The organism is Ruminococcus sp., from assembly GCF_019423705.1.
Taxonomy (GTDB): domain Bacteria; phylum Bacillota; class Clostridia; order Oscillospirales; family Ruminococcaceae; genus Hominimerdicola.
In genome coordinates, this window is the sequence record NZ_JAHZAX010000002.1 from 115,343 (window position 1) to 173,013 (window position 57,671).

Sequence of the window (57,671 nt, forward strand, 5' to 3'; positions counted from 1 at the left end):
GTCATAGTGTATCCAATCAACGCCGGCCTTTTCGGCACGCTCGATCTCAGACATCAGATTACAAAAATCGCCGGCAAGCAACGACGCAGAAACAATTATATCCACTTTTTAGCCTCCATAGCGCAGAACATCTTGATTTAATATTCTGCTATAATTTCAATTTCTATTATACAACAGCCCCTACAAAATGTCAAGCTTGTTCATCAATGGTTAACGTGTAAGCTGGAATAAATTCATCAAGGAACACTTGTGCTTCGGGAATATTCATACTTTTAATGGACTCTAGGGTGGATTTTTCGGCAGACAGGAAATCGTTGTTGCCCATTTGTCTTTCCTCAAGGCACTTAATAAGTGCCGAAAGCTTGTCCGCCGCCTTGACAAGCTTCCAAAGCTCCGCCTCTTCGTCGGTCTTGCAAAACAGCGGCTCAAAATCCTCTTTCAGATCGTCTGGCAGATATGATATCAGCGTATTTTTAGCCTTCTGCTCGATCTCATCATAAGCGCCCCTTATCTCACGGCTGTAATACTTTATCGGCGTAGGCAGATCGCCCGTGATTATCTCCGTCGTGTCGTGATACATCGCCAGCAATGCACAGCGCTCAGGGGAAACATTTCCGCCAAAGCGTTTGTTCCTAAGCAGCGCAAGAACGTGTGCGATAAAGGCAACTTCAAGCGAGTGCTCGCTGATATTCTCAGTAATGGTGTTACGCATAAGCGCCCAGCGGTTGATATATTTCATTCGGGATATAACGGCAAAGAATTTACTTTGTGACATTTTATTTCCTCCCAAAACATTCAGTTACAAAAATCGGGACGACATAACATCGTCCCGAAATATTATTCTTTTAATTATCTTACAATTGTAAGAAGTACACCAGCTGCAACGGCTGAACCGATAACGCCTGCAACGTTTGGTCCCATAGCGTGCATAAGGAGGTAGTTCGTAGGAACTTCCTGCTGGCCGACCTTCTGAGAGATACGAGCAGCCATTGGAACGGCAGATACACCGGCTGAACCGATAAGTGGGTTGATCCTGTGACCTGAAAGAACGTACATAAGCTTTCCGAGGAGTACGCCGCAAGCTGTACCGAGTGAGAACGCTACAACACCGAGAGCCATAACCTCTGCGAACTGAATGTTCATGATCTTGTCGGCCTGAGTTGTTGCACCAACTGTGATACCGAGGAAGATAGTGATGATATTCATAAGCTCGTTCTGAGCTGTTTTTACAAGTCTGTCACAAACGCCGCTTTCCTTAAGGAGGTTACCGAACATAAGCATACCAACCAGAGGAGCTGCGGAAGGAACCATAAGTGAAATGATGATAGTAACGAGTATTGGGAAGATAAGCTTCTCTACCTTTGAAACAGGTCTCAGCTGACCCATTACAACTGAACGCTCTTTCTTAGTTGTGAGAGCCTTCATTATCGGCGGCTGAATGATAGGTACAAGAGCCATATAAGTATAGGCTGCAAGTGCGATAGTACCAACGCCGATGTTGCTGTTCGATGTCAGCAGCTTTGAAGATACATAAATAGATGTAGGGCCGTCAGCACCGCCGATGATTGCGATAGAACCACACTCAGCTGCGCTCATTCCGAAAAGAGCTGCGCCGATGAAAGTAAAGAAGATACCGCCCTGTGCAGCAGCACCCATAAGGAAGCTCTTAGGGCTTGCGATCAGCGGACCGAAGTCAGTCATTGCGCCGATGCCAAGGAAGATAAGCGGTGGATAAAGCTGGAGCTTAACGCCAATATACAGGATATCCAACAGACCGCCCTTTTGCAATATCTGACCATAATCGATATAGTGGTCGTTATCGCCGACTGTTTTATAGTTCCAAAAATCCGGATGATACATATCAGCATACGGCAGATTTGTCAGCAGCATACCGAATGAGATAGGCAAAAGCAGAAGCGGCTCAAAGCCCTTTGCGATCGCAAGATACATAAACACAAATGAGATAAGTATCATTATAATGTTTTTCCAGCCGCCTTCAACAAGGAAGCCAGCGAATCCTGACTCTGACGCCAGGGACGCCATCGTATCAAGAAATGAGTTGATTATTGACATTTATTATCACGTTCCTTTCACGTCAAATTGCATCAAAATGGTCTTGTGTTCTCGATAATGCCGGCAGTTGACCAAGCAGGTCTCTGCGGCTTTGCAGTTTTAACGCTCTTAAGAACGAGCTTCTTGCCTTCTGCACTGCTCATTGCGGAGATAGCGGCCATAATAACGGCAACGGTCTCTTCCTCGATACCGTCCTCAACGACAGGTGCGGCAGCCTTGACAGGTTCGGCCTTGACCTCGGCAACCTTTGCAGCTTCGGCAGCTTTTTTAGCTTCTTCTGCTTTCTTTGCGGCTCTCTTATTGATACCATCAAAAATTTTGCCGTAGATCGAAACCAAGAGAATAAGCAGGATAAGTCCGATGAATACGACCACGATACCTGTGATAACGACAGAAGCGACTGTACCAGCGCCCAAGTCTTTCTGATCAGGTGGGATCGTGCTCTTGGCTGCGACGAACTGTGCAGCGTTTGTAAGCATATTAATCATATAAATTCTCCTTACTGAAACTATAATAAAACTTAATATTATTATACACCAAACCAAATAAAATTACAAGACCTTTTCCCACATTTTTTTCACAAAATTAACTCAAATCTCACACCGATTTTTGTTGCGATTTATACCAATGTCACAAAGAGTTAAGCACATAGATAGGCGCATATCAACATATTTGTGAATGGGCTTGCATTTTTGCCTGCAAGCTGTTATAATAAGATAATAAACGCCTCATATCATTGGTGTTTACTGTAAAGGAGATGGTCTTTTGGCTGAAAAATTCATTTCCTGGCTGGACGATTTTGCGCCGCACCTTATTGCGGCCGTGCTCATATTCCTGCTTGGTATATTGCTGACAAAAGTTGTTATACGCCTAATGCTCAAGGCTCTGAACCTGCGGCACACGGACGTTACTATACACAAATTTCTGACGTCTGTGGTGCATACCATTCTAATGATAATCGTTGTGGTTATGACACTTTCGGCGCTGCAAGTTCCGATGTCCTCGATAATCGCCACGATCGGTGCGGCAGGACTTGCTATCGGTCTTGCACTTCAAAACAGCCTTTCAAACGTTGCAGGCGGATTTATTATCCTCTTCGCAAAGCCTTTTAAGTGCGGCGATTACATAAAAATTGGCGATAACGAAGGCTTTGTTGACGCAATTTCCATACTTTACACCACAATGAAAACTGTGGAAAACAAGATAATCTTTATCCCAAACGGCGTTGTTTCGCAATCCACAATCATTAACATAACCTCGGACGACAAAAGGCGGCTGGAGCTTAAATTCTCTATCAGCTATGACGACGACCATAACAAGGCTATGGAAATTCTGCGGCAGATGATAGCCGACGAGCCGAGAACGATGAACGAACCCGACCCACCGCTGGTGGCAATCCACGAACACGGTGCAAGCGCTATTGTGCTGATAATGCGTGTGTGGGTGCCGACGGCTGATTACTGGGATATCCGCTACAAATTCCTGCGTGAATCAAAAGAGCGTTTTGACGCAGGCGGCATTACTATCCCGTTCGACCAGCTCGATGTTCATATTTCAAATAAGTAGCAAAAAAGGCAGAACGATCAATGTGACCGCTCTGCCCTTTTTATTTTAGTTTTGCTCATAGCCGTTTGAATAGATATACCGATTGACCTCAACGTTGTCAGCAATGGGCTTCTTGACCCCTGTGCAGTAAGTCTTTTCAAGGCTTTCAAGCTTCTCGGCAATGCGGAGCTGACCGTCCAAGGCGCTTTTTATCGGCTCAGAAAAATCGCTGCCGCACATTTCGTTATACACGCTGCAAAATTCCTTTGCGGAAGCTTTGATGATGTGACGCGCTTCATAAATTATGCTCATATCAGTTATCATTATTATCCTCCAGACAATTGACAAGATTTGCTTTCTGATTTTCAAGCGAAGCTGTGAACTTCTGCAAGTCCTCACGAAGCTGGGGCTCGTTGGCGTGGCGGATATAATGTTCAAAGCGGATTATAAGCTGTTTTTCAGTCTCAACAAGGCATTTTATCGCTGAAAATTCCTGCTGTGTTACCATAAAATTCACTCCTCGGGCGAAATATTTTCAGCTATATTATGCCCGAAGTTATGCAGTTTATTCTTTATAAAGCGTTGTCGCAATGGCCGCACAATAAACTTTTTCAGCGCCCCGCTCTTTCAAAATTTTAGCACAACTGTTAAGGGTCGAACCCGTCGTGTAGATATCGTCGCAAAGCAAGATATTTTTGCTTTTGATATCAATATGCCTTGTGCTGGGATAAAACACCCTGTCTGCAAATTCTTTACGCTCTTTGGCTTTCAGTGAATGTTGTTCCGCCGTATCAGATGTTCGGCAGATAAGCTTGTAATTTTCCTGCAAGTGTAAATTCTTCGCAAGAAATTGCGCTATCTTCTGCGCTTGATTATAACCCCTAGTGCGAATTTTCGTTATGTGCATTGGCACGGCTGTGATGATGTCGATATCGGCAAACCAAGGCTTGCTTGCAATTATTTCAGCAAGTTTCTGAGCTGAATACTCTGCAAAGCCCAACTGCTTGTTATTCTTTAGATTCAAGATCGCCTCTTTACCGCTTCCTTCATAGCGCATTAAGGTCACAATGCTGTCAAATTGCAGCGATCTATGGTCGATACACCTATCCTTGCCGCATATCTCGCAAAGGTCGGCATTATTGAATGGCAGGTCTTTCTCGCAATCATCGCAAACAAGCTTGTCCCATTGTATCAGTTTTCCGCAGACCGAGCAACGGTTTGGATAGACAAGATCAATGAGAAATTTATAGATCAAACGATTGCTGACCAATATCATCGCCCTCCACAAGCTCCATAAGCATATTTTTCAGCGCCGTGTAACGTAGATTTCGGCGGTTGTTGTCGATCATAAAATCAACTCTGTTCTTTGAACCCACGATTATAAGCAGCTTTTTCGCCCTTGTCACGGCGGTATAAAGCAGATTTCGATAGTAAAGTTTATCGAATCCGCCGAATACTGTCAGAATCACGACATCAAATTCAGAGCCTTGACTTTTATGTACTGTAACCGCATATGCAAGCTCGAGATTATCCAGCATTTGCTGATTATACACCGCAACTCTGTCCTCAAAGTCGATAGTTACAGTTTTGAGAATCTTATTCACGCCGATTATTATACCGATATCGCCGTTAAAAATGCCTGCGCCGCTTTCGGTCTTGTCATCGGCGAGTATCTTTTTCCATAATATCTCATAATCGTTTTTCGTCTGCATAACCTTGTCACCCTTGCGGAATGTGTAAACAGGCGTTTTGACCTCTGACTTTCCTGCCGCTGGTGGATTAAGCTCCTGCTGCAAGCGTTTGTTGAGCTCAACAACTCCAGCAGGACCCTTTCTTGTTGGCGAAAGCACTTGGATATCCTCAACCGGCGAATAATTGTAAGCGTTTGGCAGACGTGTTTTGCACAGGTCAACCACAAGGTCTTGAAGTTCGGCGAATTTCAGCCGCTGGAAAAAGAAAAAGTCCTTGTCCTTGCTGGTGAGGTCGATATGCTCGCCGCTGACGATCTTGTGTGCATTCATTACGATCTCGGATTCCTGCGCTTGGCGGAAGATCTCTTTCAGCGTAACGACCGACATCACACCGCTGTCAATAATATCCTTGAGCACGTTTCCTGCACCAACTGAGGGCAGCTGGTCGCTGTCGCCCACGAGAACTAGCTTGCAGGTAACGCTTATTGCACGGAGGACGGCTTCAAACAAGCAAGAATCCACCATTGACATTTCGTCGATTATAAGTGCGTCGCAATCAAGCAGATTGTTTTCATTATGCACGAATGAAAGGGTATCGCCGCTGGAAAATTTGACTTCAAGCAGGCGGTGGATAGTCTTTGCGTCATAGCCAGTCAGATCAGAAAGTCGCTTTGCGGCTCTGCCAGTCGGTGCGCAGATCATAACGTTGAGTCCTTGCTGCTGATAAAGGGAGATAATGGCATTGAGCGTGGTGGTCTTACCTGTACCAGGGCCACCCGTCAGCACAAGAAAGCCTTTTGACAGCGCAAGATTTATAGCCTCACGCTGGATAGTTTCGTATTTTATGCCGTTATTTTCCTCTTCAAGGTCGATAACAGGTGAAAAATCTATCTTGTTATCGTACGAAATCTGCCGCATTATGGCAAGACGGCGTGCGATGTAATCCTCAGCCCTGTAATAATCCGCCAGCATAACGAACTGTCTGCCCTGCTTTTTGTAATAATAAAGGTTCTCTTCGTTGACCTCATCGTCGATGACATTTTGTATCAGCTTATCCTCAACACCAAGAAAACCGGCCGTCAATTTAAGCAGCATATCAAGCGGCAGACAGGTATGACCTGCGTCTGCATTTTGCCTTAAAACGCAGGAAATTCCAGCTTTTATGCGGTTTTCATTGTCAGCAGGGATATCACTTTTCGCCGCCATAGCGTCAGCCTTTGAGAATGAAAGGTCAATACCTGGGATACACATAACGTAAGGGTTCGCCTTTATCATCTCTTCGGCGCTGTTGCCCCAGCGTTTCCACGCCTTAATTCCGAAAGCCGTTTCTATCTCGTACTTGCCAAGATATGTCATAAGAGAACGTGAAGCAAAGGTCGTTTTGAACTCCTGAGACATTTTGTCGGCCTTTTTCTTTGTTATGCCCTCGATCTCAAGGAGCTTGTCGGGGTGGTTCTCAATGATATCAAGTGTATCCTCACCGAATTTTGAGACCATTCTTTTCGCAAGTATCGGTCCGATACCCGATATCGCACCCCCTGCAAGATAGCGCTGGATAGCGGCGGCAGAGGTAGGCAGCGAACGCTCAAACATATGGACTTTGAACTGCTCGCCGAACTTTTGATGAGACATAAACTCCCCTGTTACAACAAGATCTTCGCCCTCTTCAACGTCGCCCATTTCGCCCACAACTGTCACAAGGTCGTTATCGCAATTGAGCATAAGGACGCAAAAGCCCGTGTCATCGCTTTTGAAAACTATGCTGTCTACCTCGCCTTTTAATGTCTCCAACTTTTCCATTTCTATCTCCAAAATAATTAATTTACAATTTTCCGTAGCATTTTAGCTCTCGGCGCTTGATAAAGTCCGCAAGTTCGGTAATATCAACGCTGTGAACAATGCTGTAATCCTGTTCGAGCCGTTTTGCGGTGAAATTTATTTCGCTTTTGTCGAGCTGGACTAATATGATATCACGTCCGTAATGCTCGGGCTGAAAAAATTCCTCCCAATAATAGCTTTTCACTATCCGCTCAAGGTCTGTCATTCCCGAAACGCAGGGTATCAGAATATAGCCCTGCCGTGGCTGTATCTTCTCGTTCATCTGTATACGCACGATGACCGCAATTATTATCACCAAAACGACAGACAGGATAAGTATTAAATTAAGCACGCTCATCACCTCCGAATAATTCTGCATTATTCTATGTGAGAAGCGATAAATTTGTTATTACTATTATATTTTACACTTTTTTATGAAAAAAATCAAGTACAAAAAAGCTGCCCCATAAGGACAGCTTTCACATCTTAATTTATCTTAATTGACTCAGCCCATTTTTTGAATTTGCTTTCATATTTTGACTGATTATCCCTTTCGCAGAGAAAATCGAACACATAATATCCGCCGTTGCCCTCTTTGATAGCGCTCATACCATAGTAATTCTTGCCGCCGACAGACTGCGTATAATAAACATAATTATCGTCAGAACGAACAATATTCATATTGGTATTTGTGGAATTTGCCATTATGAAGTCAAAAAGTTCCTTCGGCTTAACGCCTGCACCGTATCCGTAATATTCAAGGTCGGAATAGTCAAGCTTTACTGCGTTGATCGCCACCTCGTTGTTTTGGAACGAATCAAGAGCGAACACAGACGTATTGCTGCTTTTCTTCATAGAATTTGGCGCAGTCATCGTGTATCCCGTGCCCGAGATAGTTTTTGTGGCGTAATTTCGAGTATAATATCTTGCGCCGAAAGCGATACAGAACACAATAATTGCCACAACTACAGACAATATAGCCTTTCCGCCCGACTTTTTCTGAACGTTAGTCGTCGTGGCATAAGGCGTAAAACTGTCGTTGAACTGCTGCTGACCAAAATTGTTATATGCGTTGTTTTGCGGCTGAGCACCCTGCTGATACTGCGGCTGCTGGTTAAAAGACTGAGTGTTGCGCTTGCCAAAGCCGTTGTTATTGTTAAGATTTGAAGTGTCGATAGAATCCATATAGCCGCTGGTCTCGCTTTTAAGCGCCGAACCGCAGTTTGCGCAGAAGGCTGCGCCCTCGTTATTGACACTTCCGCAAATTGGACATTTCATTATGATAACTCCCCCATATAATTAATTACAATATTTATATTATCACAGAATTATCACATTGTCAATAGTTTAACATATTAAATATATAAATTATCAATAAATTCTGATAGTATTAGCCCAATTTTCAAATTTATGTTCATAATCAGGTCTGTCCAGCAAGCTGCTGCCAAACACAAAAACATAGAATTCATTGCCCGACTTCTTGCAGACAACGTAATTATAAACGTCCGCACCAGTCGATGAATTGTATGAGCATTTGAGCTTATTGCCTTGCAGACTTATCTGCTCATATGTATCGCCCAATGAGGAACTTAGCTGAGATTCACAAAGCTTGAGAAAAGTCTCCTCTGTTATGCTGCTGACATCGGTGCTTTTGGAATAATCGAAAATAAGATACTGAAAATCCATATTGACGTTGCCATATTTGCCTCTTGATTTGACAGAAAGGCTCTGGGAATTGTCAAACTTGCTCTGACTGACGCCGACTGAGGTGTCCTCATAGAGCTTTTTCGGCAGCGTTACTGTAAAATTCTCAATGTTATACTGCTTTGTTCCACCGCTTTGAAACTGATATATCACGAAACCTGCAACAAAAGCTATCAGCGTCAATACAAAAGCGATGATGTGTCGGTTCTTTTGTATCACAGTTTCATTTCTTGTGTTGGTCATATTCGGCGATACGAATTCCGTTTTCGGCGCATTGTTCACGCCCATTTCAATAAGCCGTGTGCCGCAATTTTGACAGACGTCTTTATTCGGCTCGATATCGCAGCCGCAAACAGTACATTTCATAATATGTCCCCCTATAATTTTACTGTTAACGATATTTTAACACACAATTATTATTTTGTCAAGAAAAAAGCGGACAGCCTAAACCGTCCGCTTTGGATATTCTATTACTTAGCGTTCTTCTTAGCTTCGATGTCAGCAAGAGCGTCTTTTCTTGAAAGATTGATTCTGCCCTGTTCGTCGATCTCCATAACCTTAACGACGATCTCGTCGCCAACGGAAACAACGTCCTCGACCTTCTCAACTCTTGACTTGTCAAGCTTAGAAATGTGAACAAGTCCGTCCTTGCCCGGTGCGATCTCAACGAATGCGCCAAAGTTCATAATCTTTACGACCTTACCTCTGTAAATAGCGCCGACCTCAGGATCGTTGGCTATTGTGTTGATGATGTTGATAGCCTGCTCAGCCTTCTCCTTGTCGATACCTGAAACGAATACGCTTCCGTCCTCAGAAATGTCGATCTTAACATCGCACTCAGCGGAAATCTTCTGAATCACCTTTCCGCCTGAACCGATAACTTCTCTGATCTTATCAACAGGAACCTTAGTTGTGAGCATCTTAGGAGCCCACTTGCTTACCTCTGCACGAGGAGCCGGGATAGCCTTGAGCATAATCTCATTAAGGATATACATTCTTGCTTTTCTTGTCTTTTCAAATGCGCTTGCAATGATCTCAGGTGTAAGACCGTCGACCTTGATATCTACCTGAATAGCTGTGATACCGTTCTTTGTACCGCCAACCTTAAAGTCCATATCGCCGTAGAAGTCCTCAAGTCCCTGAATGTCTACCATTGTCATCCAGCTTCCGTCTTCCTTAGTGATAAGACCGCAGGAGATACCGGCAACAGGCTCCTTGATAGGAACGCCTGCGTCCATAAGAGCAAGTGTTGAACCGCAGATAGAACCCTGTGAAGTTGAACCGTTTGAAGAAAGAACTTCAGATACACATCTGATAGCATATGGGAACTCTTCAACAGAAGGGATAACAGGAACGAGAGCTCTTTCAGCAAGTGCGCCGTGGCCGATCTCTCTTCTTCCCGGGCCTCTTGAAGGTCTTGTCTCACCAACAGAGTATGATGGGAAGTTGTACTGGTGCATATATCTCTTTGAAGTCTCTTCGTCAATGCCGTCAAGCTTCTGAGCGTCTGAAACAGGGCCGAGTGTTGTAATAGTCATAACCTGTGTTTGACCTCTTGTGAAGATACCAGAACCGTGAACTCTTGGAAGCACGCCAACTTCTGCTGCGAGAGGCCTGATCTCATCAATGCCTCTGCCGTCAACACGCTTGCCTTCATAGAGCCAGTTTCTAACGATCTTCTTCTGAAGCTTGTAAAGAACTTCGTCAAGAACTGCTGTGTTCTCTTCGCATTGCTCGTCGAACTTCTCGTGAACAGCGTCGATGATCGGCTGAAGTCTTGCGTCTCTTACGTTCTTATCGTCTGTATCAAGAGCTACCTTTACCTGCTCGCCGACCATAGCTTCAACAGCGTCAAAGAGGTCGTGGTCAACTTCCATTGACTCGAACTCGAACTTTGGCTTACCGATCTGAGCCTTGATATCATTGATGAAAGCTACCATCTTCTTGATCTCTTCGTGACCTGTCATAATAGCCTTGAGCATAAGATCGTCAGGGATCTGATCTGCGCCTGCTTCGATCATAACGATCTTTTCAGCAGAGCCGGCAACTGTAAGATTAAGTCTGTTCTTAGCTCTCTGCTCGAGTGTTGGGTTGAGAACCAGCTCGCCGTCAACGTAACCTACGTTGATAGAAGCAACTGGGCCGTTCCAAGGAATATCTGAAATCGAAAGTGCGATAGACGTAGCGATCATACCTGTGATCTCAGGCGAGTTATCAGGATCAACAGAAAGAACTGTCATAACAACAGAAACATCATTTCTCATATCCTTCGGGAAAAGAGGTCTGATAGGTCTGTCAACACATCTTGAAGCAAGGATAGCCTTATCGGAAGCCTTGCCTTCTCTCTTTGTGAAAGAACCAGGGATCTTACCTACTGAATACATTTTCTCCTCAAAATCAACGGAAAGAGGGAAAAAATCAACGCCCTCTCTTGGCTTTGCTGAAGCTGTAACGTTAGCCATTACAACTGTTTCGCCGTATCTTACCCAGCAGGAGCCGTTTGCAAGTCCGCAAGTCTTGCCTGTTTCAACTACGACAGGTCTGCCTGCATAAGTCGTTTCAAAAGTTCTGAAATTCTCAAACATTGTATTTCCTCCATTTTAGAAATTTCTGTTTGGTGAAAGCATTAGCAATAAACAGGACATACGAATCTCATACATTCTGTTTAATGCTAAGTTACTTATCACCAACAGTTCAAATAAACACCGAAAGGCAGCGGCAATAAATGCCTCTGCCTTGATGTTACTTACATAATTACTTACGAATACCAAGCTTCTCGATCGTAGCTCTGTATCTCTCGATATCCTTCTTCTTAAGGTAGTTAAGGAGGTTTCTTCTCTTACCGATCATCTTGAACAGACCGCTTCTTGAGTGGTTGTCCTTCTTGTGTGTCTTGAGATGTTCTGTAAGGTCGCTGATTCTCTTTGTAAGGATAGCGATCTGAACCTCTGGTGAACCTGTGTCAGTCTCGTGAGTTCTGTTAGCTTCGATAACAGCTGTCTTTTCGTCTTTTCTAAGCATTTTTCGTACCTCTTTCAAAAATATTTCCGGTGTAAAAGAATATGGCAGGTAACTTTCCCACTTTCGGGCGTGACCCATACTCTGTTGCACGGTTATGCCGCAAACTGCGACTTATTTATTATACATTATTTCATCTGCAATGTAAATAGACTTAACAGATATTTTACAATTTACTTTATGCCGTGATGTTCCTTACCTGCTGTGAGAGTGTTCTGCATAAGCATTGCGATCGTCATAGGACCAACGCCGCCCGGAACTGGTGTGATATAAGAAGCCTTGTCCTTGCAGTCCTCAAAGTCAACGTCGCCGCAAAGCTTGCCGTTCTCATCTCTGTTCATACCAACGTCGATAACGACTGCGCCTTCCTTGATATAATCAGCGGTTATCATCTTAGCTCTGCCGACAGCCGCTACAAGGATATCAGCTCTCGAGCAAACTTCCTTGAGGTTCTTTGTCTTTGAATGGCAGATAGTTACTGTCCCGCTCTTGTGGAGTAGCAGCATAGCCTGTGGCTTGCCGACGATATTGCTTCTGCCGATAACGACACATTCCTTGCCTGCGATCTCTGTGCCTGTTGAAGCGATAAGCGCCATAACGCCAGCAGGTGTGCAAGGCAGATAACTGTATTCGCCTATCATGATCTTGCCGACATTTACAGGGTGGAATGCGTCAACGTCCTTGTCGGGACGGATATTGTTGATGATTATCTTATCATCAAGGTGCTTTGGCAGCGGCAGCTGAACGAGTATGCCGTCTACCCTGTCGTCATTATTGAGCTTTTCAACGAGAGCAAGAAGCTCTTCCTCAGTCGTCTCAGCCGGCAGCGCATACTTATATGAATTGATACCAACGACTTCGCAAGCCTTTTCCTTGTTTCTAACATATACCTGTGAAGCTGGGTCGTCGCCAACGATAACTACTGCAAGACCGATCTCAACGCCCTGCTTTTTAAGCTCTTCAACTTCAACTCTAATTCTTTCCTTTACCTGTGCAGATACTGCCTTTCCGTCAATGATCTGTCCCATTTATTCTTCCTCCTTACTGTCTGCTTCGCTGTTAGCTGACTTTTCCTCGTCGCCTTCATCGCCGAGTATTGACTTATAATCGTCCTCTGCTTCGGCAGACTTATCTTTCTCTTCGGCTTCTTTAAGCTTCTCATTCTGAGCCTTTTTGCCGAACTTTTCGTCATATTCTTTCTGAAGCTCGATAAAACTTTCGCCCTTATCCTTTGCTTCCTTTATTTTGTGCTTGAGCTCTTTCTTCTCTTTCTGAACTTCGTTATAGCTGTTGTACTGTTCAAGCTGAGCCTTTGAAAGCTCTGTATCAACATAAAGCTTGTAATCGCCGTTTCTCTTAATGATACCTCTGAACACGATGATAAGTACAACAGAAGCCAGCACGCAAGTGCCTGCAACGAGCTGTGAAACTCTTATGTTGCCAAGATAGAGCGAGTCAGTTCTGAGGCCTTCGAAGAAAAATCTTCCGAGGCCATACCAGCCTGTGTACATAAGGAAAACTTCGCCGTCAAACTTGCGGTGCTTTAAGTACAGGTGCAGGATAATAAATCCGATGAGACACCAAATAGACTCATAGAGGAAGCAAGGGTGGATAGGTTCAAGCGCCGATACCTGTCCGCCGAGATCGTCATAGTGGTTGGAGATGAAAGTCATAGTTGTGTTGCTCATCATACCCCAAGGGAGCTTTGTGTTTGCGCCGAAAGCTTCTTGGTTGAAGAAGTTGCCCCAACGGCCGATACATTGACCGATAAGGAAGCAAGGCGCAACAACGTCAAGAAGAGCTGTGAGCTTTAGCTTGCGTATTTTAGCGATTATGCCGCCCACAAGTATTGCACCGATAAGTCCGCCGTATATTGCAAGGCCGCCGTCACGGATATTGAAAAATTCCGAGACTTTCATACCCTCTGTGTTAAATACGATATAATAAAGTCTTGCGCCGAAAATAGCGCCGATAAGTCCGCCGATAACTGCATCGGTGGCTCTGTCGGGATCGATACCAACAGACTTCATACGTCTGAAACCATAGATCATTGCGAGAAGTATCCCTATTGTGATAAGAAAACCGTACCAGTATATCTTGAAATCTGTGCCGGGGATAGTAAAGAGAACTCTGTCGATAGAAATGCCCTCTTTGAGTATGTTGTCGCCGCTGCCGAAATTCGGGAAATAAACCTTGTCAGGGTTTGTCAGCAGCTTTTCCCTTATGACGTCATTTGCCGTTGAATCGGCAAAAAGCTGTGTGCCTATCATAAATGTGACCATTCCTTTCCTCGGGTCGATGACCCGCTGCCGCTGGGGCTATATAATACTGCGATCAGTTGTCAATTATGGAGATCGCAGCTTTGTCCTTATCAAAGAGAAGCTCGAGAACTTTCTGACAATCCTCTATCGTCATTTGTGCAAGTATTTCAGATTCGCAGAATGCGTCAGCGCCCTCAAGATAGCTTTCTGACAAAATGTCGACAGCACGCTCGGGGTTGTTGCTGCCCCTTACGATATCGCCGTACATTGAACGCTTTTCGTTTGCAAAAAGCTCCTTGTCAAAGCCCTCTGCTTTTACTCTGTCGATCTCAGCAAGAAAACGCTTGTAAAGCTCCATAGGGTCGTGAGATTCGCCCGAGATCATCGGCGCAAAAACGCCAACGCTTGTGAATACCTCAACGCCGAACTGCGAATTGATAAGACCGTCATCAAAAAGCTGCTTATAGAGCGGCGATGATGAACCTATGAGCATATGCAGCACGACTGAGGCTGTGTCAGCCATTTTATAAAGCTCTCTGCCCTCATATGGCTTGCACTTGAAGCCGATATTGAAAAGCGGATTGCCGACAGGAAAGCTTTGTCTTATCTCCTTCTGTGCCACTTCTTCGGGTTCATCGGGGAGCTTTGTCTCTATCTGCAGATCATCGCAAGGCTTCAACATTCTGTCGCAAATTTCTATTACTTTGTCCTCGTCAACGTTGCCTGCAATAGCAAGCACCATATTGTGGAGATTATAGAATGTGTGATAACATTGATACAAAAGCTCGGGAGTTATCTCGGCGATAGATTCAACCGTGCCCGCAATATCTATCTTGATAGGGTGATTTACATACATCGCCCTCAGCAGATTATAGAAGCATTGTCTTTCGGGAGAATCTGAGCACATTTTGATCTCCTGCCCGATTATGCCGAGTTCTTTATGGACTGACTGCTCCGTGAAATATGGCTTCTGAACGAAATCAAGAAGAATCTCAAGGGAGTCCTCCCAGTTCTCTGAACAGCTAAAAATATATGCTGTTTCATCAAATGAAGTGTAGGCGTTGGCATTTGCACCTGTTTTTGCATAAAGATCAAAAACGTCCGTGTCCTCGTTCTCAAAAAGCTTGTGCTCAAGAAAATGTGCAATGCCTTCGGGAACGGTTATGAAATCATCTCTGTCCTTTGTCTTGAAGCAGTTGTTTACTGAGCCATATTTCGTGGCAAAGACTGCTTCCGTTGTAGTGAAGCCCTCCATTTCCCATATAAGAACATCAAGTCCCGACGGGTGATGAACGACTGTATAACTTTCGCCAAGACGGCTGCTTTTGATTATTTCCTTATTCATCGCTGCCCTCCTTAGCCTTTGCTCTTATAACAAATATCGTGTCGAGCTTGAATGACTTTGCGCACTCGATTATCTGCTCACGGGTGATAGTCATAACACGCTGGTTTATCTCCTCTGGGGTGAATGCTGTACCACGGGTGTTCTGTGCGGCATACCAGCCCATAATGTCATATATGGAATCGTAATTTGACTTGAATCCGCCGCAAAGATATTTCTTTGTGTTGGCAAGCTCGTCATCTGTGAAGTCGCCGTTGCAAAGGGCTTCAAGCTGCTCCAAAATGGCTTTCTGCGCCTTTTCGATATTGGCAGCTTCAACGCCGCTGTCTATCATCATCGTACCCTTTCGGTCAGCATACGCCGCCGCACAATAATAACAGAGCGAAAGCTTTTCTCTCACATTGGTGAAAAGCTTTGAGAAAGGCGTTGCGCCAAGAAGCATACAAAACAGCTTTGCAACATAGATATCCTCGTAATCAGACTTGAACGCCATAACCATTTTGCTCTGATTGACCTGCATAGGAAGCTCTTTTGTCTTGACCTGTGGCTTAGCAGGTGAATTGTGTCTGTACTCGACTGATGAGATATAGTCCTTTCTCGTGATAGCCGAAAGCTTGTCCTTTATCATTTTCTCAACGGCTTGTGTATTTCCACCACCGACTATGGTTATCTCTATCTTTGCGCTTTCGATAAGCTTTTGGTATTGTGCCAACAAGTCAGCCTGAGTGATACTTTCAGCAAGCTCAGTCGTGCCGATAGTTGAAACAGCCGCCGGCTCACCCTCAAATATAAGCTTTTTCGCCTGCACGATAGCATAACCTCTCTTGTCGTTCACCATTGCGGCGATAGCGTCAAGAAGCTCCTGTTTTCTGATATCAAAATACTTCGGCTTGAATTCGCCGTCCGCAAGGTCAGGGTCGAAAAGACAGTTAAGAAGCTGTCCCACCACCTGTGTAGATATCTCCTCGCCGTCGATAGTGTAATCATCGCCGATGAAGCTTGCGGACAGACCGATAGTCTGATAATCGCCGATAGTGCCACAATTTGTGCCGATACTTGAACCATAAAGCCCTGTGAGCTTTGTGGTCAGTGCCGTCCTTGAAGGCACGATCCTGTTTGAAGTAACTAGCAGCGTCATAAGCATTGCATTCACGCAGGCTGTTTTCTGTCCAAGAGGGGTCACAAACACGATCTTCACGCAGTTGTTCTTGAATTTTTTATCATATATTTTAGTAAGAGAAATACCCTTTCCAAGGTCTTCCCTGCTATATAAAACAGACATTGCATTTCTCCTTTATATTTTTGTTGTCGCTTTAGTGCGACATTATTATAGTATATCACATATCGGCGCAAAATTCTATACTTTTCACAAGATTTTCATAATTGGTCATTCAATAACGGTATAAACGAAATTTTCCCAATGGAGCATTGTGCCCTCATCAGATTCCTCGGGAATAAGTGCTCTTGCCATTAAAAGCTCCTCGCCGCTGTCAACGTTCAGAAGGTGGGCGTAATCGCCGTCGATCTTTGTTACTTTATATGTTCTCGGTTCCATAGTTTTCTCCTTATTTCATAAAAGCCGTGTTCTGATCGCCGACAGCCTTTTGCAGCTCTTCGATAAGTTCGCTGCACATTTTTACTCTCGGCACGGCTTTAAGTTCTGTCATTTTCCGCATATCCTCAAAATAAATATTGAGCTTGTTTTCAAATTGTCCGTCAGCATAACGCAGCGCAATATTTTTAACCCTAGCAATGCCCTGTTCGTCTCTCGAACTGAGCCGAACGCATATATTTTTCTTTAGCTGAAGCTGGCAAAAACGTTCGGCAGGCTCGAGTATATCGACAAGTATCTTCGGGTTCTCGTCCTCTTTGCAGGATATCTTGCCCTTGACATACAGGACAGCTCTATCTCTTATAGTGCCGCTTGTGACGGCATAGACAGACGGAAACACCACAACTTCAAGGCTTCCGTACTTATCTTCCAGCTGTACAAAGCACATTATATCGCCTTTTTTAGTCTTTAGCATTTTCTTGTGGGTCACCATTCCTGCATAGCCTATCTCTGCGCCGTCGGCAAAGCGTTTGTCTTTGGTCGAACCCTCTTCGCTGCCGCTGATTATCTGCTTCGAGGTATAGCACTTTGAAGCCGTCAGAATGCTTTCAAAGCGGTCGATAGGGTGGGCGGAGATATACATTCCAAGGGCTTCGTGCTCAAATTCAAGAAGCTGTCCCTGGTCATATTCGCCGCAGCGGACGATCTCTTTCTCCATTGCAGGGTTGTCCGTTCCACCGCCGAAGAGGTCAAGCTGACCTTCCATAACGTTGTTTTCAGCCTGCACAACTGACTTTACAATGCCCTCGCAGGCAGTCATAAGCTCCTTTCGTGTATAGCCAAAACAATCGAAAGCGCCGCTTTTTATAAGCGCTTCAACAGTCCGCTGGTGCATATCTCTTCCCGAAAGCCTTGTACAGAAATCCTGCAAAGATTTAAAATCGCCGTGAGCTTTTCGCTCAGAAATAAGCCTGTCGATAGCGGCCTCACCTAAAGACTTGACCGCAAGGAGCGCAAAGCGTATGCCGTTTTCTTCTGATACAAATCTACGTCCGCTCTTATTTATGTCCAGCGGCAATATCTTAACGCCGTTTTTGGAAACGTCAGCGATATAGCCAAAAAGCTTGTCCGTGCTTTCAAGCAGCGTTATGGTCATCAGCGCCGACATATATTCCTTATAATAGTGGCACTTTAGATAAGCAGTTTGATATGCGATAGTTGCATAAGCGGCGGCGTGGGATTTATTGAAAGCATAGCTTGCAAAGGAAGTCATTTCGTCGAATATCTCGTTCGCAACCTGCGGTGAAACGCCGTTTGCAACAGCTCCACAGCATTGACCCTCTTCACCATAGATAAAAGCTTTACGCTCATTTTCGAGGACGCTTGCTTTCTTCTTAGCCATTGCTCGGCGGACGATATCCGCTCTGCCGTATGAATAGCCTGCAAGGGTTCGGAATATCTGCATTACCTGCTCTTGATAAACGATACAGCCATAGGTGACTTCAAGTATGCTCTTGAGCAAGGGGTGCTTGTAGGTGATAAGCTTAGGGTTGTGCCTGTTTCTTATATAGGTCGGTATTGAGTCCATAGGACCCGGGCGGTAAAGAGAGATCACCGCAATAAGATCCTCGATACGCTCAGGTCGCAGTTTCATAACTGTTGCAGTCATTCCTGCGCTTTCAAACTGGAACACGCCCTCGGTCTTGCCCTGTGAGAACATTTCATATACCGCCTTATCGTCAAGGGGTATATTCTCAAGGTCAAAATCGGGGTGCTTTTTCAAAATCTGAAGTCTGCAATGATTTATGATAGTCAGATTTCGCAGACCCAAAAAGTCTATTTTCAAAAGTCCAAGCCGCTCAAGCACGGTCATTGTATATTGCGTCGATATCTGACCGTCACGGGCATAAAGCGGCACATAATGGTCAACAGGGTCTTTGGTGATAACGACGCCGGCGGCGTGGGTGGAAACATTTCTCGGCATACCCTCGACCTTTATCGCCGTGTCAAGAAGCTCGTGTATCTTGGCATTGCCGTGGTAAAGCTCTTTGACCTCGGGAATATTTTCGATAGTGTATGCAAGCGGATATCCTCTAGGTATCTTTTTAGCCAGCATATCACCAGTCTGATAAGGCAGACCCATTGCCCTTGCGACGTCACGGACGGCCTGCTTTGCGGCAAGCGTGCCGAAAGTCGCTATCTGCGCAACGTGGTCAGAGCCGTATTTGTTCACAACATAATCTATAACACGCTGTCTGCCCTCCATACAAAAGTCGATATCAAAGTCGGGCATTGAAACTCTTTCGGGATTGAGGAAACGCTCAAAGAGCAGATTATATTTCAGCGGGTCGATACCCGTTATGCCTATGCAGTATGCGCAAAGGCTTCCTGCGCCCGAACCTCGTCCGCAGCCAACAGGTATGCCCTGAGATTTCGCATAGTGAACAAAATCCCACACAATGAGGTAATAATCCGTATAACCCATTTTGGTGATAACGTCAAGCTCATATTCCATTCTCTCGAACGCTTCCTTGCTGGGCTTTTCATATCGTTTATACAAGCCTTTAAGGCACATATCACGAAGATATTTTTCGTTATCATCAACGCCGTCAATATGGAAATACGGAAGCTTTGTGTTGCCAAATTCAAAGGTAACGTTGCAGCGCTCGGCGATCTTGACCGTGTTCACAAGCGATTCTGGTTGTGCCGAAAAAAGCTCAGCCATTTCATCGGCGGACTTCACATAAAATTCGTCGGTTGGAAATTCAAGCTTGCTGGGGTCGTCAACTGTGGTCGCCGTTGAAATGCACATAAGGATTCGCTGAGCATTGGCGTCCTCACGTTTCAGATAGTGGGCGTCGTTCGTGCACACCATCGGTATGCCAGTCTCTCGTGAAAGCTTTACAAGCAGAGGCAAAATTTTCTGCTGCTCGGCAAACTTGTGATTTTGCAGCTCGATAAAATAATTGCCCTCGCCGAAAATATCACGATAAAGTAGCGCCGTTTCTTTCGCACCCTCATAATTGCCATTTGTCAGCTTTCTCGGTATCTCGCCTGCAAGACAAGCGGACAGGCAGATAAGCCCCTTGTGATATTTTTTCAGCAGTTCAACGTCAACTCTCGGACGATTGTAAAAACCGTCGATATATGCAAGGGAAACAAGCTTTATCAAATTCTGATATCCCTCATTGTTCTCGCAAAGCAGCACAAGATGATAAGGCGAAGTGTCTATCTTTGCCACTTTGTCAAAGAGTGTCCTCGGCGCAACGTACACCTCGCAGCCGATTATGGGCTTTATGCCCTGGGCAACGCACTCATTGTAAAACTCCACCGCCGCAAACATATTTCCGTGATCTGTGACGGCAACGGCCTTTTGACCCAGCTCTTTCACACGCAAAACAAGCTCCTTGATACGGCAAGCGCCGTCAAGGAGCGAATATTCACTATGCAAATGAAGGTGTACAAAATCTGGCATATTTATTCCTCGTTGATATTAAGTCCTTTTTCTTCACGAATTTTATCCGCTATCTCCGCAAGCTTTTGAAGCCTGTGGTTAGCTCCCGATCGAGATATTGGCGGGTCGATAGCTGCGCCCAAGTCTTTAAGATTAAAGTCGGGGTTATTGTATCTCAGCTCGGCTATCTCCTGCAAATTCTCGGGCAGCGAATATAGTCCGATAGTCTCGTCGATAAGCTCGATATCTCTTATTTGCTTTTCAGCGGCTTTCAGCGATTTTTCTATGTTTGCGTTGTCGCAATTCACCGCACGGTTTATCTTGTTGCGCATATCTTTCATCATCTTCACGTTCATAAGCTCCAGCGAGCACATAGACGCACCCATAAGGGTCAGCATATCAATGATATTTTCCGACTCCTTTATGTAAACGATCTGCGCATTTTTTCGCTCAACGTGCTTTGGCGTTATATCGTAATTGTCGATAAGCAGCATACCGAAATCGTTGCAAAGGTCAAGTGTCGGCATAACAAATTCCATATGATACTTTTTCTCGGGATTGTTCACCGAACCGCAGGCGAGAAATATCCCTGCCACAAGCTGCGGATAAAACTTCTCCTTTGGTAAGTCCTCTTTCTCAAGACGGCGGCTTGCGTCCATTCTGAAATGATCCAGCACCGCTATCCTGTCATCACGCTCGGGTATATCGAGAGCATATAGCACAACGCCATTGCGCTTTTTCTGCTCCGTCACCCTAACGGCTTCTTTGTTTTCAGATATCCTGCCGATATTAAGGTGGAAAAAGTCAACGACTGCCCTGTTTTCCGTAAGAAATGATATCTCCTCGTCCGAAAGAACGTTGCAATATGTGAGCATTCCCATTATGCAAACGTCCGCTTTCGGCTTGGAATTTATTTTGTCTATTATCTCTTTTTTTACACGATAGGAAAAAGATACGTCCTCCAAAATTCAAACCGCCTTACTGATTGTTTATATCTCTGTGAGTAATTCGTATAGTGTGACCCTGCTCTCTCAAGTGTTTTGAAAGAGCTTCGGCAAATGTAACGCTTCTGTGCTTGCCACCTGTACAGCCGAAAGCTATTACCAGCTGCGACTTGCCCTCTTTTTCATAAAGTGGGATAAGATAGTCGATAAGGTCGATAAGCTTTGCAAGAAGGGTCTGCGCCTGCTCAAAGCTCAGCACATAGTCGTAAACTTCCTTATCAAGTCCCGTCTTGTTTTTAAGCTCAGGGATATAGAATGGGTTAGGCAGACACCTTACGTCAAACACAAGATCGCCCTCGCTCATTGCACCGAACTTGAAGCCGAAAGACTGCACGTCAATGTGCATAAACTCATCATTTTCAAGAAATATGGAATAAAGTCTTTCTTTGAACTGTGCTGTTGAAGTTCCGGAAGTGTCAACATAATAATCAGCCTGCGCCTTTATCGGACGGAGCATTTCACGCTCTGTCTCGATAGCCTTTCTGATATTGCCGTATGAAACTTCATCGAGTGGGTGCTTTCTTCTTGTTTCTTTGTATCGTCTGACGATAACGTCGTCTGTGCTGTCAAGGAAAAGGATCTTTAGGCTCACGCCCTCAGCTTGGAGCTGTTTGATAGTATCTTGGAGCTTTAAAAACAGATCGCCGCCACGGATATCCACAACAAATGCGACCTTTTCTATCTTTCCGTCCGACTGGCTGCAAATGTTGGCAAATTTCGGGATAAGTTCCGGCGGCATATTATCTATACAATAATAGCCGATATCCTCCATAACGTTTACGGCGCTTGATTTTCCCGAACCCGACATTCCCGTGATGATAACAAACTGCATTGATCTTCATTCCTTTCCTTCACACTAATTGCTGAGATTATTCGCTGTATGGTATTATCTTAACTTCACATTCGAGCATATAGCCTGTTTGCTCTTTTACCGTATTTTGAACGTGACGAATAACTGACAGGATATCCTCCGTTGTTGCGCCGCCCTTATTTACGACAAAACCGCAATGCTTTTCAGACACCTGTGCTCCCCCGACTGTGTATCCTCTAAGACCGCAATCTTGTATAAGCTTGCCTGCAAATTGTCCCTCGGGACGTTTGAATGTTGAGCCTGCACTTGGAAATTCAAGCGGCTGCTTGCTTCTGCGCCTGCCCATAAGTTCCACCATTTTGTCTTGGATATCGTCATACACACCTGTTTCAAGACAGAACAGTCCCGAGGATATAACCTCGTCATTGCGCTGAAAACAGCTAGTGCGATAACCAAGCCCAAGATTTGACACGCTGACAGTATGTACAGTTCCGTCTGTGCTGACAGCCGTGCAGGATTTTATAACGTCCCTTATCTCGCCGTCATAAGCGCCGGCGTTCATATAGATCGCACCGCCAACAGTTCCGGGTATTCCATAGGCAAATTCAAGACCTGTGAGGTTATGCTCAAGTGCAAAGCGGCAAAGCTTTATAAGGCTGCAGCCTGCCTGCGCATAGATAGTCGTTTCATCTATCATTTTGATCTCGTCGATTGACGAGCCCATAAGGAAAACCACGCCGTCGAAGCCCTTGTCGTCAAAGAGCAGATTTGAACCGTTTCCTATTACGATATATCTGACAGAAAGCTCGTTCGCAAGGCTTATAAGCTGTGCAAGGCTTTCCTCAGAACTGATATCCACCATTGCTGTGCATTTTCCGCCTGTGCGGAACGTTGTGTGTGATGACAATGGCTCGTCATACATAACTCGACATTCCAGCTCAGAGGCTTTGTCAAGCAGCTTTTGTGTATTCATATGTTTATATGTGCCCCGAAGGGCGCTCCTTTCTTTGATCTAGTTTCAATATATTAATATCAAGATTCGGTCTTTTTACAAGAACATACTCTCTTATTTTCTCCCAATCGGTATTCATAACAAGCTTCTCGGGAAAATCAAGCTCTTCCGCCATTTTATCAAGATCGGCGCCTGACCAATAAGCTCGCAATAATGACAGTCCGAATCGAAAACAACGGGTACTTCATATCTTTTGCAAAGCTTTAAAAGCTCTACGGCGTTCTTTGCAAGCGACCTTGTGCTGAGAATAGAGCTCTCGTTTATCTCAACAAGTTTGCCGTACTCTTTGAACGCCTTTACGCCCTTTTCATAATCGAAGGGGAAAGGAGAAGTTGTGCAATGACCGATAACATCTACATAGGGGGTTCTGCGCCAATTTCAGATAGCTGTTTGTATGATTTTCGGCAGTAGAGGGCTTATAACAATCTCTATGCATTGAAGCCACTATCCATTCCAGCGATTTTAACAGCCGCTCGTCAACGTCAAGCTCGCCGTTATCGCCGATAACATTTGCTTCTATTTCTCGAAGAACTGTTACGCCGCTTATTTTTCTCGGCAGAACGCAAAGATTGACAAAGTAACATAAGTGCGGTGAATCTGGCATATTCATTGCACGGCTTGTCATTGCATTGCCTTTGAGCTCGTATTTTTCCGCAGAGGTGCAGTTTTCAAGTATCGTCGAATAAGCGTGTGTTGACGCAATGATGTGTGTGCATATCTGCCTGTAAGCGCATAAATTATCTATCTCCTATTGAAATGTTGCTATTTTAGAAATTATCCCAGTTCTTTACCTTGTCCTTTTTGTCCATTTGCAGACCAAGGTTCTGCAAAAGTTCAGCCGCAGCGTTATAACCCATCTTCTTCTGACGGTTGTTCATAGCTGCAACTTCAAGGATAACAGCAAGGTTTCTGCCCGGCTTGATTGGAATCGTAAGGCTTGGTATCTTTATGCCGAGAATGGTGGTGTACTCATTGTCAACGCCCATTCTATCGTATATCTTTGTGCTGTCCCAAGGCTCAAGCTCAACGATAAGGTCGATCTTTTCGCTGACCTTAACAGCACCCATACCGAACAGCCTTCTTGTATTGATGATACCGATACCTCTCAATTCAAGGAAGTGACGGATATTATCAGGTGATGAACCGACAAGAGTTCTGTTTGAAGTCTTTCTTATCTCAACTGCATCGTCTGCAACAAGTCTGTGACCTCTCTTTACAAGCTCGATAGCCGTCTCGCTCTTACCGACGCCGCTTTCGCCAACGATAAGGATACCCTCGCCGTACACTTCGATAAGTACGCCGTGACGTGTGATCCTAGGCGCAAGCTCAACGTTCAGATAGCCGATAAGTGCGGCGATGAAAGCCGTTGTGCTGTCCTGCGTTCTTGCGATAGGCACGCCGTATTTCTTGGCTATTTCCACCATTTCCGGATAAAGTTCGTGACCTCTTGCAACAATGAACAGAGGTATCTTTGTTGCAAAGAGTGCGTCTATCCTTTCATATCTTGTTTTCTCATCAAGTGATGCAAGATACGCAAATTCCATATTTCCGCATATCTGTACACGCTCTGCGTTGAAATACTCATAAAAGCCCATAAGCTGGAGACCAGGTCTGTTACAGTCGTTTTCCGTAACAACAAGGCTGCTTATGTTCTCAGGGGCGTAGATTATCTCCATATTGAGCTGCTTGATTATCTCCTCGATAGTAACGCTGAATATCTCTGCCATTTACGATCAGTCCTTTCTAATTATAACTTTATAAGTCCTTTATTATACATTTCCTGTGCCGCAAGCATTACGCCTGTCTTGCCTGTTGGATAGGTTATTCCGCCCTGCAACCAGGCAGCGAACGGCGGTCTTATAGGTGCGTCCGCTGAAAGCTCGATAGAAGCGCCCATCGTGAACGCTCCGGCCGCCATAATGACCTTGCTGTCATAACCCGGCATATCCCAAGCTTCAGGCGTAACATAGCTGTCAACAGGCGAGCCTTTTTGTATTCCTTGACAGAAAGCTACAAGCTTCTCTTCATTTTCAAGAAGTATGGAAGCGATGATATCAGTTCTTGTCTCGCCGCTTTCCGGCAATGTCTTATAGCCAAGCTTTTCAAAGAAACGGCAGGCAAATACGGAAGTCTTGAGAGCCGAAGCCACCACCTGCGGCGCCATAAAGAAGCCGAGAAGCATTTCTCTGTTTTGACCGAGAGAACAGCCAACTTCCTTGCCCATTCCAACGCAGGTGAGCCTATCAGCGCACTTTTCAACAAGGTCAGCTCTGCCGCAGATATATCCGCCTGTGGAAGCTATTCCGCCGCCCGGGTTTTTGATAAGTGAACCGATGATGATATCAGCGCCAACGCTCAGAGGCTCTTGTCTTTCAACGAACTCGCCATAGCAGTTATCCACCATAACGATAATGTTCGGATTAGCTTTCTTTGCCGTCTCAGCGATCTTTCCGATTATCTCAACAGTCAGCGATGGTCTCAGCGAATAACCTCTTGAACGCTGGATATACGCTATCTTTGCGCCGACAGCTTTCTTTTCAATTGCTTCATAATCGGGGTACATTTCGTCAACAAGATCGACCTGCTCATAATTAACGCCAAAGTCAATAAGTGAACCATTGCCATTTTCACCTCTGATACCGATTATCTCTTCAAGAGTATCATAAGGCTTTCCCGTGCAGGCAAGCATTATGTCGCCACTTCTCAGAACGCCGAACAGCGCTGTCGAAAGAGCGTGCGTGCCGTTTACAAAAGTGTGGCGCACAAGTGCGTCCTCACCGCCGAGAGTCTGTGCAAACACCTTGTCGATAGTATCTCTGCCCATATCACCGTAGCCATAGCCCGTGGTGCCTTTAAGGCAGCCCTCGCTGACCCTGTTGTCGATAAAGGCTTTTAGCACCTTCTGTCCGTTATACTCTGCAATGCTGTCTATCTTTGCGAACATTTCGCCGCATTCGCTTTCAGCCTTGTCAGCAAGCGCCAAAAGCTTTTCATCTATATCAAAAATACATTCACTCATTATCTTTTCTCTCCAATACCAAATCTATTCCGCAGGCTTTAAAGCCGATCTCTTCATAATAGCTTACACGGTGAGGTCTTGCAAAGAGCCTTACCTGAAAGCCGTCCTGCGTGAGTTTTTCACCTATCCAATATAAAAGCTGTCTAGCGTGGAATTTGCCACGCTCTTCGGGTATAGTGCCAACGTGTCCCACAAGGGCGACGCCATCGATTATATACTGTATCGTTGCGGTGGTGTAATCTCCCAGCAGGAACGATTGCGACAGTCCACGCCTTACTCTGTGTGACGTATCCGTCAGCCAAAGCTCATATGAATTTTTGATACTCGGAAAACAAGTCGCAAGTATCTTGAAAACATCATCAAGCTTTGGGAGTTCGTCAACATCAAGTGGCGGAAGATCATTCTTTGCCACAAAGCTGAACTCCGTCCGCTTATCGCCCTTGTATTCGTCAAAGGTGAGCTGGGCAAGCTTTTTTGAATATTCCACCTCAAACTCCACCGCCGCAGGCTTGTTCATACAGATAAACCCTGCAAGCTCAGAAAGCAGCTTATCGCTGAATTTCTTGTCCTTGAAAGTGGATATCATCATCGATGAATTGAACAGCGATATTATGCCGACCTTTTCGCCGTTATCCTCAGCGGCAAAAAAGCGCAGAAAATCATATCCTGTTCCGTATGCCGCAAAGTGGGATTTTATACGCCGTGTATAATTATTGGGTTTGAGACCGCTCAGAAGCTCCGAGCTTATCTCTTTCGTTTCATAGATCATTTGTTATAAGTCCTATCCAAAAGCAGTTTTGTAAGAACATAAGCGTTTTCAAAATCGCTTTTATTTATTACGCAGCAAGGCGAATGCAGATATCTGCAAGGCAGCGAGACAGCTGTTATTCTTACGCCGCCCCTTGAAACGTGTATCGCACCTGCGTCGTTTCCGCCTGCCACCATTGTTTTGGTCTGACAGGGGATATTATTCATCTTCGCAGTATCAAAAGCGAGATCGTACATTTCTTTGTCATATATCGTGTGTCTGTCCATAAAGGACACAACAGGACCTTTGCCAAGTTCACAAACACGCTTATCGCCCGAAGCCGACGGGATATCCGCCGCCGTTGTTGACTCAAGCACAAAGGCATAGTCCGGCGCAACTGTATACGCCGCACAGGTCGAACCTCTCAGCCCAATCTCTTCCTGCACCACAAATGTGAAGTAGGTGTCATATTCAACGCCCTCTTTTATCAGCCGCAGCATTATCGCACAGCCTGCACGGTCATCGATAGCCTTGCATTTAACAAAGCCTTTGCCGAATTCACAGAACGGTGAAACAAATCTCACGCTGTCGCCAAGGCGGACAAGATTCTGCGCTTCTTCCCTGCTGTCTGCGCCGATATCTACTGTCATTTTGTCAAAAGGCACGGACTGCTTGCGCTCGTCTGCCGACAGATTGTGAACAGCCACGCCGCCCACAACGCCTGTTACATTGTTATTTCCAACGCACACACGCTTGCCGAAAACTACCCTCGGGTCAATGCCACCAACGGGGGATATTTTCAACGTGCCGTCTGCATTGATATAAGTGACGATCATACCGACTTCGTCCATATGCGCCGACACCATTACTTTATTTCTAGGAGTTTTCTTGCCCTTGCAGAATGCGATAACATTGCCAAGGTTATCGACTGTCACCTCAGCCTTATCGCCTATCTGCGAGATAATATATTCTCTGACAGCGCCTTCGTCCCCCGAAATGCCGTCTAGCAGGCAAAGCTCTTTAAGTTCATTTATCATATTCATCAGACTCTTTCCAAATACTCAGCCATAAGCTTCGCAGTATTTTCGATATCAGCAATGTCAACTATCTCCACAGGGGTGTGCATATGCTTTTCGGGAATAGAAACAGTCACCGCCGCAACGCCGCCCTTTGTCAAGCCGATAGCGTCAGCGTTTGTACCCGTCCTGCCGCTCATTACCTCTATCTGATATGATATAGCTGTCTCTTCGGCGATCTTTATAAGCTCATCAGACATTTTACTTGAAAGCGACGGCGCAATGCCGATCATAGGGCCTTTGCCAATAATGCCGCAATCCTCATCACTTTCCGAATGAGTTTTCGCAAAGGAAACGTCAACTATCATCGCCATATCGGGGTCAATATCGAACGCCGCAGTCTTTGCGCCACGCTCGCCGACTTCTTCTTGTGAAGAGAACACTGCCGCAACATTGCAGCCAAGCTCTTTGCCCTTGAGCAATTCAAGAGTTCTAAGAACAGCGGCACAGCCTGCACGGTCGTCAATGGCTTTTGACGTCACCCTGCCGTTTATAAGCTCCGCAAGCTGGTTTTCAATAAGCACCCTGTCGCCAAGTGAAACATACTCAGCGGCTTCTGCTTTTGATGTGAAGCCGATATCTATATAAATTTCGCCGATATCGGGAGCTTTTGAGCTGTCTTTCTCAAGATGAGGCGGCGTGGAAGTTACAAAGCCTGTGAGCTTTTTCTTGCCGCAAACTGTTACTTGCTGAGCAAGAAGCACTCTGTTGTCAAGTCCGCCACAGCCCGATACTTTAAGAAAACCGTCGTCGGTGATGTAGGTGACTATCATACCGATCTCGTCGATATGTGCGTCAAGCAATACTGTTGGCTTGCTGTCGTCAAAGCCTGTTCTTTTCACAAAAACATTGTGGCTGCCCTCGTCAATTCGGACTTCGCCATATTCGCCTGCAAGCTCAGCAGCCTTTTGAGCAGCCTCATTTTCAGCACCCGAAACGCCGGAAACTGAAACAAGTTGTGCTAAAATATCTTTTATATCCATTATTATCCCTGCTTTACAGCTTAGTTTTAGTATTAAAGATCGTTGACAAGCGCCTTGAAATGTCTGCCTCTTGCTTCAAAGTTCGGGTAGAGGTCAAAGCTTGCGCAAGCAGGCGACAGCGTTACAACGTCGCCCTCCTCAGCCATTTTCTGTGCTGTGAGAACAGCCTCTTCAAGAGTCTTTACTCTTACGATCTTGAGACCGCTTTCCGGATAGAGTGGGCTTTCAGTAACAGCCTTTTCGATCTTGTCAGCAGTTGCGCCCATAAGAATGAGTATCTTGACATTCTTATTTACAGGCTCAGCAAGTGGCTCGAAAGGTATCTTCTTATCATAACCGCCTGCGATAACGATAAGCTTCTGATTGAATGAATTAAGTCCTGCGATAACTCTTGTAGGGCTTGTGGCGATAGAGTCGTTATACCACTTAACACCGTCGATCTCTCTGATAAATTCAATTCTGTGCTCAACGCCGCCAAAGTTCTTTGCCACTTGAACAATGCTCTGGATCGACACCTCGCCCCAAACAGCTGCGATAGCTGTGAGATAGTTCGCAACGTTGTGGATACCAGGAATCCTGATATCGTCCTTGTGAACTATCTCGGTAGTTCTGCCCTTTTCTGTATAGCAAAGCATACCGTCGTCATTTAGATATGTTCCCGTCTTTACAGGGTGCTTGAGAGAGAACGTAACGAGCTTGCCTCTTACAAGGTCTGAAAGCTTGATAGTCTCTTCGTTATCTTCATTGAGAACAGTTCTCGAATAGCCGTTCTGATGTGCGATAAGATTAGCCTTTGCGCCGATGTATTCCTCCATCGTTCCGTGAACGTTGAGGTGATTTGGCGTGATATTTGTGATAGCCGCAACATTTGGCGACTGTCTCATTGAGATAAGCTGGAAGCTTGAAAGCTCAACGACTGCAACGTCGCTGTCGGACATTGTTTCAACGATAGGAAGCAGAGCCTTGCCGATGTTTCCACCGATGTGGACACGCTTGCCCTCAGCCTTGAGCATTTCGCTGATAAGTGTGGTCGTGGTAGTCTTTCCATCTGAACCAGTTACGCCGTATATCTTGCAAGGGCAAAGGTCAAAAAAAGTCTCCATTTCGGAAGTGATCGTCACGCCCTCTTTTCTTGCTCTTGTGATAGTCTCGTCGTTATAGTACATACCCGGCGTTCTGAAAACTATATCGCAGTTGAATATAGTATCGAGGTAATGCTCGCCAAGTGAGAACTCGCAGCCCTTTGCGGAAAGTTCCTCATAGATAAGCTCGTCAAATTCATCCTCAGTTTTCTTATCGCACACAACGCACTTGATCCCCTTTGAGAGGAAAAGCTTTATAAGCTCAAGGTGGCTTACGCCTGTGCCGATGAACGCAACTCTTTTATCTTTTATTTCCATAAAATATCTTTGTGCTTTTGTCATAACGTTAACTCCTTTATGATGTTTGTTAAATGCGCACTTACCCATATTTTAAAAGCGCACGCACCTATTCTATTTTATTATATAACATTTTGTATGAAAACGCAAGAGTTTTTTTGCGGTCAGCCACAAAAGCCTTGTGAAAGTTAGTTTCAGCTTCGGTTAGATAACGTTTACTTGATTTTTGTGTCTAAATGTGTACTTGTTAAGATGATATTTTTGTGAAAAGTGAGAAAAATTTATTATTTGAGGAAAAACTATTGTAAAATAAGATTTTTTACAGTATAATATATACATATTGTTACGTTATGATCTTTGGGCGTATTGTGCGTTTGTGCGTGTGTTTCAAAGATCAATATTGAGTATAAGTATTGGAGGATAAGAATAAAATGGGTAATGCTGACAATGTATTGTTCGACAATGACTCAAGAGTAGCACCTCTTGGTCTTATTGCTATGGCAGGCGCCAGCGAGCTTGGCAAAAAGGTTGACGGTTTTCTTACAAAGTGGGCTAACGAAAATGAGTTTGTAAAGGACAGTTTCCTTGTAGAAGCCGTTTGTCCTAGATTTTCTTCCGGCGACGGCAAGGGTCTTATCAAGTCTTCTATCAGAGGCGACGATCTGTTCATTCTCTGCGACGTTGGTAATTACAGCTGCACATATAATTATTTCGGCAGAGAGAATTGTATGTCACCTGACGATCACTATCAGGATCTTAAGAGGATCATTCAGGCAGCAGGCGGTAAGGCTCACAGAATAAACATCATTATGCCTTCACTTTACGGCGGCAGACAGCACAGAAGAAATTACAGAGAGTCTCTTGACTGTGCAGTTGCTCTTCAGGAGCTTCAGGCAATGGGCGTTTCAAATATCCTTACATTTGACGCACACGATCCAAGAGTACAGAACGCTGTTCCGCTTATGGGCGTTGACAACATTATCCCTTCTTATCAGGTGCTCAAGGCAATGTTCAAGAACCTTGACGATTTCAGACCTGACAAGGATCACTTTATGATAATCTCACCTGACGAGGGCGCTATAAACAGAAATATGTACTATGCTTCCGTTCTCGGCGTAAACCTCGGTATGTTCTATAAGAGAAGAGATTACTCAACTATCATCAACGGCAGAAATCCTATCGTGGCTCACGAGTATATGGGTAACGACGTTGCAGGCAAGGACGTTTTCATTGCCGACGATATCATTTCTTCCGGCGAGTCGATGCTCGACATCGCAGTTGAGCTCAAGAAGCGCAACGCTAACAAGATCTACTGCTATGCTACTTATCCTATCTTCACGAATGGTCTTGAGTCATTCAACAAGGCTTATGCTGACGGCATAATCGACGGCGTATTCGGCACAAACCTCACATACAGAACACCTGAGCTGCTTTCAAGCCCTTGGTTCTATGAAGTTGACTGCGCTAAGTACATCGCATACTTCATCGCTTCCCTCAATCATGACAAGTCGATCTCACAGGTCATCGACCCACACACAAAGATCGAAGCGCTTCTCAAGAAGTACGGCATCAAGTAAATCAAAATACAAAGATCGGGACGGCTGCTCGCCCCGATCTCTTCATATAAGGTGGTAAATAGAATGATCTTTGCGGGAATAGTTGCAGGGGGCTGCGGCTCACGAATGACCTGCGCACAGATACCAAAACAGTTTATCGATATCGGCGGCGTGCCGATTATAATCAGAACGTTGAAAAGCTTTTTAAAAGTCCGTGAGATCGACGCCGTTTATATCGGCATAAAGTCCGACTGGCACGACTATATGGACGAGCTGCTCGTCAAGTTCGATATTGACGCAAAGCGTGTAAAAGTCATAGACGGCGGCGCAGACAGGAATGGTACTGTTATGAATATTGCACAAGCGCTGACAGACGATTTTGGAAAGCGTTATGAGGACATTATCCTCACCCACGATGCCGTGCGTCCTTTCGTGTCTAAGCAGATTATAAGAGACAATATCTCAGCGGCAATGGAGCACAGCGCTTGCGGAACGTATCTTCCGGCTGTTGACACTATTGTGAAGTCCCAAGGTGAAACAGTTGATGGGGTGCTCAACAGAAGCGAGCTTTATCAAGCGCAAACGCCGCAGACATTCAAGCTTTGCGAGCTGAGACAGAATTATGACAGCCTTGACGATAACCAAAAATCGGCGCTGACGGACACCTGTTCGGTGTTCACGGCCTGCGGTAAGGATATCCACATCGTCAAAGGCGATGTGCTCAATTTCAAGATAACGACTGACAATGACCTTGTGCTTGCCAACGCTGTTGCAAAGGAAATAAGATGATAATAGAAAAAGACGGCTCTGAATGGTTCAGAACCGTCTTTTTTTGCTTGGAACTTAGTCCTCGCAACCCTTCATATATTCTACAAACTGCTTTGCAACACGAGGCGAACGTCCTGCTCTTGAAAGGGCGTAAGCTTCCGCTTTCTGAAGGACCTCGTCCATTGGTGTTTTAAGCTCATACTGTTTTGCAAGCTTTTCAACGACGTCAAGATAAATTTTCTTGTCAGGCTTCTGATATGTAACAGTAAGACCAAATCTGTCCGAAAGTGAAAGAAGCTCCTGCATCGTGTCCTTAAAGTGGATCTCATCGCCCTCACGGGAGGAGAATGTTTCACGAACAAGGTGACGTCTGTTGGACGTTGCGTAAATGCAGAGGTTGTCCGCAGTTGATGAAACACTTCCCTCGAGGATAGCCTTGAGAGCTGCAAAATCGTCATCGTCCTCTGTGAATGAAAGATCGTCAATAAAAATGATGAACTTGAGCGGGTTCTTGCTGATAGTTTCAACGATAGCTGGAATTTCGTGGAGCTGCTTTTTCTTGAGCTCGATAAGTCTCAGACCCTTGCAGGCGTACTCGTTTGCGATAGCCTTGACTGTTGATGATTTACCTGTACCGCAGTCGCCATAAAGCAAAACATTGTTTGCAGGCTTGCCCTTGAGGAGCGCAAGAGTGTTATTGATAACTTCCTGTCTCTCTCTTTCGTAATTGTGCAGATCAGATATCTTGATATCGTCCGGATACTCAACAGGAACTATCTTGCCGTCCTTGATAACAAAAACGTGATACTGCGAGTAGATACCATAACCATACTGGTTGATAGCGTGTATTCTATCGGCATATATCTGCGAGAAGTCAAGCTTTTCAACGGCATATCTAGGCAGGAAGCCGTCATAGTCTATCTTGTCGATTATCTCTTCACAAGGTATCTGCGAAAGCTCTTCGATTATAGCAAGCTCATTAGCGAGGCATTCATCAAGCAAAGCGCCTGTTTCCTTGCCTTCGCCTTTTTTGAGCATAAAAAGATTTTCGTTTTCAAGCACAAGCTTCAGAATATATTGTGTGAGGTTGTCAGAATAAGCAAAGAGTTCAGCCACAAAATCTGAATACTTTTCGATAGCGACTGCGCTGTCGCCCTCACAAGCATCGATAGCTTCAAGAAGCTTTTTGAATACGGGAACATTGTGCAGACTTTTGAATATAACAAGTGTATGCGCCTGCTTTTGAAGTGTCTTAAAATCGTGCATTATAAACACGCCTTTCTTTATTTTGGTTTAAGTTTTATTATATATCAATTTGCCTTGATAGTCAACATAAATTTTGCACGATTTTAACAAAATCGACACCGACTTTTTGTTGCTTAAAACAAAACAAAAAGCTGTTCATATGATTTACTTTGATGAGAAAAAGTGATATAATTATCATATGATAAATTTGAAATCTGAATATAAAGGAGCATAAATATGACAGATAAAAACAGATCAATAATCAACATCGGCAATATGGGCTATATGTCAAGAGTTTTTGAGAAGATCGAAAAGGAAAACAAGCTGAATATCGTTTACCTCGGCGGCTCTATCACAATGGGTTGCAATGCCACAAAGGAGGAGCTTCGCTATGCGAACCGCTCTGCAAAGTGGTGGACGAACAACTTCCCTGACGCAGAGGTGGAGTTCTTCAACGCTGGTATCGGCGCAACAACGTCACAATTCGGCTGCGCAAGAGCAGACGATCACGTCCTCAGCCGTGACCCCGACCTTGTGTTCGTTGAGTTCTCGGTCAATGACGATAATACTCCCCTGTTTCAAGAGACATACGAAAGCCTTATAAGAAAGCTTTTAAAGCACGAAAGCGTCAAGGCTGTTGTGCTTATCAACAATCTTTTCTATGACACAGGTGCTAACGCACAGGGAATCCACAATAACATCGGACTGCTTTATGATCTGCCAATAGTCAGCGTGAGAAATTATATCTATCCCGAAATACAGCTTGGCAACGTTCATCTCAGCGATTACACGGCGGATATGCTTCACCCCTCCGACCTTGGTCACAAGATGATAGCTGACCTTATTATGAATCTGCTTGACGCTGAGTATACTTATTACAAAAAGCTTGGCGTATCAGACAAACCAAAGCTCCCTAATGCTTTCACAGCCTGCCGCTATCAGGACGCACAGCGCTTTCAAAATTACAACTGTACCCCTGTTATGGAAGGCTTCACAGCCGACACCCATAAGGCTGACCAATGGAGCAACCCATTTAAGGATGGCTGGACAGCTCACGACAAAGGCAGTAAGATAGTATTCAAGGTCACAGGCGGAATAATTATGCTTCAATGGAAGCGCACTACAAACCAGCCTGCACCGATCGCATATGCAATTATCGACGGCGATGAACAGAACAAAGTGCTTCTTGACGCAAATTTTGAAGAGACTTGGGGCGATCTCTGTGCACTCACCACAATATATGAAAGCGAAAACAAGGGCGAGCATACAGTTGACATTATTGTGGATAAAGAGGGAAAAGCAGACAGTGATTTTATGGTAATATCCGTGATCGGCGCAAATAAATAATATATTTTAAGAAAAATCTCATTCAACCTATTGACATTGTAATTTAACGAATGTATAATATTTATATAATAATATTAACGGAGGGTCACTTATGAACGATTTTCTTAAAATTGCCGATAAGGTGTTCAAGCCTGTTGTAACTATCGCAGGAATTATTCTTGGTCTTGCTGTTACATATGGCGCCGGAAGCTACCTTTCATTCGCTAGTGTAGCTTACGGCGGTTTCTACACATTTATTTATGTATTGCTCTGGATAGCATTTATCGTACTTATCATTTGCGGAGTTTACGCACTCTTCAAAAAGTACGCAGCTGCCGTTCCACAGCAGACAAACAACAATGTGCAGTCAGCTGCTCCTGCACAGGCTCAGCCACAGAACAACGGCGCTACATACTGCCCTACTTGCGGCGGAAGCGTTCCAGCAGGCAATCAGTTCTGCCCTAACTGCGGCAACAAGATAAATCAGTAATAGCTAACAGCATAAAAAAATCCCCGATGAGCACAAAGCTTATCGGGGATTTTTTTGCGTATCTGGTTATAAAAACAGTAACGCCGTGACGAAAATATCCGTCACGGCGAATAACTGGTGAGCTATCGGGGATTCGAACCCCGGACCCTTTGATTAAAAGTCAAATGCTCTGCCGACTGAGCTAATAACTCATATCGTCTCACAACGACTTAATTATTATACCAATTTTTTATGAGTTTGTCAAGGGGTTTTGAAATATTTTTTCGATTTTTCCAAACTGCACATATTATAGTAAAATAGCTGTGAGAACTTGTGATATAAATAACAAAAATGCGGCCGAAATAAAGCTCTCGACCACATTATGTTAACAGTATGAACCAACCTATTATCTTGTTACGTTAAAAGCCTTGATACCTGGGTAAACTGCGCTGTCGCCAAGCTCTTCTTCAATTCTGAGAAGCTGATTGTACTTTGCAACACGCTCGCTTCTGCTTGGTGCGCCTGTCTTGATCTGGCAAGTGTTAAGTGCAACAGCAAGGTCAGCGATAGTTGTATCAGCAGTTTCACCCGAACGGTGTGAAGAAATTGCTGTGTAACCAGCCTTGTGAGCCATCTTGATAGCTTCAAGTGTCTCAGATACAGAACCGATCTGATTGAGCTTGATAAGGATAGAGTTGCCGCAGCCGAGCTCGATACCCTTTGCAAGTCTCTCTGTGTTTGTTACGAAGAGATCGTCGCCAACGAGCTGTACCTTGCCGCCAAGCTCCTTAGTAAGAAGCTGCCAGCCTTCCCAGTCTTCTTCATCAAGTGCGTCCTCAATAGAGATGATAGGATACTTCTCAACAAGCTTCTTCCAATGCTCGATAAGCTCTGCTGATGTGAACTTTGTGCCAGCCTTTGGCAGAACATATTCACCCTTCTGTGAACCCTTCCATTCGCTTGAAGCAGCGTCCATTGCGATCATAAAGTCCTTGCCCGGTTCATAACCTGCGTTCTTTACAGCCTCGAGGATATACTGTATAGCCTCTTCATCGCTTGCAAGGTCAGGAGCAAAGCCGCCCTCATCACCGACAGATGTTGCAAGACCCTTTGACTTGAGCAGAGCTGCAAGTGCGTGGAAAACTTCTGCGCACCAACGAAGTGCTTCCTTGAAGCTTGGTGCGCCAACTGGCATGATCATAAATTCCTGTACGTCAACTGTATTTGCAGCGTGTGCACCGCCATTAAGAATGTTCATCATTGGAACTGGAAGTCTGTTTCCGGAAATGCCGCCAAGGAATCTATAAAGCGGGATATCAAGAGAGATAGAAGCTGCTCTTGCACTTGCGATAGATACAGCAAGGATAGCGTTTGCGCCAAGCTTTGACTTATCCTTTGTGCCGTCAGCCTTGATCATTGCGTTATCAATAGCATAAATGTCAGAAGCGTCCATTCCGCAGATAGTTTCGTTGATAACTGTGTTGATGTTCTCTACAGCCTTTGTTACGCCCTTACCACAATATCTGCCCTTGTCGCCGTCACGAAGCTCAAGGGCTTCAAACTCACCTGTGGAAGCGCCGCTTGGAGCTGTGCCTCTGCCTACTGTTCCGTCTGCAAGATATACTTCAGCTTCAACTGTTGGATTTCCTCTGGAGTCCAGAATTTCACGTCCTACTACTTTTACGATCTCAAGATAGTTCATAATATTAAGCTCCTTTTTGATAATTATGCAGACTGACCCGAACGCACAACCATTCGGGCAGATAACATTTCGCTCATTGTTATCAAGAGAAGTCTGCAATGATTTATTCTCGCAGTTAGTGTATACTAACCTATTTAATATTAGCACATTTATATCGGCCTGTCAATCTTGGTTAGATGTTTCTAACTTATTTTATATACCTGCACAAAACTGATCTCTTATAATACTTATCTTGATAACAATTTCAACAATCTGTTAGATAAAGTAAACTGTATGATAATAGCATAAACAAAAAGCAGGCAACTATTCACGCCGCCTGCTCGAATGTACTTTATTATTCAAATTTTTACCGCTGACCCATTTCAAGATAAAACTGCTTCTCGATGAGTTTTGCCCTGTTCGCCTTGCTGACAGGCAGGATAAGACCGTTTCTAAGCTCTACGTGGTCGGCACAGAAGCTTTCAACATAGCCGAGATTTACGATAAACGACTGATGTATCCTGCAAAATCGTGTGTCCTTGATATTGTTCTCAAGGTTCTCCATCGTGCTGTAAAACTTGTATTCCTTATCAGCTGTGTGGAGATACATAAGCCGTTTTTCGTTCTCAAAATAAATTATATCGTCATAGCTGAACTTGAATTTCTTGCGCATATACTTGAATGTGAACGCCCTGTTGTCATTATAATACACACGGATATACTTGCTCAGCACCTCGTCAACTGCCTCATAGGTGATAGGCTTGACGAGAAAATTCATAACATCGTGCTTGAAAAGCTCATTGGCATAAGACGATATTGCCGACACAAACACAATGCGCATTTGCTCGTTGCCCATTTCATTTCGCAGAAAATTCACCGCTTCAATGCCGTTCATATCACCAAGCTCGATATCCATAAAAAGCAGGTCGAAATCTTCGCCACGCTTCATGTCCTCGCAGAAACGTTCCGCAGTATAATATGTAGAAACATCAAGCTTTATACCCTTGCTGTTTGCAGAGCGGTTCAGATAGCCGTCAAGCTGTGAACAAAAGGCATTGATATCGTCAACTATTGCTATTCTAATCACTTAATATCCCTCCGATACTACAATTATAGCAAATATCTGCAATAAAATCAATAAATTTTCTAGTACAAAAATTCTACATTTTATGACATCAATTCTAGGCTTATTGACATATCATTGCGGTTGTATTATACTAAAAGCATAGAAAATCAGAGAAATGAGTGATCTTATGTTTTTTAATCTTCCAACGAAAATGTATCACGAGCATAACTGTGTTTCGGCTCACGCTGATGAGCTCTGCTCACTTGGCACAAAGGCTCTTATCATCACGGGTCAGAGTTCATCTAAAAAGAATGGCTCTCTTGAGGACGTAACAGCCGCTCTTGACGGACACAAAATCGCCTATGCTATTTTTGATAAGATAGAGGAAAATCCTTCCGTCGAAACTGTTATCGCCGCCGCAATTTTCGGCATATCGGAAAAAGCAGACTTTGTTATCGGCATTGGCGGAGGTTCGCCATTGGACGCTTCAAAGGCTGTTGCTTTGCTTATAGCAAACGGCGTTTTTGATAAAGACTTTCTTTACACAACAAATAAAAACGCCCCTCACCTACCCGTTGCCGCTGTTCCGACCACTTGCGGAACAGGTTCAGAGGTAACAGGCGTATCAGTTCTCACCCTTCACGAGGATCACACAAAGAAGTCTATCGCACATCAGATATTCCCCGATATAGCACTTGTTGACAGCAAATATCTTAAAACTGCGCCAAAGTCCGTCCTCATAAGCACGGCTCTTGACGCTTTGGCTCACCTTTGTGAAAGTTATCTGCACGTTAAGGCTGACGCTTACAGCCATATGAGCGCCGAAAAAGGTCTCTCAGTATGGGGCGGCGTTAAACAGGCGCTACTTGACGGCGAATTTTCCGACGACACACTTGACAAACTTATGGCAGCTTCTGTTATGGCAGGCATTTCCATACGTCTAACAGGAACTTCCCTGCCCCACGGTCTCAGCTATCGTGTGACGTATGAATGCAAAATGGTGCACGGAAAAGCCTGTGCAGTATTTCTGCCGGCATTTATCGACAATGCACCCGATGAGTACAAGCACAGGATACTTGAACTGCTTGGCTTTGAGCGTTTCTCTGATCTGAAACGATTTGTTGAAACCCTCTGCGCCGACTGCGAGATACCGCAGGATATTTTAGAGCTTTCCATAGCCGATATGCTGAAAAACAAGACAAAGCTTGCAAGCGCCTGCTATCCTATTGATGAGAATATGCTTAGAAAGATCACCGAAGATTACTGCTAAAAAACACCTCCGACAGAGAATTTCCGTCGGAGGTGTTTTTTATTCCTTGATAAACACGGCAGTCGAGCCATCGATCTTTAGCTTTCCGCCGTCAATAACAGCATTTCCTCCAACCTTATAAGTGATATCGCCGCTGACGTCAAGCTTTGCGCTCTGAGCGGACGGGTTGATCGCTACGATAAAGCTTTCGCTGTCGTCCTTACGCCTGTAAACGAGGGGATATCCGTCAGAGATAAACTCGATCTCACCCTTGCTTTGAAGCGCCGTGTGAGCCATTCTGAACTTGATAAGGCGCTTTACCTCGCTTCTCAGAGAGTTTTCGTCCTGCGACTGGCTTTCAGCGTCGGGACGATCAGCTGCGCTGTCCTGCTGGATATAGAGCTTTTCCTTTGAAGCGGACGAGAAACCGGCATTGAGGCTCTTATCCCATTGCATTGGCGAACGTGAACCTGTTCTGCCATAACCGCCTTCAACTGAGGTCAGCCCCTCAACATATCGCATACCGATCTCATCGCCATAATAGATGAACGGAGCGCCCGGCATTGAAAGCAGGAATGCAAAAGCGATCTTCATTTCATCTTGGTCAAGATTTCTCGCAAGCCTGTCCATATCGTGGTTGCCCGATGGGATACAAATAAGACCTTTGCCGTCTGTTTTGCCGTAATTTGTCTTATAAGCCGCTACAAATTCCTTTGCCGAGCCCTTGCCACGCTTTGAGAAATAAGGCTCTTCACATCTGAAAAGATCGTTGTAATGAGAAGGGCCGAAGTGCAGCAAAAAGTCCATATGGAAACCGCCGATTATGGACTTGTCAGGCTCGCCCCACTCTGATACCATTGCGGCGTGTGGAAACTCCTCATCAAGAAATTCTCTCACATTCTGCCAAAGTGCGATAGTACCCTTGCTGTCCTCATCATTCTTTACAAGCGAACCCGCCATATCAACACGGAAACCGTCGCAGCCTGCTGAAAGCCAAAAGCGCATAATATCTTTGAGTGCTTCAATGGTAGCTTTAGGGCCCTCGGCGTCCATTGGCTGCTGCCATTTTTTGTTCGGGTCTGGCTTATAGAAACCGTAATTCAGCGCTGGCTGATGGGAGAAAAAGTTTACAGCGCAAGAGCCGTCTCTGTCAGAAATGCCACGAATACAGCCCATACCCTGCGGCTCTTCCCAAATGCAATTCGTCCACACATAACGGTCGGTGAACTCGTTGCGCTCAGCTTTCATCGACTCTTTGAACCACTTGTGTGTCACCGCCGTATGACCCGGCACAAGGTCAAGAATAACGTGCATACCACGCTTGTGTGCTTCATTGAACAGATCGACCAGGTCCTGATTTGTGCCGTATCTAGGCGCAACTGTGTAATAATCCTCGACGTCATAACCAGCGTCACCAAAAGGCGACATAAAGCAAGGATTTATCCATATCGCCGTACAGCCAAGCTCTTGGATATAGTCAAGCTTTTCAATAATGCCCTTGATATCGCCGATTCCGTCGGCGTTGGTGTCATTAAATGACTGTGGGTAGATCTCGTAAAATACTGCGTTATCGAGCCATTCGGGCTGTTTTGTCATAATAATTCCTCCTAATAAAACTATGATTTTTATACGATATTTCTATACTGTGTCGGCGTCTTGCCAAACTGCATTTTAAAGCGCTTCATAAAGCCGTATTCGTTGGAATATCCGCACCGCTCAGCGATCTCTTTAATGCTCAGATTTGTGGTGATAAGAAGCTGCTTTGCACGCTCCATTCGGGCGTTGATGATATCGCTCATAATGTTCACGCCGAACAGTTTTTTGTACAAATGCTGGAAGCCAGAACGGCTCAATCCCATATTTTCCGCAAGGCTGTCAACGTCGGTGATATCCTCGGGCATTGCGTATATTGAGGATCTTAACTGCATAAAGCGGCTGTTGCGGTCTGTGACAATGCAAGAATCTGAATCGGCGTGACGGATAAGTCGGCTGAGTTTCAGCAGAAAGATCTCAAGATAGTGCTTCTCAATATCCTCGTGAAATTCTTTCAGCGATTGGTGCTCGTATGCGATAGAGCGGATAAGCTGTGAAAGCTCGTCGATATTGCCAAGATAAATAATCTCGTCCGAGGGTATGGCAAGTTCACCAAATTTCTGCTGCTCTTCTTTTTCATAGTTAAAATAAAGCCAATCGTCGGTATACACATCGCCCTGCGCATAATACTTTACAGGCGTATGGGGAGAAAGCAACACAAATGAGTTCTTGTTTACGGAATATTCCTTGCCGTCCACAATAAAAACTGACGGTTCTTTTATAAGCAGCATAAGAGGGCTTCCGGGTCCTTCGGGACAATCCATAACAAAGTCTTTCTTGTGCTGATAATTATAGCCGATAGCTCCAACGATCATAGTGCTTCTCCTCAAACTTATTTGTAATAATTGTACCACACAATACCGACGCTGTCAACGTAATAGACACAAAAAACAGCCCCGAGCTGTTGCTCAGGACTGTTATAAATATCCTATCTTTCCTCACGGAAATAGTTCACGCCGCAGGAAGCAGGCTGTGAACGCCCTCTCGATTTCTTGACGGACGTGATGATAAGCACCAGCGCCGTTACAAGATACGGGAGCATATCGAAAAATGATTCCGGAACTGTAAAGCCGATATTTTTTGGGAAATAATATTTGAGCACCATAAACGCACCAAAGATATATGCGCCGTAGATAGCTCTTGCAGGATTCCAAACAGCGAAGATAACAAGTGCAACAGCTATCCAGCCGAGGCCGTTTACGCTGTTTGCCATCCAAACACCGCCGTTTATTACCATTGAACAGAACGCACCGCCGATTCCGCAGATACCGCCGCCGATAAGCACGTTTATGTACTTATACTTCACAACGTTGATACCAACAGCGTCCGCAACGGCTGGGTTTTCACCGATAGTTCTAAGATTAAGACCTACCTTTGTCTTTTTCAGGTAAATGAACATTATCACAGCGATAACGATACTGAGATATGTGAACACGTTCTGATTAAAGATAACATCGCCGATTATCGGGATATCGCCAAGAAGGGGTATCTTGACGTCCTTCAGCGCTTTCATAACGCCGTCTGAAAGTTTGAGGTTACCTGTTGGCGAAGCTGTTATCATCTGCTCGCCAATGAAGTTTGAAAGACCTGTACCGAATATGGTAAGGGTAAGACCCGTTACGTTCTGATTTGCCATCATCGTAATTGTGAGAAAAGCGTATACCAGCGACACAAGCACGCCCATAAGGAACGCCATTATTATCGCAAGGGCAAGGCTGCCCGTCTTGTACGCTGTTATAAAGCCTGTGCAAGCGCCCATTGCCATCGTGCCCTCAACGCCAAGGTTAAGGTGGCCAGACTTCTCGTTCTGTATCTCGCCGACTGTACCGAAAAGCAGAGGCGTGCCCATATAAACTGCGTGAGCTAAAAATGAAACAAATCTATCCATTTTGTTTGCCTCCTCTTCTTACAAATTTATATCTAATAAAGAACTCGCAGCCCAGAACAAAGAACAGAATTATTCCCTGCAAAACAGGCGAGCAATATGGTGAAAGCGAGAATTCGGAAGATACCACCGTGCTTCCCTTTTCAAGAACTGAGAACAGGAATGACACGATAAGGATACCGAACGGATTAAGGTTTGCAAGCCAAGCAACGATTATCGCCGTAAAGCCCACGCCGCCTGCAACGGAAGTTGAAAGGGTGTGTTCTGTTCCTGTTGCCTGCACCATTCCTGCGATACCGCAGATGGCACCGCTGAGGAACATCGTTCTTATCATAATCTTGCTAGGGCTCATTCCTGCGTATCTTGCAGTTGCGTGGCTGTCAGAAACTACCGTTATCTCATAGCCCTGCTTTGTGAATTTTAGATAAATGAACACAAAAACCACAAGGATAAGTCCGATAAGCCAGCCGATCTGTATTCCACCAAGTGAGTCTAGCCAAGCATTGAGGTCGAAGGTTGCGATCTTTGGATAGCCCTTTGACTCGGGGTCTTGCCAAGCACCCTTTGTCAGCCAGTCGATAACGTAAAGGGCTATGTAGTTGAGCATAAGGGTCAACAGCGTTTCGTTTGTGTCAAATTTTGCCTTGAAGAATGCCGGTATAATGCCGTAAAGTCCGCCGCCGATCATTGCCGCAACGAACATCAGAATAAACAGCAGATAGTGCGGCAGATCATAATGATAAAGTGCGAAATATGAAGCGAACACGCCGCCCATAATTATCTGTCCCTCAGCGCCGATATTCCAAAATTTCATCTTGAACGCCAGCGTGATACCAAGTGAGGATATCAGCAGAGGTATCATAATTTTTATTGTCTCACGGAATGGCATAAGCGGGTCGGCGGCGTTTCTGCCGATAAATGCGCCACGAACCATTTTGCCGTAATATGAGATCGGATTCTTGCCAAGGATAAGGATGAAGATACCGCCTGCGCATATCGCAAGCACAACCGAAAGCAGTCTTATGATAAGCTTCTGCTTATTTGAACGCTCTGCCCTCTTTGCGATACGCAGAAGCGGTTCTTTTTTTGCTGTGTTAGCCATTGCCCAGCACCTCCTCCATTGTTGCGCCTGTCATCATTCGGCCGACCTGTTCTTTTGTCACCGATTTTGCGTCGCAGATACCTGTGATCTTGCCGTGACAAAGCACCATAATCCTGTCGCAAAGTTCAAGAAGTACGTCAAGATCTTCGCCGATGAACAGCACCGCCGTATTTTTCTTTTTCTGCTCATTGAGCAGCGAATAGATCATATACGATGAATTGATGTCAAGACCTCTTACTGGATAAGCCGTGATAAGCAGGTCAGGCTGACTATGTATCTCTCGACCAAGCAGAACTTTCTGAACGTTACCACCCGAAAGCATTCTTACAGGCAGCTCAGTTGACGGTGTCTTGATCTCAAGCTGCTCGATAAGCTCTTTTGAAAGCGCCTTTGCAGGCTTTCTGTCAACAAAGCAAAGCTTGCCCTCTTTATAGGTTTTCAGCAGCATATTGTCAGTCATTCCCACCGAGGCGATAAGACCCATTCCAAGTCTGTCCTCCGGGATAAAGCTCATACTGATACCGAGATTGATGATCTCTTTTGGGTTCTTGCCGATGATATTTTCCTTATTGTAAAGCACGGCGCCCTTTTCGATCTTCTGAAGTCCTGCGATAGTCTCACAAAGCTCTTTTTGACCGCTGCCTGCAATGCCTGCAACGCCAAGTATCTCGCCACGATTGATAACAAAGCTAACATCGTCAAGTGCAATGCTGCCGGCTGAGTTCTTTACAGTCAGATCAACAACATTGAGTATGGGCTTAACGTCAACAGGCTCCGGTCTGTCAATGGCAAGCTCAACAGCTTTACCCACCATAAGCTCAGTAAGCTGGTGCTCGCTGCTCTCGGCGGTGATTACAGTTTCAACGCTTTGTCCTTTTCTGAGGATAGTCACACGGTCGGAGATATCCATAACCTCGCCCAACTTGTGGGTGATAATGATTATAGCACAGCCCTGCTCTTTCATCTTTCTGAGAATATTGAACAGCTTGTCAGTTTCCTGCGGCGTAAGAACGGCCGTCGGCTCGTCAAGAATAAGTATCTTTGCGCCCCTGTAAAGGACTTTAAGTATCTCGACAGTCTGCTTTTCGCTGACGGACATATTGTAGACCTTTTTGTCTGGGTCGACTTCAAGGCCAAGCTGCTCTGATATCTTTTTTATCTCGTTTCTGACAGCACCCTTGCTTTTGAGCTTGCCCTTTGTGCCTGCCACGATATTATCGGCGGCGGAGAAAACCTCAACAAGCTTGAAATGCTGATGTATCATACCAATACCAAGTGCGATAGAGTCCTTCGGGGAATTTATTGACGCAGGCTTGCCCGAGATGTAAATGCTGCCCTTATCGGGATGATAGATACCCGAGAGCATATTCATAAGTGTGGTCTTGCCCGAACCGTTTTCGCCAAGAAGCGCAAGTATCTCGCCGTATTTTACTTCGAGATTGATGTTATCATTTGCGACAACACTTCCGAACACTTTGGTTATCCCGCTGCATTTTACTGCGATATCCGCAGATATTGCTTCACTCATATGTTCAGCTCCTTTTTATACTTCATTTTTTCTTCAATCAGAAACCGACAGCCGAAAAATGTTTCCGCTGTCGTATTCTCATTGCTGAACAAAACAGGCGGCAGATCACCCCTCAATATATTGAGAGCAACCTCCGCCGCCCGTATATCAGTTCAGATTTTTACCCATTACTTAACTTCAACAGTCTTGAAGTACCAGTTGATACCGCCTGTGATAGTTGCGTCGTCAAGAGTTTTGCCCTCTTCGCCAACTGTGCTGCCGTCGTTTGTTTCGATAACGCCGTCAAATACGTTGAATGAGCCGTCCTCCATCTTCTTTCTTGCTTCATCAACAGCTGTCTGCATTTCCTCTGTGCAGATATCCATATTAAGTGGTGAGATATCTACGAGACCGTCAGCCATACCGCCGTAATAGTTCTCGCACTTCCACTCACCATCAAGTATCTGCTTTACCTGGTAAGTATAGTAGGCTGACCAGTTCCAAACAGTTGATGTAAGTGTAGCCTTTGGTGCGTCCTTAGACATATCTGTGTTGTAGCCAATGCCCCACTTGCCAGCGCTTTCAGCTTCGAGCTGTGGGTTCGGTGTATCACAATGCTGAGCGATAACGTCGCAGCCCTCAGAAAGAAGAGCCTTAGCAGCGTTTGTCTCTTCTGTTGGAGAATACCAGCTGTTTGTTACCTTAACATAAACCTTAGCGTCTGGGTTTACAGAATAAACGCCCATTGCGAAAGCGTCGATACCGCCTGTGCACTCTGAGTTCTCGCTGCCCATTGCGGAAACGTAACCGATAAGGTTAGACTCAGTCTTCATACCTGCAACGATACCTGAAAGATATCTAGCCTGATAGATTCTACCGAAGTAGTTGTTCAGGTTCTTGCCGTTGTTCTTGTAACCTGTGCCGTGGCAGAAATAAACATTTGGGAACTCCTCAGCGAGGGACTCCATCTTGTCCATATAACCCCAGCTTGTGCCGAAGATGATGTTGCAGCCGTCCTCGATACACTCACGGATAGCTGTCTCAGTAGCAGCAGGGTCGCTGTCAGAAACGTTGTTCTTTCTTACAATCTGATCGTCGCTGAGACCAAGCTCCTTCTGCATACCAACGATACCCTGATCGTGTGCATAAGTGTAACCAGAGCCGTCAGCAGGGTTGCCGATGTGGATAACACCGATCTTGACATTCTCAGCTGTAAGCTCCGTTGTTGCAGAGTCAGAAGCCTTCTTTGAAGCTTCGTCCTTTGCTGATGTACAAGCTGTGAGAGCTGTTACAGCAAGAACTGCGGAAAGAACGAGTGCAAGAATACGTCTTTTCTTCATTTCTTATCTTCCTCCATTTTCAATATAGCCGCCGATACACGGCATTTGTAAAAAATAAACCGCCGTTTTTACATAGTTACCACTGAAACATTTCAGTTGAAAACGTTTCAGTATCAATACAGTAAATACGCAAAAATGACTAACGAAATAATTATACAACAATTTTCACTATTATGCAATTGAAACAAAGCGTTGGTATATTAATATTCCGTTAAACTTATGTTACTTATTTTGTATTCGTGCAATTATCTGCATGAATATGGGGACTGCTGTTATTTTCTTGAAGCAGCGGCATATTCTGTATCTTCCAGAATATCTATATCGCCGTTAAGAAGTCTGTCACGCTTATCTCCCAAAGCTTTGTTGATGATACCGAGGATATAGCCAACAAGAACAGCGGCGACGATTGTGCCTGCACCAACGCTTCCAAGTCCGTGGATAGAGATAAGACAAGTGACAGTTGATACGATCACCATTGTGCAGTCAAAAGCCATTTTGACCTTTGAGAACACGATGCCTGTGACCTGTGAAACTGCCTGCATTGCGCCCTCGCCGGCCAATGGGATAAGGTCAGCAGGCAGATAAAGGAATATGCCGATAGCAATAAGCACAGTACTTATAAGCATCATAAGCACTCTTACGATTATATTGTCAGTTGTCGGCAGGAACGACGCAAGATAATTGCAGAATGTCGTGAAATAGCCGAATATCACTCCAACAACGACCTGCAAAAGGCTTATAGCCTTGAAATTCTTTCTCAAAAGCAACATCTGTATTATCACCAATGTGCAATGGAAAATTATTGTTGCCTTGCCCATTTCAATGCCCCATACGCAGGTCAATGTATATGGTATCGAACTTACAGGTGATACGCCAAGGTTCGATTTTACCGATATTGCAATTCCAATAGTCATAATAAAAAGCCCTATGAAATACATAGGAACTCTGATCTTTAAGTTCTTCATTCTACTGATCCACCCTTTTTCTTCATATTCTCGTATACTCTCTGCAAAAGTTGAACAAGCTGCTCTTTCTCGCCCTCATCAAAGCCCTCAAGCGCCCTTGCTTCAATGCTCACAAACTCACGGTCAATGCGCTGGACGTATTCTTCGCCTTTAGGCGTGAGAAAAACGTGGAGCGATCGCCTATTGCCGTTAAGCGTTTTGCGCTCGATATAGCCTTTGTTTTCCATTCCATTCAGAATAACAGTCAGCGAGGCAGGCTCGATATGACAGCCGCTTGCGATATCCTTTTGCGCCGAACCATTGTGCGTGCTGAGATAATCAAGTATCTTAGGCTGTCCAAGCGTCAAGCCTGTATCCTTCACGCTGCTGAGAAGAGATTTCTGAAACAGAAAATGGTCTGCCATAAGCAGAAAATGTAATGACTCCGTCAAAACTCCAACTCCTTATATTAGTATTCTAATTATTTGAATACTAATATTATAGCGCCAAACCGCACATATTGTCAAGTTATAAAACAAAAAGCCGACATAGATATCATGCCGACTTTGTTGATTTTTTTCGTCTATTTTTTTTACGCCACGCTATTATATTGTTTCTGATCGTCATAATCATACCGACAAAAACTGTACCTATTGAAAGGAATATTGGCAGTTTGAACATAAATTCATTTGTCATTTCCGTGTCAAGTCCATAGCGCATATACATAAGTATCCCCAACAGCACGATATACACTCCGATCAGCATTGAAAGATACGATATGATATAAAAAAGAGGTCCTCTTTTCACCTTAAAACTCCCCCTATATTTTTTCTTTATCATAGCATATTAAATTAATTTCGTCAAGATATAAAGTAAAATTATCAGTCTTTGATGTAATCATTAATCTGCTTTATACTTTCTCATTAACAATATTCCTGTGATATCCGCCAATATCCAGCCTATTGGGATAGATATCCATATGCCGAAAACGCCGATAGCTTCAAAGCTTGAAAGCATATATGCCAGCAGAACTCTTGTGCCAAGGGAGATGATCGTCAGCACAAGGGACATTTCAGGCTTGTTTATGCCCCTGTAATAGCCATATAGCAGGAACAATATGCCAATACCAGCATAGAATGAACCCTCTGTCACAAGATAGCGCACGCCCGTGTTTATGATTGCGTGCTCGTTTGAGCTTACAAATATTCTCATAAGGTTATTTGAGAATATCACAACGATGATCGAGACCGCAATGCAGAACAGAGAGGATATCTTGAAAGATTTTTTCACACAATTTTTTATTCTGTCAGACTTCTTTGCGCCATAGTTTTGCGATATGAACATAGAGAATGCGTTGCCGAACTCCTGCGCCGGCATATACGCCACGGTGTCGATCTTGACGGCGACTGTGAACGCCGCCATAACCGTTGTGCCGAAGCTGTTCACAAGGCCTTGTATCATAAGTATGCCGAAATTCATCACCGATTGCTGTGTGCAGGCGGCAAATGAAAATCTTGCCACCTCGCCAACGACGCCTTTTTCGATCTTTATTCTCGAAAGCCTTAAAACAGGCTCTTTTATCAGCGAATATATCGCCAGCCCTATTCCCGAAATGCCCTGCGCAATGACCGTGGCATAAGCTGCGCCCTTTACGCCGAGATCAAGATACGCCACAAATATGATATCCAGCAAGATATTCACCACCGAGGCCGCTCCTAAAAATATCAGCGGCGTAACGGAATTACCAAGACCTCTCAGCATAAAGGAGTAGAAATTGTACAGGAAAATAAATACTATTCCTGCAAGTATTATGCTGACATATTCCTCAGTCATTGCAGTTATCTTCTGCGGCGTTTTCAGAAGCCGCAATATCGTGGGTTCTGCCGCTAGTGTTACTATCTCTATCACCGCAGTCACGACAGCAATTTCAATAAACGAAATATTAATGCTTCTGCGCAAATGGGCTTCATTTTTCTCGCCAAAGCAGAACGAGACCAGCGAGCCGCTGCCCATACACAAGCCTATGATTATGGAATACAAAAAAGTTGTCAGCGTATAAGTGCTGCCCACCGCCGCAAGGGCGTTTTCGCCAAGACACCTTCCTACAATGAGCGTGTCCGCAATATTATATACCTGCTGGAGCAGGTTGCCAAGTATCATCGGCGCCGCAAATGCAAACAGCGCCCTGCTTATATTACCTGTTGTCAGATCTTTTTTCAATGCTATTCTTCTTTACTTATTGATTACGGCCGCCGAAGTAGCAACGCACTTTACATTATAACACAACTGAAAATAAAATCAAGACTGATCTCTGAAATCAAGGTAAGTTTCAAAACGTTTCACCGCCAGCGAGGTCGTTTTATTATCCCTAACCGCAAAAACGCTTTTTGCGCAGGGCATTCCTCACGACACCAAAAGCAGTCTGCCACAATTAGGCAAATATGCCAAGCAGATTTTTTCTTTGGGCTACCCCTCAATATGTATGCAGGCGCTTTACACATTTTACATCAGCGCACTTAATATGATACTGGCAGGCTTCGGCGATGAAGCCGTAACGGTTTTAGGGCTTTATTGCAAGTTGCAGGCGTTTTTCTTTATACCATTCCTCGGTCTGCAAGCCTGCATTGTGCCTGTAATAAGCTACAATTTCGGCATAAAAGACTTATCACGCTGCCGCAAGGTGTTTTCCGCTTCGGTGCTTGTATCGGTGATAATGGAGTTTGTGGCAATGGCGGTCTTTTTCAAGCCATAAGCTCAACGTTTTCTTTTTTAGTTGAAAGGGTCTCACTGTCGGCAAAACCAAGTGCTGTGCCATTTACTGCGATACTCCACACAAGCCCCGTGCTTGGCAATATCACGATACAGCACAACAATATCGGTATTATTATCATAAGAATGTTAGATATTGCAAGACGTTTTCTGATATTGAGCTTATCAACGCTTGCTTTTTTTATAATCTTCACATTCATTTATCTCACCTGCCGATCTTATTATATCGCACAATTGCAATAAATGTTTAAACAGGATATAAAATCTCAGCGCTTATGTGTAATTCTTTCGTAAAAATGCAAAACAAAAAGGCAGCCAAAACGACCGCCCTTTGCTTGTGTAAAAATTTTGGAGAGGATGAAACGAGCTAAGAGTTTTAAATCTTAGTGTTTACATTCTTTTTTTTCTTTCTCTGTTCTACATTCTATATTATAGCCGTTAGGGGCTGTAACTTCAAGAACAGACAAGTTACATTTCACTACAATATTGTTACAAATTATTTCATTTTGTAACTTTAAATATACTTTAAAAATATATTCATTAATCGTGGTTTACGCCATACTGTGCACGATATTCCAGCATTTTGTCAAGATATTCCTTGCCCTCAACAACGCCGTCCTGGATAGCCTTGATGATATCGTTGATGTTCACGATAGAGTAAACCTTTACGCCGAAGTCCTCATAAGCCTGTTCAACAGCTGAAAGCTCAGTATCGAGAGCCTTTTCCATTCTGTCAACTGTAATGACCATTCCCGTTACGTCAACGTCAGCAGCACTCTTGAGCTTTGGCATTGACTCTCTGAGAGCCTTGCCGGAAGTCATAACATCGTCAATGATGATGACCTTTTCATTATCAGTCAGCTTTTTGCCGACAAACATTCCGCCCTCGCCGTGATCCTTGGCTTCCTTTCTGTCAAAGCAGTATGAAACGTTGATACCATACTTTGTTGCAAGTGCGATTACAGCAGATACAGCAAGTGGGATACCCTTATATGCAGGACCGAAAAGCGTCTCAACAGGTATCTTGTTGTCAGCGATACAATCAGCATAGAAGCCGCCCAGCTTTGCAAGCTGTTCACCAGTTTTATAGTTTCCGCAGTTGATGAAATAAGGCGCTTTTCTGCCGCTCTTGAGTGTGAAATCACCAAAAGTCAGCACGCCGCTGTCAACCATAAATTTTATAAATTCTTCCTTGTAGGTCATATTGAACTTCCTTTCAAATCAATTTACTTTATTATATCACAACTAACGGTCATTTGCAAGAAAAAAATTACTTGCGGATACCAGCTACCATTCGATAGTCGAAACGTCAACAGGGTGTTCATTGAGCTGAACGTTATCCACCTTGCTGTTTTTGACTGTGATAACTCTGTCAGCCATTGGAGCTATAGCGGAATTGTGGGTGATGACAATAACTGTCACGCCGTCTCTGCGGCAGGTATCCTGCAAAAGCTTCAGTATAGTTTTACCCGTATTATAATCAAGCGCACCGGTAGGCTCATCGCAAAGCAGCAGCTTTGGATTTTTCGCAAGAGCACGAGCGATTGACACACGCTGCTGCTCGCCGCCCGAAAGCTGTGACGGGAAATTATTCATTCTATCCTCAAGACCAACGTTTTTGAGCACAGTTTCAGAATCAAAAGCATTAGGGCATATCTGCGCTGCAAGCTCAACATTTTCCTTTGCAGTCAGATTGTTCACCAAGTTATAGAATTGGAACACAAAGCCAATATCATAACGGCGATAGGACGTAAGCTGCTTTCTGTTAAAGCCTGCAATGTCCTTCCCGTCAACGATAATGCTTCCCTCGTCGCAAACGTCCATTCCGCCAAGCATATTGAGTATAGTTGTCTTGCCCGCACCGCTTGCGCCGACGATAACAGCGAACTCACCTTTTTCTATCTCAAAAGAAACGCCATTTGCAGCATTTATCGTGACCTCGCCCATTTGGTATCTTTTATACACGTTATCAAATTTAACAAAGCTCATAAAAAGCCTCCGTTCGTACATAAATCATAATACAAGTATACTATATCGGCTGGAAATTTGCAAGAGATTTTAAAAATTAAAAGAAGCCCCTATTCTGATAAACAAAATAAGAGCTTCTGATTTAAGGGGATAAACTTATTAAATATCAGGTCAGAACTTTTTGTCCTTGACCTTGCCGCTAACCCAGCGTTCAGTATAAAGATACTTCTGAGCCAACTGTTTTATATTCTTACCATTATACTCCTCAACGACTTTCTTTTCCACATACTCCTTAGAATAGAGCCTTTTTGGAAGAGAGAGCTGTTGACCATTATATCTGTCGTAAATTTTAAGTGCGTTTTCATAGCCGATCAAATCGATCAAGTCCTGATATATTGTATTATAGCAGCTTTCTTCATCGGCCATTACTTCCTGCCCCTTTTCAAAATATTCTATCATTGTTATTATATGATAAATCGTTGGAAAAATCAAACGAAATTTTCCTTTTAAAATTCCAGCGATCATTGCGAAGTTACACCGATAACCACATTTTTCGGCGCAATTTCGCACCCTCCTTTCTAAAAAAAGTGTCTTGCAAAAATCAGCTAATTTTTATCATATTTTTATTATAACACATCTTTTTTCACTATTGTTAAGCTGAGAGCTTAATTTCGAAAAAAAATTTTCAGATCGTGCAAAATTTGCGAAATAGCCAAAAACCAAACTTAACAAAATCAAATATTGATATATTTACGCTATTGACAAATGTGAGGTATGTGTTATACTATTATTAAGTGTAAATAGCTTTAAAGCTTGATTTGCGCATATGGGAAGTAAAATTTGGCGCACAAGGGTGCGAAAGGGCGGAATAAAAATGGTAGATACAGTTCGTCGTGAATGTATAATGTCAATGTATGAGATTTATCCTCTCAGCAGAAAGTTAGTATTTGACACTTTTGACAAGAAAAAGTATGATATAACTAGAACTCAGCAGATAATAATGCTGTCGCTCAGCGTCAGCGGCACGCTTACGATGTCACAGCTTGCAAGCAAGATCAACACATCGAATGAGCAGGCCACAAGGGCTGTTGCGCAGCTTGTTGACAAGGGTTTTGTTGTGAGAATGCAAAATCCGACCAACAGACGTGTTATCAACATCAAGCTTACTGATGAAGCTATGAACTTTATGGAAAAGACAAAGGTTGAGATACTTGACGATCTGCTCAGCAAGTTCTCTTCTGTATCTGACAGCGAAATGAAGCAGATGAAGGACGCTCTTGAGCTTATCAATGGAATTCTCAAGAAGGTACTGAAATAAGGTGTTGTGATGAAAAAGCAGAATAAGTCGGCAGCAAGGTGTGAAAGCTGCGTAAATTATGTTTTTGACGAGGATTATGAATGTTACTCCTGTCTTGTAAATCTTGACGAGGACGAGGTTTACAGATTTCTCAATGACGCCAACTATGCCTGCCCATATTACAGGCTTGATGATGAATATGCGGTAGTCCGCAAGCAGAATTAGTGATACTTTCGCACTTTTTTCAAAAAAAGTGTCAAAAAGGCCTTGACAACCGCATTTGTTTATGATATAATATACAAGTCACTTGGATATGACACATAGCGATAAATAATTAATATTATAAACCTGGAGAAGTCGCCTAGCCCGGTTTATGGCGCACGACTGGAACTCGTGTATGGGTTAATAGCTCATCGAGGGTTCGAATCCCTCCTTCTCCGCCAAAAAGTCTTGTAAACACGTTGTTTGCGAGACTTTTTCTTTTGAATAAATATGTCACACATATGTCATACACGAAAAAGTCCCCACCAGCTAACAAGCAAATCTTGTCAGCCGATGGGGTCATTTTTACTATATCAGAATCCACGTTCTTTGAGATTTATCACCAGATCAACATAAAATTCACGAACATCAAAACCCTTGATATTCTCTCTGAATAGGTCGATAACATCACCGTGAGAAATGCCACGCTTGCCGTCGTGCCGGATAAGATCAGCGTTTGCGCCATACATACCCGATTCGACCGTCACAAGTCCGTCATTGCCCGAACCGTGTGGCTTGTTGAGCAGATAGCCGAAATTGAGCGGAAAACCCGCCGCCTTTATGCTGTTCATTTTTGACATAACCGCGTGATAATAAACGTGAGGGCTGTCAAGAACTTCCCTGTTCATCTTCTCGCAACTTGCAAAAGTCAGCTCGTGTACGCCGTTGTAAAAGCTTGGCTGCTTATCGCCCAGCGCCGTAAACATCTTATTATACTTGCAGTCAACGAACTTTACAACGCTCTCAGGTATCTTGTCAAGCAGCCCATCAACAAATTTGCAGCCGTAATGCGGCGTGTTTATCGTGGTCAGCGAAGCAACATATTTGTCCATTCCAAGCATTGAAATTGCATAGCGTGAATCAAGTCCGCCCTTTGAATGAGCGATGATATTCACCTTTTCAGCACCAGTCTCAGCAAGCACCTGTTTTATCTTCTCCACCACCTCACCGGCGCTGACGGAAACTTTCTCCGCCGACTGCTGCCCACCATAGAAGATCACAGCACCGTTTTTCATCAGCTCTTTAGGTATCCTGCCCCAGTAGTTAAAAATCTGCCAATCTCTGAAAAATATCCCGTGAACCATAAGTATGGGATATTTTGTCTTGCAGATCTCGCTTTCTTTTCTCGTCTCATCAAGGTCAAGCTTTGCCTGCTCAAAGCGATATTCGCTTCGTGCCGCCTTGTAAAACTTTCTGAAAACAAAGCAATTGACGATCGGTATGTACCAAAGTAACACCAGCGCAACGTACCAAAGCACCTTTACCTGTCTTGCCGACGCCGCAATGCGCACAATACCGCTTATGCACACAAGCAGCAGGATAAGATAAGCGCACAGACAGTTTATCACTATCCGCCAAACATTCAATCCGCTGAAGCACAGCGCTATTATAATTGCGATCTGCACGACCTGCTGGAAAATACCGCAGCCGATAACATATGCGCCCGAGTCAAGCCGACGCATTTTGCCCTGCGACTTCTTGCTTCCGTGCGAAACGGCCACAAAACCTATCATATAAATGCTGCACAACACGATAACAAGCAACTTTGCCCAACTAGGCAAAGCCGACAACTTCAAAAGCGCAACGCTATTCGCCAAAACCAATATAGGCAGCGATTGCAATAACCCCTTAAATTTTCTCATTTTTGCACCCCATATTATTTTACAGATTATTTTTCAGCTTGACGTGTCTGATATCCTCGCCCATAAACAATATCGGCGAGAAACAGCCCGTCAGACGTGAGATTATACGCTCGTTGTATCTTGAATTGTACTCGTTCTTCGTCAGATTGGTGGAGATTATCGTCGGTCTGCCGAGGTTTATACGCTCATTGATTATCTCATAAAGCACCGAATCGGTGAAGCTTGTCTGAAATTCTGAACCAAGATCATCAAGGATAACAAGGTCAGCGTTCTCGATCACGCTCATCGTGTCGCCCTGCGCCCTGCCGAAATGCTCGTCCTCTATTTGTCTGAAAAGCTTTAGTATCGAACCAAACACAACGCTGTAACCCTTATTTATCAGCTCATTTGCGATACAAGAGGACAAAAACGTCTTGCCAAGCCCAGTTCTGCCCAAGAAAAACAGCGATGGTGAACTCTCGTGGAACTTGTCCGCATATTCACGGCAATTTGAATAGACCGTCCGCATACGCTCTCGTGGTGACATTCCCCTGTCAGAAAATTCGGGATAAAACTCAATGCGGAACTCCGAAAAATCGTGGAGCTGGATATGGCAATTCTGATTGAGCTCCTCGGTCGTGTATTGTTTAAGCAGCTTTGTTAGACATTCGCAGCGTTCGCCGTCGTGATAGCCCCTATCCTTGCAAACGGGACAATGATATTTGTATTCAAGATAGTCCTCGGGATATCCGCAAGCCACCAGCAGCTCACGGATAGTGCGCTGTGTGGTGAGATTCTTATCCCTTATCTGAGCAAGAATCTTGTGCACCTCGCCCTTTTGCTTGCCAAGGATCTTTATAAGCTCAAAATTCGTGCTCTTGAGAGAATTTGTCAGTGTTACGATCTCGGGAAGGTGCTTTGATACCTCGTCAAAACGGCGGTTATGCTCCGCCTCTGCGTTTTCTCTGCGCTGCGCAAGCTCCTGCTGAGCTCGCTCTGTTGCGGTCTGTGTATATTTCATCTTCTCTCCCCCTTAAAGCTTGCCCGATTTGCTCAGATCATAATTCATCGCAAACTCTTCATAATCGTCAAGGTTATAAGACGTCTGCTTGTCAGTCTGCTGTCTGACCTGCTTCTTGCCCTTGTGCCTTGTGTCCTCGTCAGCCACCTGCTGAGGCGATGTAATGCTCTTGCCAGACCAATTGTTCAGTATGGTGTCGATATATTTGAAGCTCAACTTGTTGGTGTTATTAACGCACCTTTCGTATGCGATCTCCAACATTTCGAGTGAAAATCCCATTGAGCGCCACTTTGAGATATATTCAAGCTGCTGCTTTGAAGGCTTTGTTTCCACGCCGAAAGCTTTGAGCACCTTGCTTTCAAAGCTCTTGATATCCGTCAGTCTGATTATCTCCGCCTCGATCTGCGCATATGTGCAAATATCCAGCTCATACCAGCGCTTCATCACCGTGACGATATACGACACTCTGCGTTTTTCCATTGAAACGCAATATTCCGCCGCCAGCAAAATCG

Annotated in this window: 58 protein-coding genes and 2 tRNA genes (2 of these 60 running past the window's edge); 10 read left to right on the forward strand and 50 right to left on the reverse strand. The window is 44.5% G+C overall.

Annotation, left to right across the window (positions count from 1 at the left end):
• The 4 genes from rpe to QZ371_RS02160 all read right to left on the reverse strand — a co-directional run.
• A protein-coding gene (rpe, locus tag QZ371_RS02145) for a ribulose-phosphate 3-epimerase (protein ID WP_295208431.1) crosses the window boundary here: on the reverse strand, positions 1 to 105 show its beginning. The gene continues 549 nt to the left of window position 1, outside the view; the window shows 105 of its 654 coding nt (coding positions 1-105); it begins with the start codon at positions 103 to 105; its stop codon lies off the left edge, out of view.
• Positions 106 to 190: 85 nt separating this feature from the next.
• Entirely contained in the window at positions 191 to 775 is a 585-nt protein-coding gene (gene yfbR / locus QZ371_RS02150) for a 5'-deoxynucleotidase (RefSeq protein WP_295208434.1), read from the reverse strand.
• A 74-nt stretch (positions 776 to 849) separates the two neighbouring features.
• Positions 850 to 2,073, reverse strand: coding sequence for a sodium ion-translocating decarboxylase subunit beta (locus QZ371_RS02155; RefSeq protein WP_295208437.1), 1,224 nt, complete (start codon positions 2,071 to 2,073; stop codon positions 850 to 852).
• A gap of 32 nt (positions 2,074 to 2,105) precedes the next feature.
• Positions 2,106 to 2,561 carry an OadG family transporter subunit gene (locus QZ371_RS02160; protein ID WP_295208440.1) on the reverse strand — a complete coding sequence of 152 codons (456 nt, stop codon included), beginning with the start codon at positions 2,559 to 2,561 and terminating at the stop codon, positions 2,106 to 2,108.
• A gap of 277 nt (positions 2,562 to 2,838) precedes the next feature.
• Here QZ371_RS02160 and QZ371_RS02165 point away from each other — a divergent pair, with 277 nt between their 5' ends.
• Positions 2,839 to 3,639, forward strand: coding sequence for a mechanosensitive ion channel domain-containing protein (locus QZ371_RS02165; RefSeq protein ID WP_295208448.1), 801 nt, complete (start codon positions 2,839 to 2,841; stop codon positions 3,637 to 3,639).
• Between the two features lie 45 nt (positions 3,640 to 3,684).
• Here QZ371_RS02165 and QZ371_RS02170 read toward each other — a convergent pair whose 3' ends face one another.
• The 25 genes from QZ371_RS02170 to murD form a co-directional block, all read right to left on the reverse strand.
• The gene (locus QZ371_RS02170; RefSeq protein ID WP_295208455.1) at positions 3,685 to 3,942 is read right to left on the reverse strand and encodes a hypothetical protein; all 258 of its coding nucleotides are present in this window, start codon (positions 3,940 to 3,942) and stop codon (positions 3,685 to 3,687) included.
• Positions 3,932 to 4,126: a hypothetical protein gene (locus QZ371_RS02175; RefSeq protein ID WP_295208459.1), complete on the reverse strand. Its 195-nt coding sequence runs from the start codon at positions 4,124 to 4,126 to the stop codon at positions 3,932 to 3,934. The genes QZ371_RS02170 and QZ371_RS02175 overlap by 11 nt, the downstream gene beginning before the upstream one ends.
• A gap of 57 nt (positions 4,127 to 4,183) precedes the next feature.
• Positions 4,184 to 4,888: a double zinc ribbon domain-containing protein gene (locus tag QZ371_RS02180; RefSeq protein ID WP_295208464.1), complete on the reverse strand. Its 705-nt coding sequence runs from the start codon at positions 4,886 to 4,888 to the stop codon at positions 4,184 to 4,186.
• Complete coding sequence (locus tag QZ371_RS02185) at positions 4,863 to 7,109, reverse strand: ATP-dependent RecD-like DNA helicase (RefSeq protein WP_295208471.1); 2,247 nt, start codon at positions 7,107 to 7,109, stop codon at positions 4,863 to 4,865. The genes QZ371_RS02180 and QZ371_RS02185 overlap by 26 nt, the downstream gene beginning before the upstream one ends.
• Positions 7,110 to 7,131: 22 nt before the next feature.
• Entirely contained in the window at positions 7,132 to 7,479 is a 348-nt protein-coding gene (locus QZ371_RS02190) for a hypothetical protein (RefSeq protein ID WP_295208478.1), read from the reverse strand.
• Between the two features lie 134 nt (positions 7,480 to 7,613).
• Entirely contained in the window at positions 7,614 to 8,405 is a 792-nt protein-coding gene (locus tag QZ371_RS02195) for a zinc ribbon domain-containing protein (RefSeq protein WP_295208481.1), read from the reverse strand.
• A gap of 93 nt (positions 8,406 to 8,498) precedes the next feature.
• Entirely contained in the window at positions 8,499 to 9,197 is a 699-nt protein-coding gene (locus tag QZ371_RS02200) for a hypothetical protein (RefSeq protein ID WP_295208484.1), read from the reverse strand.
• A gap of 104 nt (positions 9,198 to 9,301) precedes the next feature.
• Entirely contained in the window at positions 9,302 to 11,416 is a 2,115-nt protein-coding gene (locus QZ371_RS02205; RefSeq protein ID WP_295208487.1) for a polyribonucleotide nucleotidyltransferase, read from the reverse strand.
• Between the two features lie 169 nt (positions 11,417 to 11,585).
• On the reverse strand, positions 11,586 to 11,852 hold the full coding sequence (rpsO, locus tag QZ371_RS02210) for a 30S ribosomal protein S15 (protein WP_022286742.1): 267 nt from the start codon (positions 11,850 to 11,852) through the stop codon (positions 11,586 to 11,588).
• 170 nt (positions 11,853 to 12,022) lie between these two features.
• The gene (folD, locus tag QZ371_RS02215; RefSeq protein ID WP_295208490.1) at positions 12,023 to 12,877 is read right to left on the reverse strand and encodes a bifunctional methylenetetrahydrofolate dehydrogenase/methenyltetrahydrofolate cyclohydrolase FolD; all 855 of its coding nucleotides are present in this window, start codon (positions 12,875 to 12,877) and stop codon (positions 12,023 to 12,025) included.
• On the reverse strand, positions 12,878 to 14,131 hold the full coding sequence (gene lgt / locus QZ371_RS02220; protein WP_295208493.1) for a prolipoprotein diacylglyceryl transferase: 1,254 nt from the start codon (positions 14,129 to 14,131) through the stop codon (positions 12,878 to 12,880).
• Between the two features lie 52 nt (positions 14,132 to 14,183).
• A complete protein-coding gene (locus QZ371_RS02225; RefSeq protein ID WP_295208496.1) occupies positions 14,184 to 15,455 on the reverse strand; it encodes a pitrilysin family protein in 1,272 nt (423 codons plus the stop codon).
• Positions 15,448 to 16,734 (reverse strand): insulinase family protein, encoded by a 1,287-nt coding sequence (locus QZ371_RS02230; RefSeq protein WP_295208499.1) that lies wholly within the window; start codon positions 16,732 to 16,734, stop codon positions 15,448 to 15,450. The genes QZ371_RS02225 and QZ371_RS02230 overlap by 8 nt, the downstream gene beginning before the upstream one ends.
• A 105-nt stretch (positions 16,735 to 16,839) precedes the next feature.
• A complete protein-coding gene (locus QZ371_RS02235; RefSeq protein WP_295208502.1) occupies positions 16,840 to 17,007 on the reverse strand; it encodes a hypothetical protein in 168 nt (55 codons plus the stop codon).
• 10 nt (positions 17,008 to 17,017) lie between these two features.
• The gene (locus QZ371_RS02240; protein WP_295208505.1) at positions 17,018 to 20,479 is read right to left on the reverse strand and encodes a DNA polymerase III subunit alpha; all 3,462 of its coding nucleotides are present in this window, start codon (positions 20,477 to 20,479) and stop codon (positions 17,018 to 17,020) included.
• Positions 20,480 to 20,481: 2 nt separating this feature from the next.
• A complete protein-coding gene (gene whiA / locus QZ371_RS02245; RefSeq protein WP_295208508.1) occupies positions 20,482 to 21,423 on the reverse strand; it encodes a DNA-binding protein WhiA in 942 nt (313 codons plus the stop codon).
• A gap of 13 nt (positions 21,424 to 21,436) precedes the next feature.
• A complete protein-coding gene (gene rapZ / locus QZ371_RS02250; protein ID WP_295208511.1) occupies positions 21,437 to 22,294 on the reverse strand; it encodes an RNase adapter RapZ in 858 nt (285 codons plus the stop codon).
• A 37-nt stretch (positions 22,295 to 22,331) separates the two neighbouring features.
• Complete coding sequence (gene murB, locus QZ371_RS02255) at positions 22,332 to 23,246, reverse strand: UDP-N-acetylmuramate dehydrogenase (protein WP_295208523.1); 915 nt, start codon at positions 23,244 to 23,246, stop codon at positions 22,332 to 22,334.
• A 346-nt stretch (positions 23,247 to 23,592) separates the two neighbouring features.
• On the reverse strand, positions 23,593 to 23,910 hold the full coding sequence (locus QZ371_RS02260; protein ID WP_295208530.1) for a hypothetical protein: 318 nt from the start codon (positions 23,908 to 23,910) through the stop codon (positions 23,593 to 23,595).
• 142 nt (positions 23,911 to 24,052) lie between these two features.
• A complete protein-coding gene (gene hprK, locus QZ371_RS02265) occupies positions 24,053 to 25,012 on the reverse strand; it encodes an HPr(Ser) kinase/phosphatase (RefSeq protein WP_295208542.1) in 960 nt (319 codons plus the stop codon).
• Between the two features lie 20 nt (positions 25,013 to 25,032).
• Positions 25,033 to 26,304: a methionine gamma-lyase family protein gene (locus tag QZ371_RS02270; protein WP_295208546.1), complete on the reverse strand. Its 1,272-nt coding sequence runs from the start codon at positions 26,302 to 26,304 to the stop codon at positions 25,033 to 25,035.
• Complete coding sequence (locus QZ371_RS02275; RefSeq protein ID WP_295208555.1) at positions 26,297 to 27,073, reverse strand: hypothetical protein; 777 nt, start codon at positions 27,071 to 27,073, stop codon at positions 26,297 to 26,299. Before QZ371_RS02275 ends, QZ371_RS02270 begins: the two co-directional genes overlap by 8 nt.
• Positions 27,070 to 28,089: a M42 family peptidase gene (locus QZ371_RS02280; protein WP_295208558.1), complete on the reverse strand. Its 1,020-nt coding sequence runs from the start codon at positions 28,087 to 28,089 to the stop codon at positions 27,070 to 27,072. The genes QZ371_RS02275 and QZ371_RS02280 overlap by 4 nt, the downstream gene beginning before the upstream one ends.
• 5 nt (positions 28,090 to 28,094) lie before the next feature.
• Positions 28,095 to 29,111, reverse strand: a complete 1,017-nt coding sequence (locus QZ371_RS02285; RefSeq protein ID WP_295208561.1) for a M20/M25/M40 family metallo-hydrolase — start codon at positions 29,109 to 29,111, stop codon at positions 28,095 to 28,097.
• Between the two features lie 32 nt (positions 29,112 to 29,143).
• Complete coding sequence (murD, locus tag QZ371_RS02290; RefSeq protein WP_295208568.1) at positions 29,144 to 30,535, reverse strand: UDP-N-acetylmuramoyl-L-alanine--D-glutamate ligase; 1,392 nt, start codon at positions 30,533 to 30,535, stop codon at positions 29,144 to 29,146.
• Positions 30,536 to 30,921: 386 nt separating this feature from the next.
• Here murD and QZ371_RS02295 point away from each other — a divergent pair, with 386 nt between their 5' ends.
• Positions 30,922 to 32,067 carry a ribose-phosphate pyrophosphokinase gene (locus QZ371_RS02295; RefSeq protein WP_295208575.1) on the forward strand — a complete coding sequence of 382 codons (1,146 nt, stop codon included), beginning with the start codon at positions 30,922 to 30,924 and terminating at the stop codon, positions 32,065 to 32,067.
• Positions 32,068 to 32,130: 63 nt separating this feature from the next.
• On the forward strand, positions 32,131 to 32,835 hold the full coding sequence (locus QZ371_RS02300) for a 2-C-methyl-D-erythritol 4-phosphate cytidylyltransferase (protein WP_295208578.1): 705 nt from the start codon (positions 32,131 to 32,133) through the stop codon (positions 32,833 to 32,835).
• 54 nt (positions 32,836 to 32,889) lie between these two features.
• On the opposite strand, the gene QZ371_RS02305 is transcribed toward QZ371_RS02300, so the two are convergent.
• Entirely contained in the window at positions 32,890 to 34,080 is a 1,191-nt protein-coding gene (locus tag QZ371_RS02305) for a DUF815 domain-containing protein (RefSeq protein ID WP_295208587.1), read from the reverse strand.
• A 216-nt stretch (positions 34,081 to 34,296) separates the two neighbouring features.
• Between QZ371_RS02305 and QZ371_RS02310 the strand changes: the two genes are divergently transcribed.
• Both QZ371_RS02310 and QZ371_RS02315 read left to right on the forward strand, forming a co-directional pair.
• Positions 34,297 to 35,406 carry an SGNH/GDSL hydrolase family protein gene (locus tag QZ371_RS02310; RefSeq protein ID WP_295208593.1) on the forward strand — a complete coding sequence of 370 codons (1,110 nt, stop codon included), beginning with the start codon at positions 34,297 to 34,299 and terminating at the stop codon, positions 35,404 to 35,406.
• A gap of 91 nt (positions 35,407 to 35,497) precedes the next feature.
• Positions 35,498 to 35,875: a hypothetical protein gene (locus tag QZ371_RS02315; protein WP_295208595.1), complete on the forward strand. Its 378-nt coding sequence runs from the start codon at positions 35,498 to 35,500 to the stop codon at positions 35,873 to 35,875.
• Positions 35,876 to 35,990: 115 nt separating this feature from the next.
• Here the strand turns inward: QZ371_RS02315 and QZ371_RS02320 are convergent.
• The 3 genes from QZ371_RS02320 to QZ371_RS02330 all read right to left on the reverse strand — a co-directional run bounded on the left by QZ371_RS02320 (position 35,991) and on the right by QZ371_RS02330 (position 38,622).
• Positions 35,991 to 36,066, reverse strand: a tRNA-Lys gene (locus QZ371_RS02320).
• A 194-nt stretch (positions 36,067 to 36,260) separates the two neighbouring features.
• Positions 36,261 to 37,556: a phosphopyruvate hydratase gene (eno, locus tag QZ371_RS02325; protein ID WP_295209168.1), complete on the reverse strand. Its 1,296-nt coding sequence runs from the start codon at positions 37,554 to 37,556 to the stop codon at positions 36,261 to 36,263.
• A gap of 346 nt (positions 37,557 to 37,902) precedes the next feature.
• Positions 37,903 to 38,622 carry a LytTR family DNA-binding domain-containing protein gene (locus QZ371_RS02330; protein ID WP_295208597.1) on the reverse strand — a complete coding sequence of 240 codons (720 nt, stop codon included), beginning with the start codon at positions 38,620 to 38,622 and terminating at the stop codon, positions 37,903 to 37,905.
• A 166-nt stretch (positions 38,623 to 38,788) separates the two neighbouring features.
• Here QZ371_RS02330 and QZ371_RS02335 point away from each other — a divergent pair, with 166 nt between their 5' ends.
• Entirely contained in the window at positions 38,789 to 39,871 is a 1,083-nt protein-coding gene (locus QZ371_RS02335) for an iron-containing alcohol dehydrogenase family protein (RefSeq protein ID WP_295208598.1), read from the forward strand.
• Positions 39,872 to 39,910: 39 nt separating this feature from the next.
• Here the strand turns inward: QZ371_RS02335 and QZ371_RS02340 are convergent, their stop codons facing one another.
• The 10 genes from QZ371_RS02340 to QZ371_RS02385 all read right to left on the reverse strand — a co-directional run bounded on the left by QZ371_RS02340 (position 39,911) and on the right by QZ371_RS02385 (position 50,441).
• Positions 39,911 to 41,446 carry an alpha-amylase family glycosyl hydrolase gene (locus QZ371_RS02340; protein ID WP_295208601.1) on the reverse strand — a complete coding sequence of 512 codons (1,536 nt, stop codon included), beginning with the start codon at positions 41,444 to 41,446 and terminating at the stop codon, positions 39,911 to 39,913.
• A gap of 29 nt (positions 41,447 to 41,475) precedes the next feature.
• Positions 41,476 to 42,258 carry an AraC family transcriptional regulator gene (locus QZ371_RS02345; RefSeq protein ID WP_295208604.1) on the reverse strand — a complete coding sequence of 261 codons (783 nt, stop codon included), beginning with the start codon at positions 42,256 to 42,258 and terminating at the stop codon, positions 41,476 to 41,478.
• A 113-nt stretch (positions 42,259 to 42,371) separates the two neighbouring features.
• A complete protein-coding gene (locus QZ371_RS02350; RefSeq protein WP_295208606.1) occupies positions 42,372 to 43,331 on the reverse strand; it encodes an ABC transporter permease in 960 nt (319 codons plus the stop codon).
• Entirely contained in the window at positions 43,324 to 44,430 is a 1,107-nt protein-coding gene (locus QZ371_RS02355; protein ID WP_295208611.1) for an ABC transporter permease, read from the reverse strand. The genes QZ371_RS02350 and QZ371_RS02355 overlap by 8 nt, the downstream gene beginning before the upstream one ends.
• A complete protein-coding gene (locus QZ371_RS02360; RefSeq protein ID WP_295208614.1) occupies positions 44,423 to 45,958 on the reverse strand; it encodes an ABC transporter ATP-binding protein in 1,536 nt (511 codons plus the stop codon). Before QZ371_RS02360 ends, QZ371_RS02355 begins: the two co-directional genes overlap by 8 nt.
• Positions 45,959 to 46,125: 167 nt before the next feature.
• Positions 46,126 to 47,277 (reverse strand): BMP family ABC transporter substrate-binding protein, encoded by a 1,152-nt coding sequence (locus QZ371_RS02365; protein WP_295208621.1) that lies wholly within the window; start codon positions 47,275 to 47,277, stop codon positions 46,126 to 46,128.
• 272 nt (positions 47,278 to 47,549) lie between these two features.
• Positions 47,550 to 48,242 (reverse strand): DUF6198 family protein, encoded by a 693-nt coding sequence (locus QZ371_RS02370; protein WP_295208623.1) that lies wholly within the window; start codon positions 48,240 to 48,242, stop codon positions 47,550 to 47,552.
• On the reverse strand, positions 48,239 to 48,673 hold the full coding sequence (locus QZ371_RS02375; RefSeq protein WP_295208625.1) for a MarR family transcriptional regulator: 435 nt from the start codon (positions 48,671 to 48,673) through the stop codon (positions 48,239 to 48,241). Before QZ371_RS02375 ends, QZ371_RS02370 begins: the two co-directional genes overlap by 4 nt.
• Before the next feature lie 103 nt (positions 48,674 to 48,776).
• Entirely contained in the window at positions 48,777 to 49,028 is a 252-nt protein-coding gene (locus QZ371_RS02380; protein WP_295208627.1) for a hypothetical protein, read from the reverse strand.
• Positions 49,029 to 49,121: 93 nt separating this feature from the next.
• Positions 49,122 to 50,441 carry an MATE family efflux transporter gene (locus QZ371_RS02385; RefSeq protein WP_295208631.1) on the reverse strand — a complete coding sequence of 440 codons (1,320 nt, stop codon included), beginning with the start codon at positions 50,439 to 50,441 and terminating at the stop codon, positions 49,122 to 49,124.
• 241 nt (positions 50,442 to 50,682) lie between these two features.
• On the opposite strand from QZ371_RS02385, the gene QZ371_RS02390 reads away from it, so the two are divergent.
• The gene (locus QZ371_RS02390) at positions 50,683 to 50,973 is read left to right on the forward strand and encodes an MATE family efflux transporter (protein WP_295208636.1); all 291 of its coding nucleotides are present in this window, start codon (positions 50,683 to 50,685) and stop codon (positions 50,971 to 50,973) included.
• Here QZ371_RS02390 and QZ371_RS02395 read toward each other — a convergent pair.
• The 4 genes from QZ371_RS02395 to QZ371_RS02410 form a co-directional block, all read right to left on the reverse strand.
• A complete protein-coding gene (locus QZ371_RS02395; protein ID WP_295208639.1) occupies positions 50,963 to 51,190 on the reverse strand; it encodes a hypothetical protein in 228 nt (75 codons plus the stop codon). The genes QZ371_RS02390 and QZ371_RS02395 overlap by 11 nt on opposite strands.
• Positions 51,191 to 51,530: 340 nt before the next feature.
• Complete coding sequence (gene pyrE / locus QZ371_RS02400; protein ID WP_295208645.1) at positions 51,531 to 52,193, reverse strand: orotate phosphoribosyltransferase; 663 nt, start codon at positions 52,191 to 52,193, stop codon at positions 51,531 to 51,533.
• 84 nt (positions 52,194 to 52,277) lie between these two features.
• On the reverse strand, positions 52,278 to 52,979 hold the full coding sequence (locus QZ371_RS02405; protein WP_295208649.1) for an ABC transporter ATP-binding protein: 702 nt from the start codon (positions 52,977 to 52,979) through the stop codon (positions 52,278 to 52,280).
• Positions 52,980 to 53,129: 150 nt separating this feature from the next.
• On the reverse strand, positions 53,130 to 53,384 hold the full coding sequence (locus QZ371_RS02410) for a Mor transcription activator family protein (RefSeq protein WP_295208654.1): 255 nt from the start codon (positions 53,382 to 53,384) through the stop codon (positions 53,130 to 53,132).
• Positions 53,385 to 53,832: 448 nt separating this feature from the next.
• On the opposite strand from QZ371_RS02410, the gene QZ371_RS02415 reads away from it, so the two are divergent.
• The 3 genes from QZ371_RS02415 to QZ371_RS02425 all read left to right on the forward strand — a co-directional run bounded on the left by QZ371_RS02415 (position 53,833) and on the right by QZ371_RS02425 (position 54,698).
• On the forward strand, positions 53,833 to 54,276 hold the full coding sequence (locus QZ371_RS02415; protein ID WP_295208661.1) for a MarR family transcriptional regulator: 444 nt from the start codon (positions 53,833 to 53,835) through the stop codon (positions 54,274 to 54,276).
• Between the two features lie 9 nt (positions 54,277 to 54,285).
• Positions 54,286 to 54,480, forward strand: coding sequence for a DUF6472 family protein (locus tag QZ371_RS02420; protein WP_295208668.1), 195 nt, complete (start codon positions 54,286 to 54,288; stop codon positions 54,478 to 54,480).
• A gap of 125 nt (positions 54,481 to 54,605) precedes the next feature.
• Positions 54,606 to 54,698 (forward strand) — tRNA-Ser (locus QZ371_RS02425).
• Between the two features lie 132 nt (positions 54,699 to 54,830).
• Here QZ371_RS02425 and QZ371_RS02430 read toward each other — a convergent pair.
• The 3 genes in view from QZ371_RS02430 to QZ371_RS02440 are tightly spaced (at most 19 nt apart) and all read right to left on the reverse strand, a layout consistent with a single transcriptional unit that may run on beyond the window.
• Positions 54,831 to 56,159 carry a triacylglycerol lipase gene (locus QZ371_RS02430; protein WP_295208671.1) on the reverse strand — a complete coding sequence of 443 codons (1,329 nt, stop codon included), beginning with the start codon at positions 56,157 to 56,159 and terminating at the stop codon, positions 54,831 to 54,833.
• Positions 56,160 to 56,178: 19 nt separating this feature from the next.
• A complete protein-coding gene (locus tag QZ371_RS02435) occupies positions 56,179 to 57,159 on the reverse strand; it encodes an ATP-binding protein (protein WP_295208676.1) in 981 nt (326 codons plus the stop codon).
• 12 nt (positions 57,160 to 57,171) lie between these two features.
• Positions 57,172 to 57,671: the 3' end of a DnaD domain protein gene (locus tag QZ371_RS02440; protein WP_295208688.1), read on the reverse strand. It continues 547 nt past the right edge of the window; the window shows 500 of its 1,047 coding nt (coding positions 548-1,047); the start codon falls outside the window, past its right edge; it ends in the stop codon at positions 57,172 to 57,174.

Coding starts and splice junctions, on each gene's coding strand:
- QZ371_RS02345 (WP_295208604.1), bottom strand. CDS start 42,258: ATGATCGTTGGAGCTATCGGCTATAATTATCAGCACAAGAAAGACTTT.
- murD (WP_295208568.1), bottom strand. CDS start 30,535: ATGACAAAAGCACAAAGATATTTTATGGAAATAAAAGATAAAAGAGTT.
- QZ371_RS02170 (WP_295208455.1), bottom strand. CDS start 3,942: ATGATAACTGATATGAGCATAATTTATGAAGCGCGTCACATCATCAAA.
- eno (WP_295209168.1), bottom strand. CDS start 37,556: ATGAACTATCTTGAGATCGTAAAAGTAGTAGGACGTGAAATTCTGGAC.
- QZ371_RS02300 (WP_295208578.1), top strand. CDS start 32,131: ATGATCTTTGCGGGAATAGTTGCAGGGGGCTGCGGCTCACGAATGACC.
- QZ371_RS02315 (WP_295208595.1), top strand. CDS start 35,498: ATGAACGATTTTCTTAAAATTGCCGATAAGGTGTTCAAGCCTGTTGTA.
- QZ371_RS02370 (WP_295208623.1), bottom strand. CDS start 48,242: ATGAAGAACTTAAAGATCAGAGTTCCTATGTATTTCATAGGGCTTTTT.
- QZ371_RS02340 (WP_295208601.1), bottom strand. CDS start 41,446: ATGACAAAACAGCCCGAATGGCTCGATAACGCAGTATTTTACGAGATC.
- QZ371_RS02275 (WP_295208555.1), bottom strand. CDS start 27,073: ATGATCTATGAAACGAAAGAGATAAGCTCGGAGCTTCTGAGCGGTCTC.
- folD (WP_295208490.1), bottom strand. CDS start 12,877: ATGGGACAGATCATTGACGGAAAGGCAGTATCTGCACAGGTAAAGGAA.
- QZ371_RS02335 (WP_295208598.1), top strand. CDS start 38,789: ATGTTTTTTAATCTTCCAACGAAAATGTATCACGAGCATAACTGTGTT.
- QZ371_RS02230 (WP_295208499.1), bottom strand. CDS start 16,734: ATGTCTGTTTTATATAGCAGGGAAGACCTTGGAAAGGGTATTTCTCTT.
- QZ371_RS02205 (WP_295208487.1), bottom strand. CDS start 11,416: ATGTTTGAGAATTTCAGAACTTTTGAAACGACTTATGCAGGCAGACCT.
- QZ371_RS02410 (WP_295208654.1), bottom strand. CDS start 53,384: ATGGCCGATGAAGAAAGCTGCTATAATACAATATATCAGGACTTGATC.
- QZ371_RS02310 (WP_295208593.1), top strand. CDS start 34,297: ATGACAGATAAAAACAGATCAATAATCAACATCGGCAATATGGGCTAT.
- QZ371_RS02280 (WP_295208558.1), bottom strand. CDS start 28,089: ATGATAAATGAACTTAAAGAGCTTTGCCTGCTAGACGGCATTTCGGGG.
- QZ371_RS02285 (WP_295208561.1), bottom strand. CDS start 29,111: ATGGATATAAAAGATATTTTAGCACAACTTGTTTCAGTTTCCGGCGTT.
- lgt (WP_295208493.1), bottom strand. CDS start 14,131: ATGGTCACATTTATGATAGGCACACAGCTTTTTGCCGATTCAACGGCA.
- QZ371_RS02405 (WP_295208649.1), bottom strand. CDS start 52,979: ATGAGCTTTGTTAAATTTGATAACGTGTATAAAAGATACCAAATGGGC.
- QZ371_RS02155 (WP_295208437.1), bottom strand. CDS start 2,073: ATGTCAATAATCAACTCATTTCTTGATACGATGGCGTCCCTGGCGTCA.
- QZ371_RS02435 (WP_295208676.1), bottom strand. CDS start 57,159: ATGAAATATACACAGACCGCAACAGAGCGAGCTCAGCAGGAGCTTGCG.
- QZ371_RS02420 (WP_295208668.1), top strand. CDS start 54,286: ATGAAAAAGCAGAATAAGTCGGCAGCAAGGTGTGAAAGCTGCGTAAAT.
- QZ371_RS02395 (WP_295208639.1), bottom strand. CDS start 51,190: ATGAATGTGAAGATTATAAAAAAAGCAAGCGTTGATAAGCTCAATATC.
- QZ371_RS02305 (WP_295208587.1), bottom strand. CDS start 34,080: ATGCACGATTTTAAGACACTTCAAAAGCAGGCGCATACACTTGTTATA.
- QZ371_RS02240 (WP_295208505.1), bottom strand. CDS start 20,479: ATGCCAGATTTTGTACACCTTCATTTGCATAGTGAATATTCGCTCCTT.
- hprK (WP_295208542.1), bottom strand. CDS start 25,012: ATGGCAGAGATATTCAGCGTTACTATCGAGGAGATAATCAAGCAGCTC.
- pyrE (WP_295208645.1), bottom strand. CDS start 52,193: ATGACCTACAAGGAAGAATTTATAAAATTTATGGTTGACAGCGGCGTG.
- QZ371_RS02175 (WP_295208459.1), bottom strand. CDS start 4,126: ATGGTAACACAGCAGGAATTTTCAGCGATAAAATGCCTTGTTGAGACT.
- QZ371_RS02270 (WP_295208546.1), bottom strand. CDS start 26,304: ATGAGTGAATGTATTTTTGATATAGATGAAAAGCTTTTGGCGCTTGCT.
- QZ371_RS02225 (WP_295208496.1), bottom strand. CDS start 15,455: ATGAATAAGGAAATAATCAAAAGCAGCCGTCTTGGCGAAAGTTATACA.
- yfbR (WP_295208434.1), bottom strand. CDS start 775: ATGTCACAAAGTAAATTCTTTGCCGTTATATCCCGAATGAAATATATC.
- QZ371_RS02260 (WP_295208530.1), bottom strand. CDS start 23,910: ATGACAAGCCGTGCAATGAATATGCCAGATTCACCGCACTTATGTTAC.
- QZ371_RS02355 (WP_295208611.1), bottom strand. CDS start 44,430: ATGGCTAACACAGCAAAAAAAGAACCGCTTCTGCGTATCGCAAAGAGG.
- QZ371_RS02195 (WP_295208481.1), bottom strand. CDS start 8,405: ATGAAATGTCCAATTTGCGGAAGTGTCAATAACGAGGGCGCAGCCTTC.
- QZ371_RS02200 (WP_295208484.1), bottom strand. CDS start 9,197: ATGAAATGTACTGTTTGCGGCTGCGATATCGAGCCGAATAAAGACGTC.
- QZ371_RS02295 (WP_295208575.1), top strand. CDS start 30,922: ATGGGTAATGCTGACAATGTATTGTTCGACAATGACTCAAGAGTAGCA.
- QZ371_RS02185 (WP_295208471.1), bottom strand. CDS start 7,109: ATGGAAAAGTTGGAGACATTAAAAGGCGAGGTAGACAGCATAGTTTTC.
- QZ371_RS02350 (WP_295208606.1), bottom strand. CDS start 43,331: ATGGATAGATTTGTTTCATTTTTAGCTCACGCAGTTTATATGGGCACG.
- QZ371_RS02415 (WP_295208661.1), top strand. CDS start 53,833: ATGGTAGATACAGTTCGTCGTGAATGTATAATGTCAATGTATGAGATT.
- QZ371_RS02360 (WP_295208614.1), bottom strand. CDS start 45,958: ATGAGTGAAGCAATATCTGCGGATATCGCAGTAAAATGCAGCGGGATA.
- QZ371_RS02365 (WP_295208621.1), bottom strand. CDS start 47,277: ATGAAGAAAAGACGTATTCTTGCACTCGTTCTTTCCGCAGTTCTTGCT.
- rapZ (WP_295208511.1), bottom strand. CDS start 22,294: ATGCAGTTTGTTATCATCACGGGAATGTCGGGTTCGGGAAAATCAAGC.
- QZ371_RS02160 (WP_295208440.1), bottom strand. CDS start 2,561: ATGATTAATATGCTTACAAACGCTGCACAGTTCGTCGCAGCCAAGAGC.
- rpsO (WP_022286742.1), bottom strand. CDS start 11,852: ATGCTTAGAAAAGACGAAAAGACAGCTGTTATCGAAGCTAACAGAACT.
- murB (WP_295208523.1), bottom strand. CDS start 23,246: ATGAATACACAAAAGCTGCTTGACAAAGCCTCTGAGCTGGAATGTCGA.
- QZ371_RS02430 (WP_295208671.1), bottom strand. CDS start 56,159: ATGAGAAAATTTAAGGGGTTATTGCAATCGCTGCCTATATTGGTTTTG.
- QZ371_RS02235 (WP_295208502.1), bottom strand. CDS start 17,007: ATGGAACCGAGAACATATAAAGTAACAAAGATCGACGGCGATTACGCC.